The 57,536-nt window shown below is 52.5% G+C and carries 54 protein-coding genes, 2 tRNA genes, 1 other RNA gene and 1 pseudogene; 21 read left to right on the forward strand and 37 right to left on the reverse strand.

Features of this window, described 5'->3' with window-relative positions; all coding sequences use genetic code 11:
• Positions 1-37 precede the first annotated feature (37 nt).
• The 7 genes from OGV38_RS11195 to garP all read right to left on the reverse strand — a co-directional run bounded on the left by OGV38_RS11195 (position 38) and on the right by garP (position 6,729).
• A protein-coding gene (locus tag OGV38_RS11195; RefSeq protein WP_117086587.1) for an IS3 family transposase occupies positions 38-1,245 on the reverse strand; the annotation gives its coding sequence in 2 pieces (ribosomal slippage) (positions 38-924 and positions 924-1,245; 1,209 coding nt in all).
• 83 nt (positions 1,246-1,328) lie between these two features.
• Entirely contained in the window at positions 1,329-1,778 is a 450-nt protein-coding gene (locus OGV38_RS11200; RefSeq protein WP_286473310.1) for a hypothetical protein, read from the reverse strand.
• A 289-nt stretch (positions 1,779-2,067) separates the two neighbouring features.
• An RNA gene (gene rnpB, locus OGV38_RS11205) (RNase P RNA component class A) lies at positions 2,068-2,444 on the reverse strand.
• A 32-nt stretch (positions 2,445-2,476) separates the two neighbouring features.
• Positions 2,477-3,622, reverse strand: coding sequence for a glycerate 2-kinase (gene garK, locus OGV38_RS11210; protein WP_032931837.1), 1,146 nt, complete (start codon positions 3,620-3,622; stop codon positions 2,477-2,479).
• A gap of 65 nt (positions 3,623-3,687) precedes the next feature.
• Entirely contained in the window at positions 3,688-4,578 is an 891-nt protein-coding gene (gene garR / locus OGV38_RS11215; protein WP_016154635.1) for a 2-hydroxy-3-oxopropionate reductase, read from the reverse strand.
• 30 nt (positions 4,579-4,608) lie between these two features.
• Positions 4,609-5,379: a 2-dehydro-3-deoxyglucarate aldolase gene (gene garL, locus OGV38_RS11220; RefSeq protein WP_005131731.1), complete on the reverse strand. Its 771-nt coding sequence runs from the start codon at positions 5,377-5,379 to the stop codon at positions 4,609-4,611.
• Positions 5,380-5,394: 15 nt separating this feature from the next.
• On the reverse strand, positions 5,395-6,729 hold the full coding sequence (garP, locus tag OGV38_RS11225) for a galactarate/glucarate/glycerate transporter GarP (RefSeq protein ID WP_286473312.1): 1,335 nt from the start codon (positions 6,727-6,729) through the stop codon (positions 5,395-5,397).
• 403 nt (positions 6,730-7,132) lie between these two features.
• On the opposite strand from garP, the gene garD reads away from it, so the two are divergent.
• From garD to OGV38_RS11265, 8 genes are all read left to right on the forward strand, one after another.
• A complete protein-coding gene (garD, locus tag OGV38_RS11230; protein WP_016154637.1) occupies positions 7,133-8,704 on the forward strand; it encodes a galactarate dehydratase in 1,572 nt (523 codons plus the stop codon).
• A 177-nt stretch (positions 8,705-8,881) separates the two neighbouring features.
• The gene (locus OGV38_RS11235; protein ID WP_103284275.1) at positions 8,882-9,736 is read left to right on the forward strand and encodes a tagatose bisphosphate family class II aldolase; all 855 of its coding nucleotides are present in this window, start codon (positions 8,882-8,884) and stop codon (positions 9,734-9,736) included.
• Between the two features lie 132 nt (positions 9,737-9,868).
• The gene (gene gatZ, locus OGV38_RS11240; RefSeq protein WP_029139671.1) at positions 9,869-11,140 is read left to right on the forward strand and encodes a tagatose-bisphosphate aldolase subunit GatZ; all 1,272 of its coding nucleotides are present in this window, start codon (positions 9,869-9,871) and stop codon (positions 11,138-11,140) included.
• Positions 11,141-11,154: 14 nt separating this feature from the next.
• Positions 11,155-11,619 (forward strand): PTS galactitol transporter subunit IIA, encoded by a 465-nt coding sequence (gene gatA / locus OGV38_RS11245; protein ID WP_286473313.1) that lies wholly within the window; start codon positions 11,155-11,157, stop codon positions 11,617-11,619.
• 29 nt (positions 11,620-11,648) lie between these two features.
• Complete coding sequence (gene gatB, locus OGV38_RS11250) at positions 11,649-11,933, forward strand: PTS galactitol transporter subunit IIB (protein ID WP_200101013.1); 285 nt, start codon at positions 11,649-11,651, stop codon at positions 11,931-11,933.
• A 4-nt stretch (positions 11,934-11,937) separates the two neighbouring features.
• On the forward strand, positions 11,938-13,311 hold the full coding sequence (locus tag OGV38_RS11255; protein WP_016154648.1) for a galactitol-specific PTS transporter subunit IIC: 1,374 nt from the start codon (positions 11,938-11,940) through the stop codon (positions 13,309-13,311).
• Between the two features lie 44 nt (positions 13,312-13,355).
• A complete protein-coding gene (gatD, locus tag OGV38_RS11260) occupies positions 13,356-14,399 on the forward strand; it encodes a galactitol-1-phosphate 5-dehydrogenase (protein ID WP_286473314.1) in 1,044 nt (347 codons plus the stop codon).
• 111 nt (positions 14,400-14,510) lie between these two features.
• Positions 14,511-15,284, forward strand: a complete 774-nt coding sequence (locus tag OGV38_RS11265) for a DeoR/GlpR family DNA-binding transcription regulator (protein ID WP_003828620.1) — start codon at positions 14,511-14,513, stop codon at positions 15,282-15,284.
• Here OGV38_RS11265 and OGV38_RS11270 read toward each other — a convergent pair.
• Positions 15,281-16,330: a Fic family protein gene (locus OGV38_RS11270; protein WP_286473316.1), complete on the reverse strand. Its 1,050-nt coding sequence runs from the start codon at positions 16,328-16,330 to the stop codon at positions 15,281-15,283. The two genes, OGV38_RS11265 and OGV38_RS11270, sit on opposite strands and share 4 nt — an antisense overlap.
• Before the next feature lie 2 nt (positions 16,331-16,332).
• Entirely contained in the window at positions 16,333-17,196 is an 864-nt protein-coding gene (gene rsmI, locus OGV38_RS11275) for a 16S rRNA (cytidine(1402)-2'-O)-methyltransferase (RefSeq protein WP_155574408.1), read from the reverse strand.
• A 63-nt stretch (positions 17,197-17,259) separates the two neighbouring features.
• Between rsmI and OGV38_RS11280 the strand changes: the two genes are divergently transcribed.
• The 4 genes from OGV38_RS11280 to dolP are packed head-to-tail and all read left to right on the forward strand — an operon-like array spanning position 17,260 to position 20,874.
• The gene (locus tag OGV38_RS11280; protein WP_046275524.1) at positions 17,260-19,311 is read left to right on the forward strand and encodes a penicillin-binding protein activator; all 2,052 of its coding nucleotides are present in this window, start codon (positions 17,260-17,262) and stop codon (positions 19,309-19,311) included.
• Positions 19,269-19,664, forward strand: a complete 396-nt coding sequence (locus tag OGV38_RS11285; RefSeq protein WP_019077774.1) for a YraN family protein — start codon at positions 19,269-19,271, stop codon at positions 19,662-19,664. Before OGV38_RS11280 ends, OGV38_RS11285 begins: the two co-directional genes overlap by 43 nt.
• Positions 19,665-19,698: 34 nt before the next feature.
• Positions 19,699-20,289 carry a DnaA initiator-associating protein DiaA gene (gene diaA, locus OGV38_RS11290; protein WP_003024948.1) on the forward strand — a complete coding sequence of 197 codons (591 nt, stop codon included), beginning with the start codon at positions 19,699-19,701 and terminating at the stop codon, positions 20,287-20,289.
• Between the two features lie 9 nt (positions 20,290-20,298).
• Positions 20,299-20,874 carry a division/outer membrane stress-associated lipid-binding lipoprotein gene (gene dolP, locus OGV38_RS11295; RefSeq protein ID WP_003024954.1) on the forward strand — a complete coding sequence of 192 codons (576 nt, stop codon included), beginning with the start codon at positions 20,299-20,301 and terminating at the stop codon, positions 20,872-20,874.
• Between the two features lie 49 nt (positions 20,875-20,923).
• On the opposite strand, the gene OGV38_RS11300 is transcribed toward dolP, so the two are convergent.
• Both OGV38_RS11300 and OGV38_RS11305 read right to left on the reverse strand, forming a co-directional pair.
• Positions 20,924-21,559, reverse strand: coding sequence for an NAD(P)H-binding protein (locus OGV38_RS11300; RefSeq protein WP_016154656.1), 636 nt, complete (start codon positions 21,557-21,559; stop codon positions 20,924-20,926).
• Positions 21,560-21,596: 37 nt separating this feature from the next.
• Positions 21,597-22,025 carry a YhbP family protein gene (locus OGV38_RS11305; RefSeq protein WP_185654418.1) on the reverse strand — a complete coding sequence of 143 codons (429 nt, stop codon included), beginning with the start codon at positions 22,023-22,025 and terminating at the stop codon, positions 21,597-21,599.
• A 43-nt stretch (positions 22,026-22,068) separates the two neighbouring features.
• On the opposite strand from OGV38_RS11305, the pseudogene OGV38_RS11310 reads away from it, so the two are divergent.
• Positions 22,069-22,378 (forward strand): annotated as a pseudogene (locus OGV38_RS11310) (GIY-YIG nuclease family protein).
• On the opposite strand, the gene OGV38_RS11315 reads toward OGV38_RS11310, so the two are convergent.
• Positions 22,365-22,868: a GNAT family N-acetyltransferase gene (locus OGV38_RS11315; protein ID WP_016157563.1), complete on the reverse strand. Its 504-nt coding sequence runs from the start codon at positions 22,866-22,868 to the stop codon at positions 22,365-22,367. The pseudogene OGV38_RS11310 and the gene OGV38_RS11315 sit on opposite strands and share 14 nt — an antisense overlap.
• Complete coding sequence (ubiT, locus tag OGV38_RS11320) at positions 22,862-23,386, reverse strand: ubiquinone anaerobic biosynthesis accessory factor UbiT (RefSeq protein WP_016154660.1); 525 nt, start codon at positions 23,384-23,386, stop codon at positions 22,862-22,864. Before ubiT ends, OGV38_RS11315 begins: the two co-directional genes overlap by 7 nt.
• 219 nt (positions 23,387-23,605) lie before the next feature.
• Here ubiT and ubiU point away from each other — a divergent pair, with 219 nt between their 5' ends.
• The 3 genes from ubiU to OGV38_RS11335 all read left to right on the forward strand — a co-directional run bounded on the left by ubiU (position 23,606) and on the right by OGV38_RS11335 (position 26,576).
• A complete protein-coding gene (gene ubiU / locus OGV38_RS11325) occupies positions 23,606-24,601 on the forward strand; it encodes a ubiquinone anaerobic biosynthesis protein UbiU (protein ID WP_016154661.1) in 996 nt (331 codons plus the stop codon).
• 8 nt (positions 24,602-24,609) lie between these two features.
• Complete coding sequence (locus OGV38_RS11330) at positions 24,610-25,488, forward strand: U32 family peptidase (protein WP_286473317.1); 879 nt, start codon at positions 24,610-24,612, stop codon at positions 25,486-25,488.
• An 80-nt stretch (positions 25,489-25,568) separates the two neighbouring features.
• Positions 25,569-26,576 carry a luciferase-like monooxygenase gene (locus OGV38_RS11335; protein WP_286473318.1) on the forward strand — a complete coding sequence of 336 codons (1,008 nt, stop codon included), beginning with the start codon at positions 25,569-25,571 and terminating at the stop codon, positions 26,574-26,576.
• Between the two features lie 89 nt (positions 26,577-26,665).
• On the opposite strand, the gene mtr is transcribed toward OGV38_RS11335, so the two are convergent.
• The 12 genes from mtr to OGV38_RS11395 all read right to left on the reverse strand — a co-directional run bounded on the left by mtr (position 26,666) and on the right by OGV38_RS11395 (position 40,581).
• Positions 26,666-27,910, reverse strand: coding sequence for a tryptophan permease (gene mtr / locus OGV38_RS11340; RefSeq protein ID WP_286473319.1), 1,245 nt, complete (start codon positions 27,908-27,910; stop codon positions 26,666-26,668).
• A gap of 153 nt (positions 27,911-28,063) precedes the next feature.
• Complete coding sequence (locus OGV38_RS11345) at positions 28,064-29,950, reverse strand: DEAD/DEAH family ATP-dependent RNA helicase (RefSeq protein WP_286473320.1); 1,887 nt, start codon at positions 29,948-29,950, stop codon at positions 28,064-28,066.
• Positions 29,943-30,023, reverse strand: coding sequence for a protein YrbN (gene yrbN / locus OGV38_RS11350; RefSeq protein ID WP_010723222.1), 81 nt, complete (start codon positions 30,021-30,023; stop codon positions 29,943-29,945). The genes OGV38_RS11345 and yrbN overlap by 8 nt, the downstream gene beginning before the upstream one ends.
• A 106-nt stretch (positions 30,024-30,129) precedes the next feature.
• Entirely contained in the window at positions 30,130-31,014 is an 885-nt protein-coding gene (gene nlpI, locus OGV38_RS11355) for a lipoprotein NlpI (RefSeq protein ID WP_003024982.1), read from the reverse strand.
• 109 nt (positions 31,015-31,123) lie between these two features.
• On the reverse strand, positions 31,124-33,256 hold the full coding sequence (gene pnp, locus OGV38_RS11360) for a polyribonucleotide nucleotidyltransferase (RefSeq protein ID WP_008785911.1): 2,133 nt from the start codon (positions 33,254-33,256) through the stop codon (positions 31,124-31,126).
• 246 nt (positions 33,257-33,502) lie between these two features.
• Positions 33,503-33,772 (reverse strand): 30S ribosomal protein S15, encoded by a 270-nt coding sequence (gene rpsO, locus OGV38_RS11365; protein ID WP_000059465.1) that lies wholly within the window; start codon positions 33,770-33,772, stop codon positions 33,503-33,505.
• A gap of 272 nt (positions 33,773-34,044) precedes the next feature.
• Positions 34,045-34,989, reverse strand: a complete 945-nt coding sequence (gene truB, locus OGV38_RS11370; RefSeq protein WP_016157566.1) for a tRNA pseudouridine(55) synthase TruB — start codon at positions 34,987-34,989, stop codon at positions 34,045-34,047.
• A complete protein-coding gene (gene rbfA, locus OGV38_RS11375) occupies positions 34,989-35,393 on the reverse strand; it encodes a 30S ribosome-binding factor RbfA (protein ID WP_003024988.1) in 405 nt (134 codons plus the stop codon). The genes truB and rbfA overlap by 1 nt, the downstream gene beginning before the upstream one ends.
• A 220-nt stretch (positions 35,394-35,613) precedes the next feature.
• Positions 35,614-38,304 (reverse strand): translation initiation factor IF-2, encoded by a 2,691-nt coding sequence (infB, locus tag OGV38_RS11380; protein ID WP_286473321.1) that lies wholly within the window; start codon positions 38,302-38,304, stop codon positions 35,614-35,616.
• A gap of 24 nt (positions 38,305-38,328) precedes the next feature.
• A complete protein-coding gene (nusA, locus tag OGV38_RS11385) occupies positions 38,329-39,816 on the reverse strand; it encodes a transcription termination factor NusA (protein ID WP_003024992.1) in 1,488 nt (495 codons plus the stop codon).
• A gap of 28 nt (positions 39,817-39,844) precedes the next feature.
• On the reverse strand, positions 39,845-40,297 hold the full coding sequence (rimP, locus tag OGV38_RS11390) for a ribosome maturation factor RimP (RefSeq protein ID WP_003024996.1): 453 nt from the start codon (positions 40,295-40,297) through the stop codon (positions 39,845-39,847).
• 207 nt (positions 40,298-40,504) lie between these two features.
• Positions 40,505-40,581 (reverse strand) — tRNA-Met (locus tag OGV38_RS11395).
• 334 nt (positions 40,582-40,915) lie between these two features.
• Between OGV38_RS11395 and argG the strand changes: the two genes are divergently transcribed.
• Positions 40,916-42,259, forward strand: coding sequence for an argininosuccinate synthase (argG, locus tag OGV38_RS11400; RefSeq protein ID WP_269519022.1), 1,344 nt, complete (start codon positions 40,916-40,918; stop codon positions 42,257-42,259).
• Between the two features lie 204 nt (positions 42,260-42,463).
• Here the strand turns inward: argG and OGV38_RS11405 are convergent.
• The 3 genes from OGV38_RS11405 to OGV38_RS11415 form a co-directional block, all read right to left on the reverse strand.
• Positions 42,464-42,550: transfer RNA gene (locus OGV38_RS11405), tRNA-Leu, on the reverse strand.
• A 9-nt stretch (positions 42,551-42,559) separates the two neighbouring features.
• On the reverse strand, positions 42,560-42,892 hold the full coding sequence (secG, locus tag OGV38_RS11410; protein ID WP_003025000.1) for a preprotein translocase subunit SecG: 333 nt from the start codon (positions 42,890-42,892) through the stop codon (positions 42,560-42,562).
• Between the two features lie 167 nt (positions 42,893-43,059).
• Positions 43,060-43,953, reverse strand: a complete 894-nt coding sequence (locus tag OGV38_RS11415) for a LysR family transcriptional regulator (protein ID WP_101700721.1) — start codon at positions 43,951-43,953, stop codon at positions 43,060-43,062.
• A 148-nt stretch (positions 43,954-44,101) separates the two neighbouring features.
• Between OGV38_RS11415 and iadA the strand changes: the two genes are divergently transcribed.
• Together iadA and dcuC are read left to right on the forward strand one after the other, a co-directional pair.
• Positions 44,102-45,235 carry a beta-aspartyl-peptidase gene (gene iadA / locus OGV38_RS11420; RefSeq protein ID WP_016154669.1) on the forward strand — a complete coding sequence of 378 codons (1,134 nt, stop codon included), beginning with the start codon at positions 44,102-44,104 and terminating at the stop codon, positions 45,233-45,235.
• A gap of 10 nt (positions 45,236-45,245) precedes the next feature.
• A complete protein-coding gene (dcuC, locus tag OGV38_RS11425) occupies positions 45,246-46,712 on the forward strand; it encodes a C4-dicarboxylate transporter DcuC (protein ID WP_269519025.1) in 1,467 nt (488 codons plus the stop codon).
• Positions 46,713-46,757: 45 nt separating this feature from the next.
• On the opposite strand, the gene glmM is transcribed toward dcuC, so the two are convergent.
• The 4 genes from glmM to rlmE form a co-directional block, all read right to left on the reverse strand.
• On the reverse strand, positions 46,758-48,095 hold the full coding sequence (gene glmM, locus OGV38_RS11430; protein WP_047499736.1) for a phosphoglucosamine mutase: 1,338 nt from the start codon (positions 48,093-48,095) through the stop codon (positions 46,758-46,760).
• Positions 48,088-48,936 carry a dihydropteroate synthase gene (gene folP / locus OGV38_RS11435; RefSeq protein WP_016157570.1) on the reverse strand — a complete coding sequence of 283 codons (849 nt, stop codon included), beginning with the start codon at positions 48,934-48,936 and terminating at the stop codon, positions 48,088-48,090. The genes glmM and folP overlap by 8 nt, the downstream gene beginning before the upstream one ends.
• A gap of 98 nt (positions 48,937-49,034) precedes the next feature.
• On the reverse strand, positions 49,035-50,969 hold the full coding sequence (gene ftsH / locus OGV38_RS11440) for an ATP-dependent zinc metalloprotease FtsH (protein WP_019077783.1): 1,935 nt from the start codon (positions 50,967-50,969) through the stop codon (positions 49,035-49,037).
• Between the two features lie 99 nt (positions 50,970-51,068).
• The gene (gene rlmE, locus OGV38_RS11445) at positions 51,069-51,698 is read right to left on the reverse strand and encodes a 23S rRNA (uridine(2552)-2'-O)-methyltransferase RlmE (protein WP_003025015.1); all 630 of its coding nucleotides are present in this window, start codon (positions 51,696-51,698) and stop codon (positions 51,069-51,071) included.
• A 125-nt stretch (positions 51,699-51,823) separates the two neighbouring features.
• On the opposite strand from rlmE, the gene yhbY reads away from it, so the two are divergent.
• Positions 51,824-52,117, forward strand: a complete 294-nt coding sequence (gene yhbY, locus OGV38_RS11450) for a ribosome assembly RNA-binding protein YhbY (protein WP_003025016.1) — start codon at positions 51,824-51,826, stop codon at positions 52,115-52,117.
• 153 nt (positions 52,118-52,270) lie between these two features.
• On the opposite strand, the gene greA is transcribed toward yhbY, so the two are convergent.
• Entirely contained in the window at positions 52,271-52,747 is a 477-nt protein-coding gene (gene greA, locus OGV38_RS11455; protein WP_016154674.1) for a transcription elongation factor GreA, read from the reverse strand.
• Positions 52,748-52,995: 248 nt separating this feature from the next.
• Between greA and dacB the strand changes: the two genes are divergently transcribed.
• The gene (dacB, locus tag OGV38_RS11460; RefSeq protein ID WP_016157571.1) at positions 52,996-54,429 is read left to right on the forward strand and encodes a serine-type D-Ala-D-Ala carboxypeptidase; all 1,434 of its coding nucleotides are present in this window, start codon (positions 52,996-52,998) and stop codon (positions 54,427-54,429) included.
• 95 nt (positions 54,430-54,524) lie between these two features.
• Here dacB and cgtA read toward each other — a convergent pair whose 3' ends face one another.
• The 4 genes from cgtA to rplU all read right to left on the reverse strand — a co-directional run bounded on the left by cgtA (position 54,525) and on the right by rplU (position 57,394).
• The gene (gene cgtA, locus OGV38_RS11465) at positions 54,525-55,697 is read right to left on the reverse strand and encodes an Obg family GTPase CgtA (protein WP_286473324.1); all 1,173 of its coding nucleotides are present in this window, start codon (positions 55,695-55,697) and stop codon (positions 54,525-54,527) included.
• Between the two features lie 15 nt (positions 55,698-55,712).
• Positions 55,713-56,678: a DMT family transporter gene (locus tag OGV38_RS11470; protein ID WP_016154677.1), complete on the reverse strand. Its 966-nt coding sequence runs from the start codon at positions 56,676-56,678 to the stop codon at positions 55,713-55,715.
• 127 nt (positions 56,679-56,805) lie between these two features.
• Entirely contained in the window at positions 56,806-57,063 is a 258-nt protein-coding gene (gene rpmA / locus OGV38_RS11475) for a 50S ribosomal protein L27 (RefSeq protein WP_003025030.1), read from the reverse strand.
• A 19-nt stretch (positions 57,064-57,082) separates the two neighbouring features.
• On the reverse strand, positions 57,083-57,394 hold the full coding sequence (gene rplU / locus OGV38_RS11480) for a 50S ribosomal protein L21 (RefSeq protein ID WP_003025032.1): 312 nt from the start codon (positions 57,392-57,394) through the stop codon (positions 57,083-57,085).
• Positions 57,395-57,536 lie beyond the last annotated feature (142 nt).

Below are 57,536 nucleotides of genomic sequence, written 5' to 3' on the forward strand. Positions count from 1 at the left end.
TGATCTTGACCCTCCATCTCCGAACAGCTTTTGTATCTTAAGTTAACGATGTCCGCTGCCGCCGGTATTCCCTCGGGGAGTGATATCCCAGCGCGCTGTGCGGGTGGTTTTCATTGTAATGCGTGAACGCTACTGCAAGGTTTCGCAGTGCTGTTCTCACATCCGGTTTTGGCATGAACGCGATATAGTCTTCTTTCATCGTTTTCACGAACCGTTCGGCCATGCCATTACTCTGCGGGCTGCTCACCGCTGTTGTGCAGGGCTCCAGATTCAGCTCTCTCGCGAACCTCCGCGTTTCATACGCGGTATACGCTGAACCGTTATCCGTCAGCCACTGCACCGCTGTGTCGGGCAACCTGTCGCCGAAGCGCTTTTCCACCGACCTCAGCATCACATCCTGCACGGTCGAACTGTCATAGCCTCCCGTGCTTGCTGCCCAGTCTATGGCCTCACGGTCGCAGCAGTCCAGCGCGAACGTTACCCGCAGTTTTTCGCCGTTGTCGCAGCCGAACTCGAAGCCATCTGAACACCAGCGCATATCGCTTTCTGCCACCGCTATCTTGCCCTTATGTTCACGCTTCGGTCGCTCTGGTTTGTGATGCAACAACAACAGGTTATGCTCACGCATTATCCTGTAAAGCCGTTTGGCATTCACAGGTAGCTGTCCCTCTGTGCGACGTTGCTTGCGCAGGATGCCCCACACGCGTCGATAACCATAACTCGGCATATCGCTGATAATGTTGAGGATAGCCGACAGTATTTCTGCGTCTGCTTCTTCATTACGCCGGTTACAGCGCCTGTCCTGCCAGTCGGCAGAACGGTTAATCCGCAGTGACAGTTGCGCACGCGACACGCCCATGGTCCGGCAGACCATGGCTATTCCCCGTCCTTTGGCAACAAGGGCGCGTGCGCTATCCATTTTCGCGACTGACCGTACTCCACGGCTTCTTTCAGGATCTCAACTTCCATCGTCTTCTTGCCCAGAAGGCGCTGAAGCTCCCGGACCTGCTTCAGAGCAGCAGTAAGCTCAGAAGCAGGAACGACTTCCTCTCCAGCCGCAACGGCGGTGAGGCTGCCTTCCTGATATTGCTTCTTCCACTTAAACAGCAGGCTGGGCTGGATACCATGCAGGCGGGCGACATGGGAGACATTCATACCCGGCTCCATCGTCTGCTGGATAATGGCGATCTTCTCCTGAGGAGTTTTACGTTTACGGACTTCTTGCCCTAACAGGATCCCGGTCATCTCAAAATTGGCGTTAGTGTTAGACATATATTCAAGCCTATCTCTTATCTGGAGATACAGCTACTGTCCGGTGTTTCAGGGGGCTACATCAAAGTAATCCCAGAGGCCAATGATTCTTCAGGTTTATCGGCTACGGTAGGCGCATAGTGGTTGTCTGGACGCATGGAGTTAACAATCTGTTGGTAATCAGAATGTCGCTGATCCATAAAGGCTATATGTGCATCGCAATAGTGTCTCCAGAGGAGGTCATACTGTGAAGCCACATTATCGATTTCATCCTCCATACCCGTAAGATCAAACTGGCTACCAAGTTGTTCTATAACTGAATCTGTCGATAGCGGCTCAACATCTTGTTTGAAGGTTCCATCAAGTAGCAATCCAACATCAAGCGCAATACGTTTTTCACGGGCCAATGAACCTGATTTTCGCAAGGTACTACGTACTGTAGAGGGGATTTTTTTCGCTGCGGCATAAAAACCTGCCTGAATTTCAAGCAAATACTTATCAATATCATCTTGCTCTAACTTCTTCATTTTCTGCACTATATCCATTAATAGCGTTGGTTCCATCTTGGACGATTTTACAAGAGAAATAAACATAGAGAGGCGAGAAGATATAAATCTTGCTCTGTTGGCTGAATCGCTACCCAAAGACATGCGAAAGAATCGGCCTGTAGATAGCCTGAAATGAAGGCAGTAGCGATTGCCACGCTTAATAATATTCGGGATGGAACAACCGTTGGTATGTCTCGTTTGTATCACAGTCTGTGTCACATTTTCACCTATTAAGGCCTGAGACACACCAACGTATTGTTTTAGAAGAAGTTGAAGCTGACCGATAAGCCGGGTTCTGTCGTGGACAGTCATTCATCTAGGCCAGCAATCGCTCACTGGCTCAAGCAGCCTACCCGGGTTCAGTACGGGCCGTACCTTGTGAACCCCTATTTGGCCTTGCTCCGGGTGGAGTTTACCGTGCCACGGACTGTTACCAGCCGCGCGGTGCGCTCTTACCGCACCCTTTCACCCTTACCTGATCCCACTTGCGTGGGCCATCGGCGGTTTGCTCTCTGTTGCACTGGTCGTGGGTTTCCCCCCCAGGCGTTACCTGGCACCCTGCCCTATGGAGCCCGGACTTTCCTCCCCTCCGCCCGTCTCCCCCGAAGAGGACGACGACGAAGCGGCGACTGTCTGGTCAGCTTCGGCGCGCAGTATAGAGGGTTTGCGGGGCATTGTCACCCCGCACTGCGCATTCCTATCGCCAACGTGGCGGCGATGTTTCTTGAAGCGCGATAAATATTATCAAATGCCCCACGAAAGGCCTCTTCCAGCGTGCTGATGGTGGTTAATACGCTAAACACCGCATCGATACCATATTGATGCACCACCTCCACATCGCGCGTCAGGCTGCCGCCAATACCAATTACCGGCTTGTGGTACTTCTTCGCGACATTCGCCACACCCACCGGCACTTTGCCGTGAATGCTCTGGCTGTCAATCCGCCCTTCTCCGGTCACCACCAGCGTACAGTCATGAATATGCTCTTCCAGATTGAGCGCCTGGGTCACAATCTCAATACCACTGCGCAACTCCGCACCTAAAAAAGCCATTAATGCGGCGCCCATTCCGCCAGCCGCACCAGAGCCAGGAACGTCTTTCACATCAACCCGCAGCGATTTTTTAATGATGTCGGCATAGTGAGACAGATTGCGGTCCAGTTCGATAATGCGTTCTTCCGTCGCCCCTTTCTGCGGGCCAAAAATGCGCGAAGCGCCAGTATCGCCGGTAAGTGGATTAGTCACATCGCAGGCCACGCGAATTGAGCAGGTTTTTAAGCGCGGATCCAGGCCCGATATATCGATGGTGTTCAGACTCTCCAGGCTTCCACCACCGTTGCCAATCTCTGTCCCGTTGGCGTCGCAGAGTTTCGCCCCCAGCGCCTGCACCATACCCGCGCCGCCGTCGTTGGTCGCACTGCCGCCAATACCAATAATGATGCTCTGCGCACCGCTATCCAGCGCCTGCAAAATCAACTCCCCGGTGCCACGCGACGTGGTGACTAACGGGTTACGCTTTTCAGGAGGAACTAACGCCAGACCGCTGGCTGCCGCCATTTCGATAAACGCGGTTTTACCATCTCCAGACATGCCCCAGCAGGCATTCACTTTTTCGCCCAGCGGCCCTGTCACCCACGCTGAATGTTCACTCCCCTGCGTAGCGGCAATCATGGCTTCGACCGTTCCTTCACCGCCATCGGCAACCGGGACAGAAACATATTGCGCATCGGGGAAAATTTCCCGAAATCCTTTTTCTATTGCCTGAGCTACCTCGGTGGCAGAAAGGCTTTCTTTATAAGAGTCTGGGGCAATTACGATTTTCATAGTTATGTAGCCTGACAGTGCCGCGCAAGGCAAGAAATACAGGGCGCGCATCCGCGCCCTTCTTGTTAGCGAGTGACTTCCACTTTCGCCAGTTTTTCGTAGTAGCATGCGAGTGCGCTATGATCGGCGGTGCCCAGCCCATCAGCGCGTAGCGCCTGCATCATCTCCATGACTGCAGCAGTCAGCGGTAACTGAGCGCCAACGCCATGAGAGGTATCCAGCGCGTTCGCCAGATCTTTAATATGCAGGTCGATACGGAAACCCGGCTTAAAGTTTCTGTCCATAACCATCGGCGCTTTCGCATCCAGTACGGTGCTTCCCGCCAGCCCACCACGGATCGCCTGATACACCAGATCCGGGTTTACGCCCGCTTTGGTCGCCAGCGTCAGCGCTTCCGACATTGCCGCAATGTTCAGCGCCACAATCACCTGATTCGCCAGCTTGGTGACGTTACCCGCGCCGATATCACCGGTATGTACCACGGAACCTGCCATAGCTTTCATCAGATCGTAATATTTGTCAAAAATCGCTTTATCACCGCCAACCATCACCGACAGAGTACCGTCGATAGCTTTCGGTTCGCCGCCGCTTACTGGCGCGTCCAGCATATCCACGCCTTTCGCTTTCAGCGCGTCGCTGATTTCACGGCTGGCTAACGGCGCGATGGAGCTCATGTCGATCAGCACTGTCCCCGGTTTCGCCCCTTCAATAATGCCGCCCTCTCCCAGCGCCACTTCTTTCACATGCGGAGAATTCGGCAGCATGGTGATGATCACATCGCACTGCTCGGCAATATCTTTCGCCGTAGCGGCGGTTTCTGCGCCTGCGGCAATTACTTCCGCAATGGATTCCGGGTTACGGTCAGCAACCACCAGCGAGTAACCTGCCTTGAGGAGGTTTTTACTCATTGGTTTACCCATAATACCGAGGCCAATAAAACCAACTTTCATTGTCATGTCTTTATCTCTCTCTACTGTCGAGGGTGGTTATTTCTTAAAAGAATCAGCCAATTTTTGCGTGGCTGAACGGAACACGCCAAGATCGCTGCCAACGGCAACAAACGTCGCGCCCCACTCCAGATAACGACGCGCATCCGCCTCTACCGGGGCCAGAATGCCGCTTGGTTTGCCGTGTGCTTTCGCGCGGGCAAAAATGTGCTGGATAGCTTTCTGCACATCAGGGTGTGATGCATTGCCGAGGTGGCCTAACGCCGCAGCCAGATCGCTTGGGCCGACGAAGACCCCGTCGACGCCTTCTGTCGCCGCGATTGCGTCAACGTTATCAACGCCCTGCTGACTTTCGATCTGCACGATGATGGTGATGTTCTTATTCGACTGCGCAAAATAGTCCGGTACGGTGCCAAACATATTGGCGCGATGGGATACGGACACACCGCGAATACCTTCCGGCGGATAGCGGGTCGACGCCACGGCGTTCACCGCCTCTTCCTCCGTCTCCACGAACGGGATCAGGAAGTTGTAAAATCCGATATCCAGCAGGCGTTTGATAATTACCGGCTCGTTGGTCGGTACGCGCACTACCGGCGCGCTGGCGCTGCCTTTCAGCGCCATCAATTGCGGGATAAACGTCGATATGTCGTTCGGCGCGTGTTCGCCGTCCAGCACCAGCCAGTCAAAACCCGCCAGGCCTAAAACTTCGGTACTGATTGGGCTGGCTAATGCAGACCAGCAGCCAATCTGAATCTGTTGCGCCGCGAGAGCCGCTTTAAACTTATTCGGAAAAATCGTGTTATTCATCGCTTACACCTTTGTTTATTTCTGCAATTCCATACGTTTAATGTCACCGACAATAAACAGGTAGCAAACCATTGCCATCAGCGCCGAGCACCCTACAAACATCAGCGCAGCATTAAATGAGTGCAGCTCGCTCACCAGATACCCAATCACCAGCGGGGTGACGATGGAAGCCACATTGCCAAATACGTTAAATACCCCACCGCACAGACCGACAATCTCTTTCGGCGCAGTATCGGAAATCACCGGCCACCCCAGCGCTCCGAAGCCTTTACCGAAGAACGCCAGCGCCATCAGTGCCACCACCAGGGTGGTGTTATCGGTGTAGTTACACAGAATAATGGTCGAGGCGAGCAGCATTCCGAGCACAATCGGCAGCTTACGTGCCAGAGTGATGCTGAAGCCACGTTTAATCAGATAATCAGAGAACACGCCGCCGAGTACGCCACCGGCAAATCCGCACAGCGCAGGAATCGAAGCCACCAGGCCCACTTTCAGGATCGACATGCCTTTTTCCTGTACCAGGTAAATCGGGAACCAGGTGAGGAAAAACCAGGTAATTGTGTTGATAAAATACTGTCCGAAGAACACGCCGAGCATCATACGGTTAGTGAGCAACTGCTTGATATAATGCAATTTAGGACCGCCTGACTTCACATCACCCGGCTTTTTATGGTCCATATCCACGACCGCGCCGTTTTCAGAGATAAACTTCAGCTCTTCTTGCGACATACGCGGGTGATCGGTTGGGTTATGAATAAACTTTACCCACAGCCCGGTGAGCACAAAACCAATCACGCCCATCACGGTAAAGACATGTTCCCAGCCCCAGGCGAAGGTCAGCCAGCCCAGCAGCGGCGAAAACAGCGCCAGAGAGAAATACTGTGCGGAGTTAAAAATTGCGGACGCCGTACCGCGCTCTTTCGTCGGGAACCAGGCCGCCACGATACGGGCATTCGCCGGGAAGGACGGCGCTTCCGAGAAGCCCAGCATAAAGCGCATGATGAACATTGAAATACCCGCCCAGGCCAGCGGGAACATGTCTACAAAGCCCTGCAGGAAGGTAAACAGCGACCAGAAGAACAGGCTGTAGGTGTAGACTTTCTTTGAACCGAACTTATCCAGCAGCCAGCCGCCGGGGATTTGCATTAACAGGTAAGCCCAGCCGAAAGCGGAGAAAATGCACCCCATAGAGATGGCACTGAGCTGTAACTCTTTCGCCACTTCCGTGCCGGCAATTGACAGCGTTGCACGGTCCGCATAGTTAACGGCTGTAACGATAAATATTATCAGCAATATTAAGTAACGGGTGTGCGTGCCTTTCTTTTTCTCGACAACTGTATCCAGAATCATTCTAATTACCTCGGGTACATTAAATTTTTATTATTATTGGGTAGATATTCCTGGTGATAAATTACTGATAATAAGAACGCATAATAATTTATCAGACGCTATGAAACCGTGATTTAGTATAATCAGCAGCGCAACGTTAATCATTGTGCAAGCGCTCATTAAACATGCGTTATTAAAATAATGTTTTGGGCACATGCACACATGCATGGGCGCTAATGCACACATTTACGTATTGCTACCCCTGGTGGGGCGGCCTTGCTGAGTTTAAGTGATCATCATCACATTCTTGGCGATAAACTCCTGACATTCTTATTTCACGATACCGAATCTTTATTACTTATAATTAGATTCAAAATATAAATATCCACACTATTATCACCACCTTGTTGGAGAATACTGGACAATGGCCGACATCGAAATCAGACAAGAATCGCCAACGGCGTTTTATATTAAAGTTCACGAAACAGATAATGTGGCGATAATTGTCAATGACAATGGTCTGAAAGCTGGGACGCGTTTTCCAGACGGACTGGAACTCATTGAACATATTCCTCAGGGACATAAAGTGGCGCTCTTGGATATTCCTGTTCGCGGCGAAATCGTGCGTTATGGCGAAGTGATAGGCTATGCCGTTCGCGATATCCCACGCGGCAGCTGGATTGATGAATCAATGGTTGAGCTACCCAAGGCCCCGCCGCTGGAGACGCTGCCGCTGGCAACCAAAGTGCCAGAGCCGCTGCCGCCTCTTGAGGGTTACACCTTCGAAGGTTATCGCAATGCGGACGGTAGTGTCGGCACCAAGAATCTGCTCGGTATTTCCACCAGCGTGCACTGCGTGGCGGGCGTGGTGGATTATGTAGTGAAAATCATTGAGCGCGATCTGCTGCCCAAATACCCGAACGTTGACGGCGTGGTCGGACTCAATCATCTGTACGGCTGCGGCGTGGCGATTAATGCCCCAGCCGCCATCGTGCCGATTCGTACCATTCACAATATTGCGCTAAACCCGAACTTTGGCGGTGAAGTGATGGTCATTGGACTCGGCTGCGAAAAACTGCAGCCAGAGCGCCTGCTGGAAGGCACGCACGATGTGAAAAGTATTCCGGTCGACAGCGCCAGCATCGTCAGCCTGCAGGATGAAAAACACGTTGGCTTTCAATCGATGGTTGCCGATATTTTGCAGGTGGCCGAACGCCATCTGGCAAAACTCAATCAACGCCAGCGTGAAACCTGCCCGGCGTCAGAACTGGTGGTCGGCATGCAGTGCGGCGGCAGTGATGCGTTTTCAGGCGTGACGGCCAACCCGGCGGTCGGTTATGCCTCCGACCTGTTAGTACGCTGCGGCGCCACTGTAATGTTCTCTGAGGTTACCGAAGTGCGCGATGCCATCCATCTTCTGACCCCACGTGCGATTAACGAAGAAGTAGGTAAACGCCTGCTTGAAGAGATGGCCTGGTACGATAACTACCTTGATATGGGCAAAACGGATCGCAGCGCCAACCCTTCTCCAGGCAACAAGAAAGGCGGTCTGGCAAACGTGGTGGAAAAAGCGCTGGGTTCTATTGCCAAGTCTGGCAAGAGCGCGATTGTCGAAGTCTTGTCGCCGGGTCAACGCCCAACCAAACGCGGCCTGATTTACGCGGCTACACCCGCCAGTGATTTTGTCTGCGGTACGCAGCAGGTCGCTTCCGGGATCACCGTGCAGGTGTTCACCACCGGTCGCGGTACGCCGTACGGCCTGATGGCCGTGCCGGTGATAAAAATGGCGACCCGTACCGAGCTGGCCAACCGTTGGTTTGACCTGATGGACATCAACGCAGGCACCATCGCCACCGGCGAAGAAACCATTGAAGACGTGGGTCTGAAACTGTTCGAGTTTATTCTCGACGTCGCCAGCGGGCGTAAGAAAACCTTCTCGGATCAATGGGGACTGCATAACCAACTGGCGGTGTTTAACCCGGCGCCAGTGACCTGATTATCCACGTTTTTTCTTCATGAGCATGCCTTCTGGCATGCTTTTTTTTCGCCATATACTTTCGCAACCCTCCCTTTTCTTTCGAAACTTTCATTTATCAGATCGAAATCACAAAAAAACGTTACGAAACCCTATACTTTATTTCGAAGAAAGCAATCGAAAGACTTCGGAGGAAGTATGTTTATCATCTCAAGCAAAATGATGCTGAAGAAGGCACAGCGAGAAGGCTATGCCGTACCGGCGTTTAACATTCACAACCTGGAGACCTTACAGGTTGTCGTGGAAACAGCAGCCGAACTACGCTCTCCGTTGATCGTCGCCGGCACGCCTGGCACTTTTAGCTATGCCGGTGTCGGTAATATCGTTGCAATCGCCAGTGAACTGGCAAGATGCTGGAACCATCCTCTCGCCATCCATCTCGATCACCATGAAAGCGCCACCGATATTGAAGAGAAAGTCGCTACTGGTATTCGCTCCGTCATGATCGATGGTTCCCATCTGCCGTTTGTCGACAACATTGCGTTAGTTAAACACGTAACAGATTACTGCCATCGCTATGACGTTAGCGTTGAAGCTGAGCTGGGACGGTTGGGTGGACAAGAAGATGACCTAATCGTGGACGGAAAAGATGCGCTTTATACCCACCCAGAACAGGCTCGGGAGTTCGTGGAAAAAACCGGTATCGACTCACTGGCGGTCGCGATTGGCACGGCTCATGGTCTGTATAGCACTGAACCTAAACTGGATTTTGAACGGCTAACAGAAATTCGTCAGTCCGTTGATATTCCACTGGTTCTACATGGCGCATCCGGCCTGCCAGCACATGATATTAAGCGCGCCATCTCTTTAGGGATCTGCAAAGTCAACGTCGCTACCGAACTCAAAATCGCCTTTTCTGGCGCACTCAAAACCTATCTGAGTACACATACCAATGCGAATGACCCACGGCATTACATGATGCCAGCAAAAGCCGCCATGAAAGAAGTGGTACGTAAAGTCATTGCCGACTGCGGTTGCGAAGGAAAACTATAAGCAACTGATTAATATGAATTGTATGAATTCTGGCAAAGGTCTGTTTTAAAGCTGGATCACGAAAGCTGCTTTTACCCTTTGCCTTCAATCCAAAAATATTATGAAGATAAACAAAAGATATCGGAGATAGAAGTGAAAGAAATAATCTCTCGTCATAAAGCAGGTGAACATTTAGGTATTTGTTCTGTTTGTTCAGCACATCCGTTGGTCATTGAATCCGCATTACGCTTTGATCTCAATACGGACAGTAAAGTTCTGATCGAAGCAACGTCTAATCAGGTTAATCAGTTTGGTGGCTATACCGGGATGAAACCCGCCGATTTCCGTGATTTTGTCTATGGCATCGCACAAGAAATTGGCTTCCCTCGAGAAAGACTGATCCTGGGGGGCGATCACCTCGGCCCTAACTGCTGGCAAAATGAAGTAGCGGCAGAAGCGATGGAGAAATCCGTAGCCTTGATTAAAGCTTACGTCGCCGCAGGATTCAGCAAAATCCATCTTGATGCTTCAATGTCCTGCGCTGACGATCCGACACCGCTAGACCCGATGGTTGTTGCTCAGCGAGCAGCCATACTTTGCCAGGCAGCAGAATCAACAGCAACCGAAGAACAGAAACGCCAACTGACTTACGTGATTGGCACTGAAGTTCCCGTACCTGGTGGAGAAGCCACCACCATCGGTACCGTTCATGTCACACGCGAAGAAGATGCCGCCCGGACACTGGAAACCCATCAGGTTGCCTTCAGTGCATTAGGGCTTGAAGAAGCGTTAACGCGCGTAATCGCCATTGTGGTCCAGCCCGGCGTCGAATTCGATCACACTCAAATTATTCACTATCAGCCACAAGCTGCAAAAGCGCTTTCCGCCTGGATCAAAGAGACCCCAATGGTCTACGAAGCGCATTCTACCGATTATCAAACCCGCCAGGCATACCGTGCGCTGGTACGCGATCACTATGCGATTTTGAAAGTAGGTCCAGCACTCACCTTCGCTCTGCGTGAAGCTATTTTTGCCCTTGCGCAAATGGAAAATGAACTGGTATCTCCGGAGCAAAGAAGCCGGGTATTGGAAGTGATTGACGAAGTTATGTTGAATGAACCGGACTACTGGAAAAAATACTATCGCCCAACCTGGAGTCAGGCGATGGTTGATATTCACTTCAGTCTCTCCGACCGTATTCGTTACTACTGGCCGCATCCCCGCATTCGTCAAAGCGTAGAGAAATTAATAACCAATCTTAATGACGTCGCTTTACCACTGGGGCTAATTAGCCAGTTTATGCCCGTGCAATTTGAGCGTCTGTCTGAAGGAACGTTAACCGCGACGCCACACAATCTGATTATCGACAAAATTCAGGACGTTCTGCGCGCCTATCGCTTTGGTTGCGCACCAGCACTTGCCTGAAATCAGGAGAATATATGAGCCAACTTTTTGTCCGAACAGGAATCAACTTTAGCTCGTGTCAGCATGCGCTGACACATATTGGGGAGGAGATTCTGGCCAAAGGGGTCGTGCACGAAAGTTACCCGCAGGCCCTGATTGAGCGTGAAGCAACCTTTCCAACTGGAATAGCGCTGGAACGTCATGCCGTTGCGATTCCACATTGTGAAGCTGTTCATGCTAAATCTCCTGCTATCTATCTGATTCGCCCGGATACACCGGTCAACTTTCAACAAGCGGATGATGATGAAGAGATCGCAGTCTCTTTAATTATCGCCTTAATCGTTGAGAACCCGACGGCACAACTGAAGCTCCTGCGTCGTCTGTTTAGTGAGCTACAAAACCCGAACACCATTGAAGCATTACTGAATGCGCCCGATGCAGAACTGGCAATGCTCTTTCGGGAAAAAATCCTTGAGTCTGAGCTCTGCGCTCAGATTTGATAACAAACTGATAATAAAAGGAATACCCTATGAAACGTAAAGTAATTGTGGCCTGTGGCGGTGCTGTAGCAACTTCAACAATGGCTGCGGAAGAAATTAAAGAACTCTGTGAAACCAACAATATACAACTCGACCTGGTTCAGTGTCGTGTAACAGAAATCGAAACCTATATGGACGGCGCAGACCTCATTTGTACCACGGCTCGCGTTGACCGTACATTTGGCGATATCCCGGTGGTTCACGGCATGCCTTTTGTCTCAGGCGTGGGTATCGAAGCATTGCAGCAAAAAATCCTGACCATCCTCGTGGGGTAACGCCATGTTTAGCGAAATAATGCGTTATATCCTCGATTTAGGTCCAACGGTTATGCTGCCGTTAGTGATCATCATCTTCTCAAAATTGCTGGGAATGAAGCTCGGGGATTGTTTTAAATCTGGTCTGCATATCGGGATTGGGTTTGTCGGCATCGGCCTGGTAATCGGCCTGATGCTGGACTCTATTGGACCTGCCGCAAAAGCAATGGCAGAACAGTTTCAAATCAACCTGCACGTCATCGATGTCGGCTGGCCTGGTTCATCACCGATGACCTGGGCTTCGCAAATTGCGTTAATTGCGATTCCTGTCGCCATTGGGGTGAATATCCTGATGCTGGTTACCCGCATGACCCGTGTGGTGAATGTCGACATCTGGAATATCTGGCATATGACGTTTACCGGCGCCATGTTGCATCTGGCGACCGGTTCATACTGGTTGGGCATCCTCGGTGTGGTTGTTCATGCCGCCTTCGTCTACAAACTGGGCGACTGGTTTGCCAAAGACACGCGCGACTTTTTTGGTCTGGAAGGCATCGCCATTCCACATGGTTCCTCGGCATATCTGGGCCCGATAGCGGTCCTGGTTGATACGATCATTGAAAAAATCCCAGGTCTGAACCGGATTCATTTCAGTGCGGATGATGTACAAAAACGCTTCGGCCCCTTCGGAGAACCCGTCACCGTCGGTTTTGTGATGGGGTTAGTGATCGGCATGCTGGCAGGGTATGACGTTAAAGCTGTGCTCCAACTGGCGGTGAAAACAGCTGCCGTTATGTTGCTCATGCCGCGCGTCATTAAACCGATTATGGATGGACTCACTCCCATTGCAAAGCATGCTCGCAAGCGCCTGCAGGCAAAATTTGGTGGCCAAGAGTTCTTGATTGGCCTGGATCCTGCGCTACTGCTCGGCCATACGTCAGTGGTTTCCGCCAGTCTTATCTTTATCCCGCTGACCATTCTGATTGCCGTTCTGGTACCAGGAAACCAGGTTCTGCCATTCGGCGATCTCGCGACCATTGGTTTCTTTGTCGCCATGGCGGTAGCCGTTCATCAGGGAAACCTTTTCCGCACGCTGATCTCCGGCGTCATCATCATGGGTATCACCCTGTGGATAGCCACGCAAACCATTGGTTTACATACCCAGCTAGCCGCCAATGCGGGCGCATTGAAAGCTGGTGGCATGGTGGCTTCAATGGACCAGGGCGGTTCCCCAATCACCTGGCTGCTAATCCAGCTCTTCACCTGGCAGAACGTGGTGGGTTTCATCATTATCGGTGCTATTTACCTGTTGGGTGTACTGCTGACCTGGCGTCGGGCGCGTAATTTCGTGGCGGCTGAAAAAGCGGCAGCCATAACAGAAAGCCAGACCGCATCTTAATTTCTGGGGAGCATTTGCTCCCCTTCACTTTTCTGGAGACACTTATGAAATCAGTGGTTATTCACGCTGAGGGCGACGTACGCGTTGAAGAACGTCCCATACCACAACTACAAACTGATGAAGATGTACTGGTCAAGGTGGTCAGTTCAGGGCTTTGCGGCTCAGATATTCCCCGAGTCTTCAATCATGGCACTCACTATTATCCAATCACACTTGGGCATGAGTTCAGTGGCTATGTTGAGTCTTACGGCGCGGGCGTAACCGATCTACAACCCGGAGATGCCGTTGCCTGCGTACCGCTGCTCCCCTGCTTCCACTGTCCTCAGTGCGAGCGTGGATATTTCTCATTGTGTAAGCAATATCAGTTTGTCGGATCGCGCAGCGAAGGCGGCAATGCAGAATATGTGGTGGTAAAACGCGCCAACCTGTTCCGCCTGCCTTCAGAAATGCCGATTGATGATGGCGCATTCATTGAGCCCATTACCGTTGGCCTGCATGCTTTTCACCTCGCTCAGGGATGCGAAGGCAAAAACGTGATCATCGTTGGTGCAGGTACTATCGGTTTACTGGCAATGCAATGTGCTCGCGAACTCGGCGCAAAAAGCATCACGGCGATTGATATCAACCCGCAGAAGCTGGCGTTAGCAAAAGAACTGGGTGCAACCTATGTGTTTAACAGTCGGGAGATGAGTACGACCAAGATCCACTCCGGTCTGGAGAACATTCAATTTGACCAACTCATCCTGGAGACCGCGGGAACCCCACAAACTGTTACTCTGTCGATCGAAATTGCCGGACCTCGCGCTCAACTGGCATTAGTCGGTACGCTGCATCACGATCTGGCGCTAGCTTCAGGTGTTTTTGGGCAAATATTGCGTAAAGAGTTAACCATCCTTGGCAGTTGGATGAACTATTCCAGCCCATGGCCTGGAGAAGAGTGGGAAACCGCTGCCCGTTTACTCACGGAGAAACGCTTACAGCTTGAGCCGTTAATTGCCCACAGTGGTGATGCCGACAGCTTTGCCAGCGCCGTCAAGTCACTCAATGGCGCGCCGATGCAGGGGAAAATTCTGCTCAAACTCTCCTGACCCAACGAGCCAGCAACCTGCGCTGGCTCACATTTACTTTCGAAATTTAGCGTTCACCTTTCGCAATCCTTCGATTAAACTAGTGGCAGTCAAATTATCAGGCAAATCAATATGAACTCATTTGAGAGAAGGAATAAAATTGTCGACCTGATTAATACGCAGGGTAGCGTACTGGTAATGGATCTTTCGAATACCTTTGGTATTTCTGAAGTAACCATTCGCGCTGACCTGCGGTTATTAGAAGAGAAGGGTCTGGTCACCCGTTTTCATGGCGGTGCGGCAAAACCAGGAAGCCATCTGGCTGAAGGTGACAATCAGGAAGTATTATTAGAAGACCGGTATCAGCTTGCCAGCGATCCCAAAAAGCGGATCGCTCAGGCTGCAACGGCAATGGTCGAGGAAGGAATGACCGTGATTCTGGATAGCGGAAGCACTACCTTACTGATCGCTGAGGCGCTAAACCGAAAAAGTAATATCACAGTTATTACCAATAGCCTGCCCGCTGCGTTTACATTATCGGAAAACAAAGACATTACGCTGGTCGTCTGCGGCGGCACGGTGCGTCACAAAACTCATTCAATGCATGGCACTATCGCTGAACGTTCCCTTCAAGGGATAAGCGCAGACCTGATGTTCGTTGGCGCCGACGGGATTGATGCCACTAATGGTATAACGACATTCAACGAAGGCTATTCGATTAGTAGCGTGATGGCTGCTGCGGCACATAAGGTTATTGCCGTACTGGATGCAACAAAATTTAACCGACGAGGTTTTAATCAGGTACTTCCAATGGAGAAGATTAACTGCGTAATAACCGACGACAGTATCAGCAAACAGGATAAATCAGCGCTGGCCAAAACAGGGGTTGAACTGCTGGTCGTTTAAATTACCCTCCATAGCCCCCCTTTCGTCGCGCCAACGCGTTGCAGTTTGCCTTTTAGCTGCAACGCTTTCAGATAGCGTTCTACAGTTCGGGCTGAGATTTCACACTCATCAGCGATACTTTTGGCGGATCTGCCTGGCTGATTCGACAAGATTTGTAGTATGCGTTTTTCAATATCCAGTAAATCAGGCGACATTTCTTCCGACATTTCTTCCGACATTTCTTCCGACATTTCTTCCGACATTTCTTCCGACATTTCTTCCGACATTTCTTCTGACAGGGCTGATGATTTCCCCAATCCCTCTTGCAAAGCAAAGATGATGTTTTCAAGGATAAATTCTATAAATGGCGTGCAGCTACTTTGCCGATCGCACTGCCCTAACACCTGGTAGTAGCGATCCTGTTGGTAGTGGATCAGTGTCTCTACTGGTAACCACGCCAATTCCGATCGCCACTCACGGAGGATTAATGTCTGCCACAACCGGCCCATCCGTCCATTGCCGTCGGCAAAAGGATGAATGAATTCAAATTCATAATGGAAAATAGCACCAGCAATCAGTGGGTGGAGCTCTGTCGTTTTTAACCAGCCCAGTAGGTCATTCATCAATCGAAGAACTTGTGACGCCGGTGGGGCCATATGGATAAGCTGTTTCTCCCTGTAAACACCGACATTGCCGGATCGCAATTGACCCGGGTTATCGACAAGCCCCATCATCAGGATTTGATGTGCCTGTAAAAGATCGGAGAGTCTTTCACTTTTCCACTCTGACATTTTTTCATAGGCCAGAATCGCATTTCTGACTTCCTGTATATCTTTAGCCGGAGCCAGAATACGTTTCCCCTCCATCAGAGCGGTGACTTGTTCCGTAGTCAACGAATTATGCTCAATCGCTAAAGAGGCCTGAATAGTGCGAATACGATTCTCTTTGCGCAAAAGAGGAGATGCCCTACCAGCCATCGCCGCCCAATTCCCCATCAACTCCCCAATTTCAATGACTTGATTGAGGATCAATGGAGTGATGACGAAAGGTGGTTGGTAGGTGCTCACTGTTACTCCCCCTGCTGTTCCAGCGCGTACTTATACAGCGCATTCTTCTTCACGCCGTGGATCTCAGCGGCCAGTGCGGCGGCCTTTTTCAGCGGCAGCTCTGCCTGCAATAAGGCCAGCGTACGCAGCGCATCGGCCGGAAGGTCGTCTTCTTGCGCTTTGTGTCCTTCGACAATCAGCACCATTTCGCCTTTTCGACGATTTTCATCTTCCTTGACCCACGCCAGCAGTTCGCCGACCGGCGCGCCGTGAATGGTTTCCCAGGTTTTGGTCAACTCACGCGCCAACACCACGTAGCGGGATTCGCCCCAGACGGCAACCATGTCTTCCAGGCTATCCAGCAAACGGTGGGTGGATTCATAAAAAATAAGCGTACGCGGTTCAGTCTCAATGGCTTTCATCGCATCACGACGCCCTTTCGATTTGGCAGGCAGAAAACCTTCATAGCAAAAGCGGTCTGAAGGCAGACCTGCAGCGCTCAGGGCAGCAATCGCCGCGCAAGGGCCTGGCAGGGGAACAACGCGGATCCCTGCTTCGCGACAGGTCCGTACCAGATGGTAGCCAGGATCGTTAATCAGCGGCGTTCCGGCATCAGAAACCAGCGCAATGTTTTGCCCTTCTTTAAGCTTCGCCACCAGCGTTTCGGCCTTTTGCTGCTCGTTGTGATCATGTAAAGCGAACAAACGCGCGTTAATCGCGAAGTGTTGTAACAAGAGTCCTGTATGACGAGTGTCTTCAGCGGCAATCAAATCAACGGCTTGTAAAACTTCGAGCGCTCGTTGGGTAATATCAGCCAAATTTCCTATAGGAGTAGGTACAATAAAGAGTTGGCCTTGAGAATTATCCGCCGATTCGTGTTGTTTCATTGTGTCGTCCGTATTGCCGATTTAATATTGAGCATTGAGTAAAAAAATATCACTGGATACAGTATGGTACCCTCAACATTTTCTCGTTTGAAAGCCGCACGCGCGCTACCAGTCATTCTGGCTGCACTGATTTTCGCAGGCTGTGGCACCCAGGCACCAGACCAGAGTGCAGCCCATATGCAGGGCACTGCGCAGGCTGATTCCGGCTTTTATCTGCAACAAATGCAGCAAAGCTCAGATGATAGCAAGACCAACTGGCAATTACTCGCCATTCGTGCACTGCTGAAAGAAGGCAAGAGCCAGCAGGCTTTCGAGCTGTTCAACCAGCTACCACAGAAGCTAAGCGATACCCAGCGTCGTGAGCAGTCACTGCTGGCCGTCGAAATTAAGCTCGCGCAGAAAGATGTCGCTGGCGCACAGGCCCTGCTGGATAAGCTAACCCCCGCCGATTTTGATCAAAACCAGCAGGCGAGATACTGGCAGGCGCAAATCGACGTCAACCAGGGTCGTCCATCGCTGACTTTACTGCGCGCCCTGATCGCCCAGGAACCGCTGCTGGCCGCGAACGCTAAGCAGAAAAACATGGATGCCACCTGGCAGGCGCTGTCATCCATGACCCAGGAGCAAGCGCAGACGCTGGTCATCAATGCGGATGAAAACGTGCTGCAAGGCTGGTTAGATCTCCAGCGCGTCTGGTTCGATAACCGTAACGATCCAGACATGATGAAAGCCGGTATTGCTGACTGGCAGAAACGTTATCCACAAAACCCGGGGGCAAAACTATTGCCAACGCAGTTGGTTAACGTGCAGAGCTTTAAACCCGCTTCCACCAGCAAAATTGCTCTGCTGCTGCCGCTGAACGGTCAGGCTGCGGTGTTTGGCCGTACTATTCAGCAAGGCTTTGAAGCTGCGAAAAATATGGGTACTCAACCCGTAGCGGACCCTGCTGTTGCCGCGCCTGCTGCGGATACAGCGGCTGCGACGACCACGGAACAGCCGCAAACGACTGACGGTGTTGCCAGCCCGGCTCAGGCGTCAGTAAGCGATCTGACCAACGAGACGCCAGCACAGCCAGAAGCTACAGCTCCACAACCAACAGCGCCTGCGCAGCCAACAACCGCCAGCGCACCAGCGAATCCGTCCGCGGAGCTGAAAATCTACGACACGTCATCACAGCCGCTGAATCAGATCCTGACTCAGGTTCAGCAGGATGGCGCCAGCATCGTGGTTGGCCCACTGTTGAAGAACAATGTTGAAGAGCTGATGAAAAGCAACACGCCATTAAACGTCCTGGCGCTTAATCAGCCGGAGTCGGTGAAAAACCTGCCGAACGTCTGCTACTTCGCTCTGTCGCCAGAAGATGAAGCGCGCGACGCAGCACGCCACATTCGCGATCAAGGAAAACAGACGCCGCTGTTGTTGATCCCGCGGAGTTCGTTAGGCGATCGCGTTGCCAACGCCTTTGCACAGGAGTGGCAAAAACTGGGTGGCGGCGTGGTGCTGCAGCAGAAGTTCGGCTCCACCGCTGAGCTGAAAATGGGCGTCAACGGCGGCTCGGGGATCTCCCTGACGGGCAGCCCAGTGGCCTCTTCTGTACCCGCGCAGCCTGGCGTGACGATTGGCGGTCTGACCATTCCGGCAGCACCTACCGATGCGCAAATCACCGGCGGCAGCGGTCGTGTTGATGCCGTATATATTCTGGCAACGCCGGAAGAAATTGCATTTATAAAGCCGATGATCGCCATGCGCAACGGTAGCCAGAGCGGTGCCACGCTGTACGCCAGCTCCCGTAGCGCGCAGGGAACTGCCGGCCCGGATTTCCGTCTGGAGATGGAAGGCTTGCAGTACAGCGAAATTCCGATGCTGGCAGGCGCTAACGCCCCTCTCATGCAGCAGGCGCTGGGCGCGGTTCGTAACGACTACTCGCTGGCACGTATGTACGCGATGGGCGTCGATGCCTGGTCGCTTGCCAACCACTTCTCGCAAATGCGTCAGGTGCAGGGTTTCGAAATTAACGGCAACACCGGAGCCTTAACCGCAACGCAGGATTGTGTGATTAACAGGAAGTTATCATGGCTCAAATACCAGCAAGGACAAGTCGTCCCCGCCAGTTAACGAGTAAACAGACCGGTGACGCGTGGGAATCCACCGCGCGTGACTGGCTGCAGAGCAAGGGACTGCATTTTATCGCCGCCAACGTGCATGAGCGTGGCGGCGAAATCGACCTGATAATGCGTGAAGGCAACACCACCGTATTTGTTGAGGTTCGCTATCGGCGCTCAGCCCAGTTTGGCGGTGCAGCGGCGAGTGTGACCCGGAGCAAACAACACAAATTATTACAGACTGCCCGCTTGTGGCTTGCGCGCCACAATGGAAGTTTTGATACTGTGGATTGCCGGTTCGATGTGTTAGCCTTCACCGGAAATGATGTTGAGTGGTTTAAGGACGCGTTCAACGACCGCTCATAGTTGAAGATTCAGAGCCTGGTTCTTAAGGATTAGCGTGTTAGATAGAATTAAAGTCTGCTTTACAGAAAGCATTCAAACTCAGATAGCTGCGGCTGAAGCACTTCCGGATGCGATCTCCCGTGCAGCCATGACGCTGGTTCAGTCCCTGCTCAATGGCAACAAAATTCTCTGTTGTGGTAATGGGACGTCCGCTGCCAACGCACAGCATTTTGCTGCCAGCATGATCAATCGTTTTGAAACAGAGCGCCCAAGTTTACCTGCGATTGCACTAAATACTGATAATGTGGTCTTAACTGCGATTGCCAACGATCGCCTGCACGATGAAGTTTATGCAAAACAAGTCCGTGCGCTGGGACATGCAGGTGATGTTCTGCTGGCAATCTCTACGCGTGGTAATAGCCGCGATATCGTAAAAGCCGTTGAAGCCGCCGTGACACGCGACATGACAATTGTCGCACTGACCGGGTATGACGGAGGGGAGCTGGCCGGGTTACTGGGGCCGCAGGATGTTGAAATCCGTATCCCTTCACACCACAGCGCCCGCGTTCAGGAAATGCATATGCTGACGGTCAACTGCCTTTGCGATCTCATCGATAACACGCTTTTCCCTCACCAGGATGATTAAGGAGTACACATGAAGGCATTTTCGCCGCTTGCTGTGATTATCGCTGCCCTGCTACTGCAAGGCTGTGTCGCTGCCGCCGTTGTCGGAACTGCTGCTGTCGGCACCAAAGCCGCGACGGATCCTCGCAGTGTAGGCACCCAGGTAGATGACGGAACCCTGGAATTACGCGTCAATACCGCGTTGTCGAAAGATGCCCAGATCAAGAAAGAGGCGCGTATCAACGTGAGCGCGTATCAGGGTAAAGTGCTGCTGGTCGGTCAGTCGCCAAATAGCGAACTGTCTGCGCGGGCAAAACAGATTGCGATGGGTGTAGAAGGTACCACTGAGGTCTTTAATGAGATCCGTCAGGGTCAGCCAATCGGCCTGGGCGATGCGTCTAACGATACCTGGATAACCACTAAAGTACGTTCCCAGTTGCTGACCAGCGATCAGGTGAAATCCTCTAACGTGAAAGTCACCACCGAAAACGGGGAAGTGTTCCTGTTGGGTCTGGTGACTGAACGTGAAGCGAAGGCTGCGGCAGACATCGCCAGCCGGGTAAGCGGCGTGAAACGCGTCACGACGGCTTTTACGTTTATTAAGTAAGACTGCTACAAATGCCGGATGGGGACGCCAGAGCGTCCTCTCCGGCATTTTATTTGGCTCTTTCGCGCAGTTCGGAAGAGGTCAGGATCGAAACGCCTTCATGTCCAGGTGCCAGTGCCTCCGCCAGCATAGCCCGGGCTACATCACGCGCCTCAATCGACTTCCAGTTCCCCGGCAGCAGCCGAAATAACGGCGCTAAAAACCTCTCATTCGCCCGCTGTTTATCCCGTTCTCCGAGTAACATTGAAGGCCGAACAATCGTCAGCCGCGGCCAATTTTGCGCGATCAGCGCCTGCTCCATTTCCCCTTTCACCCGGTTATAAAAAAACGGTGAATTGGCATTGGCACCCATCGAACTGACCACCAGCATATGCTGAGCGCCCAACCGACGCCCCGTCAGGGCCGTGTCCACCACCAGCGTATAGTCAGCATGGATAAACGCTTCTTTGCTACCCGCTTCACGCCGGGTGGTTCCCAGACAACAAAAGACAATATCTACCGGATCGGTGACCTGCGCCAGCGCATCGGTTAGCTGCGGATCATAGGGATTATAGACGCCAGCCGTATCAGCCAGCGGTCGACGCGTCGGTGCCGTGATGGCATTGACCCGGGGCTCATTGAGCAGCATACGCAGCAAATTTCCGCCTACCAGCCCCGTTGCGCCTGTTATTAACACCTGACTCATCGCTAATCTTCCCCTGACTCTTTAATCACTCTATTAACTATAGATCACGTTGCCAGTGCATTTTTTTGCCAAAGCCCAGCGTGTTGTCCGTGAATTTGACTTCATCCAGTCGAATCTCCCACACGGGCGCAGGCAGCATTCTGGCAACCGGGAAACGGCGGTTGTAGGCATTACGCGCGGCTTCACTCTCCTGCCCTTCAAGACGCCGGATTTCCCCTTTAAACTGTACGCCACGAATCAGGGCGACCGTTTTGGGCTGACCATTTATCGTGCCGGCAATCGGCGCGCGCGGCCCGGACATCTGCGCATGGCGCGTTTTCTCTTCGGTCAGCACATAGAACACCATCTTCTGCGCATCAAAAAGGTAAAACGCATTGGCGCACCATAATTCACCGTCATGATGTACACACCAGGTCACGACGTGCTGCTTTGCCAGCCAGCGGGTCACCGCAGTCAGTGTTTCCATTTCTGTTCTCTTTTATACTGTAGGCCTGAAAATTATCACGTCGATGGTGACAATGACACCCTGGTATCTGTACCTGATCCGTACTGCGGACAACGCCTTATACACCGGAATAACCACCGATGTGCAGCGCCGCTATAAGCAGCATCAAAGTGGGAAAGGCGCGAAGGCGCTGCGCGGAAAGGGGGAACTCACGTTGGCATTTGCGGCTCAGGTCGGCGACCGTTCGCTGGCCCTGCGCTTAGAATATCGCGTCAAACAGCTTACAAAGCGGCAGAAAGAGCGCCTTGTTGAAGGCGAAGGGCTTGAGGCACTACTGAGCAGCCTGCAAACCCCCGGCGCTTAAAAACGATTGAAGTAGTCGTGGTATTCCACAAGGCCCGTCACACCCTCCAGCGCATCGTCCGCCAGGCGATGAACCTGGAACGCGCTTTCGGTGCCCGGCCAGCGGCAACGCAGGTCATGATGGGCAGCCAGCTCAAAACCAAAGCGGCTGTACAGCGCCGGATCGCCCAGCGTAACCACCGCGGCGTAACCAAACTCGTTCAGGGAATCGAGTCCTTCATAGACCAGCTGACGCGCCAGGCCCTGTCCACGGTAGTTTTCATCCACCGCGAGCGGCGCCATGCCGACCCATTGCAGGTCTTCGCCCTGGACATCGACAGGGCTGAACGCGACGTAACCCACTACCTGACCTTCGTCATCGGTAGCAACCAGACCCAGCGTTATGAAACCGTCTTCACGCAGGTCGTGCACTAATTTCGCTTCCGCATCGCTCTCAAATGAACGACGCAGCAATGCATCAATACCTGGGGCATCAATGGGAATTTCAACTCGAATCAGCATGGCTCACCTACCGAAGTCTGTTTGGTTTCTGGCGACGTTTTCATTCCCGCCTCAACAAAATCCGCCAACTGCATCAGCATGACGCGCAACGCTTTAGGCATCTGATCCAGTTCGATGGCGTCCATCAGATTTTTAACATACAGCCCTAATTCTGTATCACCTTCAATCACCAGGCGACGCTGGAAGAACAGCGTATCCGGATCCTGCTTACGCGCCGCGATCATCAGGAGATCGCTGGCATCCGCGCTAAAACTCACATCCGCCTCTGCATTCTGGCTGACGATAAGTTTATCGTTCTCAACAGAGGTATACCATTTAAGGCCAATGTCACGCACATGAATGCTCAGCCAGCGACCGTCGAGAAACTCCAGCTCCCCATCGGCCAGCGCCTGACTAAACTGCCAGCTCAGGACCTGCTCCAGAACCTGGCGCTTCAGCGCAAAGGGCGTCAGTTTAACCGGTACACTCATCAGAGAAGGACCAAAATGTACTAAGCGTGAACGCAGTTTATCCAACACGAGCTTTACTCCCTGTTTCAATTATCCTGCTATTTTGCCATATCAAATAAACGACATAGCGGCATAAATCAACAATTCGCTACGAAATTGTTACCTCTTATTGGTATCACCAATACGACTTTAACTGCCTCAAATCAAAAATTGTCTCAGCAAGGTTAACTAAAATCCCTCTTCGTTAACATTTCTGCGCCCTTTACGGCGCAACGTTCAGGATAAATTATGGAGCTGCTCTGCCCTGCCGGAAACCTCCCGGCGCTTAAGGCGGCCATCGAGAACGGCGCTGATGCGGTCTACATCGGGCTGAAAGATGATACCAACGCCCGTCATTTCGCCGGCCTTAATTTTACCGAGAAAAAATTGCAGGAAGCGGTGAGTTTTGTCCATCAGCACCGCCGTAAGCTGCACATCGCGATTAACACCTTTGCGCATCCGGATGGTTACGCGCGCTGGCAACGTGCCGTAGATATGGCGGCGCAACTGGGTGCGGATGCGCTGATCCTCGCCGACCTCGCCATGCTTGAGTATGCCGCAGAGCGCTACCCGCATATTGAGCGTCATGTCTCTGTTCAGGCATCCGCAACCAATGAAGAGGCGATTAATTTCTATCATCGCAACTTTGATGTCGCCCGCGTGGTACTGCCGCGCGTACTGTCTATTCACCAGGTGAAGCAGCTCGCTCGCGTCACGCCAGTTCCCCTGGAAGTGTTCGCCTTTGGCAGTCTGTGCATTATGGCGGAAGGCCGCTGCTATCTTTCATCCTATCTGACGGGCGAGTCTCCTAATACGGTTGGCGCCTGCTCTCCTGCCCGTTTTGTTCGCTGGCAGCAGACCCAACAAGGGCTGGAATCCCGTCTTAATGAAGTGCTGATCGACCGCTATCAGGACGGAGAAAACGCCGGTTATCCGACGCTGTGTAAAGGCCGCTATCTGGTTGATGGCGAGCGCTATCATGCGCTGGAAGAACCCACCAGCCTGAATACGCTGGAGCTGCTGCCAGAACTGCTGGCGGCCAATATTGCCTCGGTGAAAATCGAAGGGCGTCAGCGTAGCCCGGCCTACGTCAGCCAGGTGGCGAAAGTGTGGCGCCAGGCGATCGACCGCTGTATGGCCGACCCGCAAAACTACGCCCCACAGGCCGCGTGGATGGAAACGCTCGGTTCAATGTCCGAAGGCACGCAGACCACGCTTGGCGCGTATCACCGTAAATGGCAGTGAGAGAAGCAATGAAATATTCCTTAGGGCCGGTGCTGTGGTACTGGCCGAAAGAAACGCTGGAAGATTTTTATCAGCAGGCCGCCACCAGCCAGGCCGACCTTATCTATCTTGGCGAAGCGGTGTGCAGTAAACGCCGCGCTACCAAAGTAGGCGACTGGATCGATATGGCGAAATCGCTCGCTGGCAGCGGTAAACAGGTGGTGCTGTCAACGCTGGCGCTGGTGCAGGCCTCCTCTGAGCTGGGAGAACTGAAGCGCTATGTCGAAAACGGCGACTTCCTGCTGGAAGCCAGCGATCTCGGCGTGGTAAACATGTGTGCCGAGCGTAAGCTGCCGTTTGTCGCCGGGCATGCGCTCAACTGCTACAACGCGGTAACCCTGCGTTTGCTGCTCAGGCAGGGCATGGTGCGCTGGTGTATGCCGGTAGAACTGTCCCGTGACTGGCTGGTCAATCTGCTTAACCAGTGTGAAGAGCTGGGTATTCGCAATCAGTTTGAAGTAGAGGTACTGAGCTACGGGCATCTGCCGCTGGCGTACTCTGCCCGCTGCTTTACCGCACGCTCTGAAGACCGTCCAAAAGACGAGTGTGAAACCTGCTGCATCAAATACCCGAATGGGCGCGATGTGCTGTCGCAGGAGAATCAGCAGGTCTTTGTCCTCAACGGCATCCAGACTATGAGCGGCTATGTTTACAACCTCGGCAACGAGTTGACATCGATGCAGGGTCTGGTTGATATTGTGCGTCTGTCCCCTTCAGGCAACGACACGTTCGCCATGCTTGATGCCTTCCGCGCCAATGAAAATGGCACTGCCCCATTGCCGCTTGCTGCCCACAGCGACTGCAACGGCTACTGGAAACGGCTGGCAGGTCTTGAACTACAGCCGTGATTAATAGCTCACTTTGTTAACAACATTCGCTAATCTTTAATGCAGTATTAAAAGATTAACCGGTAACAAAGTGAGCCGTTATGACTGACAAAACTATTCCGTTCTCGGTGCTGGATCTGGCGCCGATCCCTGAAGGATCTTCGGCAAAAGAGGCCTTCACACACTCGCTTGATCTCGCTCGACTGGCCGAAAAGCGCGGCTACCACCGCTACTGGCTGGCAGAACATCACAACATGACCGGCATCGCCAGCGCGGCGACCTCTGTGCTGATTGGCTATCTGGCTGCCAATACCACCACGCTGCATCTTGGTTCTGGCGGCGTTATGCTGCCCAACCATTCGCCGCTGGTGATCGCCGAGCAGTTCGGTACCCTGAATACGCTGTATCCGGGGCGAATCGATCTCGGGCTTGGCCGCGCGCCGGGTAGCGACCAGCCGACCATGCGCGCGTTGCGCCGCCATATGAGTGGTGATATCGATAACTTCCCGCGCGACGTAGCTGAACTGGTGGACTGGTTCGACGCCCGCGATCCAAATCCTCATGTACGCCCGGTTCCCGGCTACGGCGAGCAGATCCCGGTCTGGTTATTAGGCTCCAGCCTGTACAGCGCACAGCTGGCAGCCCAGCTCTGCCTGCCATTTGCCTTCGCCTCGCACTTTGCTCCGGATATGTTGCATCAGGCGCTGCATCTGTATCGCACCCAGTTCAAGCCCTCAGCGCGTCTGGCAAAGCCGTATGCGATGGTGTGCATCAACATCATTGCCGCCGACAGCAACCGCGATGCCGAATTTCTTTTCACCTCAATGCAGCAGGCGTTTGTGAAACTGCGTCGTGGCGAAACCGGCCAGCTACCGCCACCGGTAGAGAATATGCATCAGCTGTGGTCCGCTTCCGAGCAGTACGGCGTACAACAGGCTCTGAGCATGTCGCTGGTTGGTGATAAGGCGAAAGTGCGACACGGTCTCGACGCCATTTTGCGTGAAACCCAGGCCGATGAAATTATGGTTAACGGCCAGATTTTTGATCATCAGGCACGGCTACATTCGTTTGACCTGGCGATGCAGGTGAAAGAAGAGTTGGTGGGGTAATCGTTGTTTTGCCCGGTGGCGCTTCGCTTACCGGGCTTACGAGATCGTATAGGCCGGATAAGGCGCAACCGCCATCCGGCACTAAAAGGTTACTGGTACACAGGCAACAAATTCACGCTCGACAGAATATGGATAACCGCGTTGCCGATGCCGAATACCAGGATCAGCGCAATCATCGGCTTGCCGCCCCAGACACGGAATTTCGGGCTGCCGAAACGCTCGCGGGATTTACGGGCCAGCAGCGCCGGAACAATGGCGGCCCAGATGGTCGCGGCAAGCCCTGCATAGCCAATGGCGTACAGGAAACCGTTCGGCCACAGCAGGCCACCGACAATCGGCGGGGCAAACGTCAGCAATGCCGTTTTAAAACGTCCCATTGCCGAGTCATCAAAGCCAAACAGATCCGCCAAATAGTCAAACAGACCGAGCGTGACCCCGAGGAATGAACTCGCCACCGCAAAGTTGGAGAACACCACCAGCAGCAGATCCAGACTGCGGCTGTTCAGCACGCCGCTCAGCGCCTGTACCAGCACATCAATGTTACCGCCCTGCTGCGCAATACCGATAAATTCCGGACGCGGGATGTTACCCATCGTCCCCAGCAACCATACGGTATACAGCACCAGCGCCAGCAGCGTGCCGTACACCAGGCACTTAACGATGGTCTTCGGATCTTTGCCGTAATACTTCATCAGGCTCGGGACGTTGCCGTGATAGCCGAATGAGGCCAGGCAGAACGGTAACGTCATCAGCAGGTAAGGCGTATACGAAGCGTTGCTCTGCGCCACGTTAAACAGCGTCGTGGGCGTAACATGCCCCAGCAGACTGCCGAAGGTCAGGAAAAAAGTAATCACCTTCGCGCCCAGCACAATCGCCGTCATGCGGCTAACCGCTTTGGTGCTTAACCACACCACGAACGCCACCAGCAGCGCAAAACCAAGACCCGCCGCACGCGCCGGAACGTTCAGCGACATCTCCGAGAAGGTGTGATGCAGGATCGAACCACTCGCCGAGATATACGCATAGGTAAGGATATAGAGAACGAAAGCAATCGAGATGCCGTTCACAACGTTCCAGCCTTTGCCCAGCAGATCTTTCGTGATGGTGTCAAAGCTGGAACCAATGCGGTAATTGAGGTTAGCTTCAAGGATCATCAGCCCGGAGTGCAGCATGCAAAACCAGGTGAAGATCAGCGCCGCCATTGACCAGAAGAACCACGCCCCGGACATGACCACTGGCAGAGAAAACATCCCCGCGCCAATAATGGTGCCGCCGATGATCACCACGCCGCCAAGCAGCGAAGGTGACGTTTGGGTGGTGGTTAGTGTTGCCATTTAGCCATCTCTCCAGTCATTTATATTGTGACTACATTTCAATGTGCTGCACTGTACCAGTACACGAGTACAAATGAAATAAAAAAAGCCCCGATTATTGAGATCGGGGCTGTATATTTTACTTTACGGTATTAAACCGTAATTTCGCATGGATTACGCATCACCACCGAAACGACGACGACCAGCGGAATCATCACGACGCGGAGCAGAAGAATCGTCACGACGCGGACCGCGGTTGCCTTCACGACGTTCGCCGCTGAAACGACGACCTTCGCTACGACCGCCTTCACGACGCTCACCGCTGAAACGGCCACCGCCACGACGCTCACCACCGGTGTGCGGAACTGCATCGCCAACCAGCTGCATGTTCATCGGCTTGTTCAGGATGCGAGTACGGGTAAAGTGCTGCAGCACGTCGCCCGGCATACCTTTCGGCAGCTCGATGGTTGAGTGGGAAGCAAACAGCTTGATGTTACCGATGTAACGGCTGCTGATATCGCCTTCGTTAGCAATCGCACCAACGATATGACGGACTTCAACACCGTCATCACGGCCCACTTCAATGCGGTACAGCTGCATATCGCCAACGTCACGACGTTCACGACGCGGACGGTCTTCACCACCACGCTCATTACGGTCACCACGCGGGCCACGATCGTTGCGGTCACGCGGACCACGATCGTCACGGTCGCGGAATTCGCGTTTCGGACGCATCGGCGCATCTGGCGGCAGGATCAGCGGACGTTCGCCCTGAGCCATTTTCAACAGTGCGGCTGCCAGCGTTTCGATATCCAGTTCTTCTTCCGGCTGCATTTTCGCCAGCAGAGCACGGTACTGATCCAGATCGCTGCTTTCCAGCTGCTGCTGTACTTTAGCGGCGAATTTTTCCAGACGGCGTTTGCCCAGCAGGTCTGCGTTCGGCAGTTCTACTTCCGGAATAGTCAGCTTCATGGTGCGTTCGATGTTACGCAGCAGACGACGCTCACGGTTCTCAACGAACAGCAGCGCACGACCCGCACGGCCCGCACGACCGGTACGGCCGATACGGTGAACGTAAGATTCGGAATCCATCGGGATGTCGTAGTTAACAACCAAGCTGATACGCTCAACGTCCAGGCCACGGGCCGCAACGTCGGTAGCAATCAGAATATCCAGACGGCCATCTTTCAGACGCTCCAGAGTCTGCTCACGCAGGGACTGGTTCATGTCGCCGTTCAGTGCAGCGCTGCTATAACCGCTACGCTCCAGCGCTTCTGCCACTTCCAGGGTCGCATTTTTGGTACGAACGAAGATAATCGCCGCATCAAAGTCTTCTGCTTCCAGGAAACGCACCAGCGCTTCATTTTTACGCATGCCCCAGACGGTCCAGTAGCTCTGGCTGATGTCAGGACGGGTAGTTACGCTGGACTGAATGCGTACTTCCTGCGGCTCTTTCATAAAGCGGCGGGTAATACGACGAATCGCTTCCGGCATAGTCGCGGAGAACAGAGCGGTCTGATGACCTTCCGGGATCTGCGCCATGATGGTTTCAACGTCTTCGATGAAGCCCATACGCAGCATTTCATCAGCTTCGTCCAGTACCAGACCGCTCAGTTTGGAGAGGTCCAGAGTACCGCGCTTCAGGTGGTCCAGCAGACGGCCCGGCGTACCGACAACGATCTGTGGTCCCTGACGCAGGGCACGTAATTGCACGTCATAACGTTGGCCACCGTACAGGGCAACCACGTTCACGCCGCGCATGTGTTTAGAAAAATCCGTCATGGCTTCTGCAACCTGAACCGCCAGTTCGCGGGTCGGTGCCAGCACCAGAATCTGAGGTGCCTTCAGCTCAGGATCAAGATTGTTGAGCAGCGGTAAAGAGAACGCTGCAGTTTTGCCGCTACCCGTCTGGGCCATACCCAGAACATCGCGGCCGCCCAGCAGATGCGGAATGCACTCTGCCTGGATTGGAGATGGTTTTTCGTAACCCAGATCGGTAAGGGCTTCAAGGATAGGAGCCTTCAGGCCCAGATCTGCAAAAGTGGTTTCGAATTCAGCCATGTAGTACGTGTGCCTCAAAATTAATGGCGGCCAGTCTACATAACTCATCATGAAATTGATCTGCAATTTTCATTGAAAAGTGTGAACCGGCTCAAAGTAGGTGTATTAACGAACAACAACGCCCTCACCCGTGAAGGTGATGGCAATCAAAAAAGATTACGGGCTGATGTGTACGTCAGCTATTGCTGGTCCGATTCTGCCAGGTCATCTTGGTCCTGGCCCAGGAGCGATAATTCCAACAATGCGTATCGGTGCTCAACAAAGTTATGAACGTTGTTAGCCACCGCCAGTTTGAACAATGCCGTAGCGTTATCCAAATCCCCCAGACTTAGGTAGTACTTACCTAAATAGAAGTTGGTTTCACTGAGATGCTCAGCGAGCGAGGTGTTATCCGTTGCGTCCGCCTTTAGGCGTTCCATCAGCGTTGCTTCGCTAATGTTGCCCAGGTAGAACTCGACAATGTTCCATCCCCATTGCTCTTTATCCGATTTCTCAAAGCGTTGCTTTAACGCTTCTTTAGCCTGCTTCTCATCGAGCTTCTGCTCGGCGAGATAAAGCCACAGACTACGGAAAGGATCATTGGGATCGTCTTGATAAAACGCTAGCAGATCATCTTGCGCTAACTTGTCGCGACCGCCGTAATACAATGCGATACCGCGATTTAAGTGCGCGTAGTTGTAAGTTGGATCAAGCTCAAGTACAGAATCAAACGCTTCATAGGCAGCATCAAAATTGCCTGCCTGCGTTAAATATATACCTAAGTAATTGAATACTTCAGGCATATCTGGTCGGATTGCCAGCGCTTGTGAAAAATCATTTCGCGCCAGTGCCCTCAGACCGAGACTATCATACAACACTCCGCGCTCATATAAAAGCTGTGCGCGTTCGTCATCGGTTAAAGCCCGACTGGCAAGAATTTGTTCCATACGTGCCAGAATCACTTCCTGCTGCAAAGTCGGTTGCAATGGTACTGCGAGGACTTCACTCTTACGCCAGGCGGAATTACTGCATCCAGCCAGCGTGAGTGCTGTCGCAACGAAACACCAGCGCAAAAAAGGCTTCATTTCCCACTCCCGAAGACAACGATTGAATGAACGTCCAGGTTCCCCGGTTGCTAACAAGGCGTCCTGCCGGGTTAAAAGCCCTCCGCTTTCACGGAGGGCAATGGCAACCTTACTCGCCCTGGCTTGCCGGAGCTTCCGGTTCGCCTGCAGGCTGAGACTGCTCAGTTGCTTCTTTAATGCTCAGACGTACACGGCCCTGGCGATCTACTTCCAGAACTTTGACCGGTACTTCCTGGCCCATCTGCAGGTAATCGGTCACTTTCTCAACGCGTTTGTCAGCGATCTGAGAGATGTGTACCAGACCTTCTTTACCGCCACCAATGGCAACGAATGCGCCAAAGTCAACGATACGGGTCACTTTACCATTGTAGATACGGCCTACTTCGATCTCTGCGGTGATCTCTTCGATACGACGGATAGCATATTTCGCTTTCTCGCCGTCGGTCGCAGCAATCTTCACAGTACCATCATCTTCAATTTCAATGGTGGTGCCGGTTTCTTCGGTCAGAGCACGGATAACAGAACCGCCTTTACCGATAACGTCTTTGATCTTGTCCGGGCTGATCTTGATGGTGTGGATACGCGGAGCGAACTGAGAAATATCACCACGCGGTGCGTTGATCGCTTGTTCCATCACACCCAGGATGTGCAGACGCGCACCTTTAGCCTGGTTCAGAGCAACCTGCATGATCTCTTTGGTGATACCTTCAATTTTGATATCCATCTGCAGTGCAGAGATACCGTCGCGGGAACCCGCCACTTTGAAGTCCATATCGCCCAGGTGGTCTTCGTCGCCCAGGATGTCAGACAGAACAACAAAGTTGTCGCCTTCTTTCACCAGACCCATCGCGATACCCGCAACGGCAGCTTTGATCGGCACGCCTGCGTCCATCAGCGCCAGAGAAGCACCACATACGGAAGCCATGGAAGAAGAACCGTTAGATTCGGTGATTTCAGAAACCACACGTACGGTGTACGGGAATTTATCCAGTTCCGGCATCACTGCCAGTACGCCACGCTTCGCCAGACGACCGTGACCAATCTCACGACGCTTCGGAGAACCGACCATACCGGTTTCACCTACGCAGTACGGAGGGAAGTTGTAGTGGAACAGGAAGTTGTCAGTACGCTCGCCCATCAGCTCGTCAAGGTTCTGCGCATCACGAGTGGTGCCCAGGGTCGCAGTAACCAGCGCCTGAGTTTCACCACGGGTGAACAGTGCGGAACCGTGGGTACGCGGCAGAACGCCAGTACGCACGTCCAGACCACGGATCATGTCTTTTTCACGACCATCGATGCGCGGCTCGCCTGCCAGTACGCGGCTGCGAACAACATTTTTCTCGATAGCGTGCAGGATTTCACCCAGTTCGTTAGCGTCCAGGGTTTCGTCTTCAGCCACCAGAGTTGCGATGGTTTCAGATTTGATCACGTCAACCTGAGCGTAACGCTCTTGTTTGTCGGTGATACGGTAAGCATCGCTCAGACGAGCTTCTGCCAGTGCGGCAACGCGTGCGTTCAGCGCTTCGTTGACGGCTTCTGGCTGCCAGTCCCAACGCGGTTTGCCAGCTTCTTTCGCCAGCTCGTTGATAGCCTGAATAACAACCTGCTGCTGTTCGTGGCCGAATACTACAGCGCCCAGCATCTGGTCTTCGCTCAGCAGTTCAGCTTCGGATTCAACCATCAGTACGGCAGCTTCAGTACCAGCAACAACCAGGTCCAGCTTGCTTTCTTTCAGTTCGTCCTGAGTCGGGTTCAGTACGTACTGGTCATTGATGTAACCAACACGTGCAGCACCGATCGGGCCGTTGAACGGGATACCAGACAGAGTCAGCGCAGCAGATGCACCAATCATTGCCACGATATCCGGGTTAACCTGCGGGTTAACGGAAACAACGGTCGCGATAACCTGAACTTCGTTAACGAAGCCTTCCGGGAACAGCGGGCGAACCGGGCGGTCAATCAGACGCGCGATCAGAGTTTCGCCTTCACTCGGACGGCCTTCACGACGGAAGAAGCTACCCGGGATACGGCCAGCAGCGTAGGTACGCTCCTGATAGTTAACGGTCAGTGGGAAAAAGTCCTGGCCTGGTTTCGCTTTTTTCTGGCCAACAACGGTAACGAATACCGCAGTGTCATCCATGCTAACCATAACAGCGGCAGTCGCCTGACGCGCCATCATGCCGGTTTCCAGCGTAACGGTATGCTGACCGTACTGGAATTTACGAACGATCGGATTAAGCAAATTAATATCCTTTCTCTATTTTTTGACGACACATTTTTGCGCCATCGTTAATACCCGATCTTCTGCGCATCCTCGCGACTAATGACAACCCTAACCCATAAGCATGAGTAAAGCCTCTCATTAGCCGCGCGAACCTCTGCAACGGAAGATCATTCATAGCAACAATACATTAGTTTCCAGCGAATTGCTGCCATCTGCTGGAAAAAAGGGGCCATGAAGGCCCCCTCTTTCTGAAACTCGAAAGAATTAGCGACGCAGACCCAGACGCTCGATCAGCGCGGTGTAACGTGCAACATCTTTACGTTTCAGGTAGTCGAGCAGTTTACGACGCTGAGAAACCATGCGCAGCAGACCACGACGGCTGTGGTGATCTTTTTTGTGCTCTGCAAAGTGGCCCTGCAGGTGGTTAATCTGTGCAGTCAACAGAGCAACCTGAACATCGGTAGAACCGGTGTCGTTTGCATCACGACCAAACTCAGAAACGATTTTAGCGGTAGCTTCAGTACTTAGAGACATTTTAAAACTCCAAAGTGTTAAGAATGAAAGGATGCCGATCTCTAATTCAGCTATCCCAGTGTATACACGCCTTCTTCAAACTGACCCTGCGCTGGCTGTGTCCGCTCACCTCGGTCACTTACCTGAGTAAGCTCCTGAGGATCCTCAGACCTGCCGCCTTGATGCAGCTCGAATGATTTTGTGTACACGTCACGCAGATTGTTAAACAATTTACGCGACGTTAAGCGGCAGTATTCTACTCGCAGCGCCCTTTTATCGCAAGACAGAGAGCGCTATGCAGGATACTCAACCACCAGGCGACGAGGGGCGACACGACCTTCATCGTCCATCTCCCCCATGCCGATAAACTTGCCGTCATCGCCTTCCGTCACGCGCACCAGCCCTTCAAGCGGCGCACCTGACGTCCGTACCGGGTTACCATTTTTAAAGTAAACCGAGGATGTTAAAGGCAAATTAACAACAGGGTAGTCCGATGCAGGACTGTCCATTGGCATCAGCAAAGGATCAAGCAGCTGCGCCGCCGGAATGTTCTGCTGTTCGGCCTGTTCAACCAGCGCATGCAGATGTTCCAGCGTAACCATACGATCCACCGGATACTTGCTGACCGTCAGACGACGCAGATACGTTACGTGCGCGCCGCAGCCCAGCTTCTCACCGAGATCGTCAACGATGGTGCGAATATAAGTGCCTTTGGAGCAGTGAACTTCCAGCTCCAGCTCGTTACCTTCGTGGCGAATAAACAGCAGCTCATAGACGGTAATCGGGCGCGCTTCACGCGGCACTTCAATGCCCTGACGCGCATATTCGTACAGCTTTTTACCCTGGTACTTCAGTGCCGAATACATTGACGGAATCTGCTCGATATCGCCGCGGAAAGTCTCCAGCGCGCTCGCAAGCTGCTCTGCGCTGAAGGTTACCGGACGCTCCTGCACGATTTGCCCATCGGCATCGGAGGTGTCGGTACGCTGGCCCAGACGGGCAACCACACGATAGCGTTTGTCAGAATCCAGCAAATACTGGGAAAACTTAGTCGCTTCACCGAGGCAGATAGGCAGCATGCCTGTTGCCAGCGGATCCAGCGCGCCGGTATGTCCCGCGCGGTTGGCATTGTAGATGCGCTTTACTTTTTGCAGTACGTCATTGCTGGACATGCCCTGCGGCTTATCCAGCAGCAGAACACCGTGAATGTCGCGACCACGACGACGAGGACGACTCATCAGTCCTCCTTGCTGTCGTCCGCTGGGTTCACACGACGCTCATCGTCATGTTTCACCACGCTGGTCACCAGGTTGGACATGCGCATCCCTTCAACTAACGAATTGTCGTAGAAAAAGGTCAGCTCAGGCACGATACGCAGACGCATTGCTTTACCCAGCAGAGAGCGGATAAAACCAGAGGCTTCCTGCAGTGCCTTAATGCCGTTTTTCACGGCAGCTTCGTCCTGATCGTTAAGGAAAGTCACGAACACTTTAGCGTATGCCAGGTCACGGGACATCTCAACACCCGATACGGTGGTCATCATACCAACACGCGGGTCTTTGATTTCGCGCTGCAGGATGAGTGCGATTTCTTTCTGCATCTCCTGCGCGACACGTTGTGGGCGACCAAATTCTTTCGCCATAATAAATTCTCCAGAATAAAGACAAAAAAGGGGCCATAAGCCCCTTTTTAAATTTCTTGCCGGGTGGCGCTTCGCTTCCCCAGCCTACACTTAATCATCTTCTAAGGATTTTGGGTTGCAGCAAGGCGGCAAACTCGTTAATCCCCGGGAGCATAGATAACTATGTGACCGGGGTGAGCGAGCGCAGCCAACGCAGTTGCGGCCCAAAAGACGACGAAGATTATGCGATGGTACGTTTGATCTCGATAATCTCGAACACTTCAATCATATCGCCAACGCGAACGTCGTTGTAGTTCTTAACGCCGATACCACATTCCATGCCGTTACGGACTTCGTTGACGTCATCCTTGAAGCGGCGCAGGGATTCCAGCTCGCCTTCATAGATAACCACGTTGTCGCGCAGTACGCGGATTGGGTTGTGACGTTTAATCGCGCCTTCGGTAACCATACAGCCTGCGATAGCGCCGAATTTCGGTGATTTGAACACATCACGAACTTCAGCCAGACCAATGATCTGCTGTTTCAGTTCCGGAGACAGCATGCCGCTCATCGCTGCTTTCACTTCGTCGATCAGATGATAGATGACGGAGTAGTAACGCAGATCCAGGCTTTCTGATTCGATAACTTTACGTGCAGAGGCATCAGCACGGACGTTGAAGCCAACCAGAATCGCGTTGGATGCCGCAGCCAGGGTCGCGTCGGTTTCGGTGATACCACCTACGCCAGAACCGATAATCTTCACTTTTACTTCGTCGGTAGACAGTTTCAGTAAAGAGTCGGAAATCGCTTCTACAGAACCCTGAACATCGGCCTTCAGAACGATGTTCACTTCGTGAACTTCGCCTTCGGTCATGTTGGCGAACATGTTCTCCAGTTTAGATTTCTGCTGACGAGCCAGTTTAACTTCACGGAATTTGCCCTGACGGTACAGTGCAACTTCACGGGCTTTCTTCTCGTCACGAACAACGGTAACTTCGTCACCCGCAGCCGGAACACCGGACAGACCCAGGATTTCCACCGGAATGGACGGACCCGCTTCCAGTACTTCCTGACCCAGTTCGTTACGCATCGCGCGAACGCGGCCGTATTCGAAACCACACAGTACGATGTCGCCTTTGTTCAGCGTACCTTCACGTACCAGCACGGTAGCAACCGGACCACGACCTTTATCCAGGAAGGATTCGATAACCGCACCGCTCGCCATACCTTTACGCACAGCTTTCAGTTCCAGTACTTCGGCCTGCAACAGGATAGCATCCAGCAGTTCGTCGATACCGGTACCCGCTTTCGCAGAAACGTGGACGAACTGGCTCTCGCCGCCCCAATCTTCCGGCATGATGCCGTACTGGGACAGTTCGTTTTTAACGCGATCTGGATCCGCTTCTGGTTTATCGATTTTGTTGACTGCAACCACTACCGGCACACCTGCCGCTTTCGCGTGCTGGATAGCTTCGATAGTCTGCGGCATCACGCCGTCATCTGCTGCAACAACCAGAACAACGATATCCGTTGCCTGAGCACCACGAGCACGCATGGAGGTAAACGCGGCGTGACCCGGGGTATCCAGGAAGGTGATCATACCGTTGTCAGTTTCAACATGGTACGCACCGATGTGCTGAGTAATGCCGCCCGCTTCGCCAGAGGCAACTTTCGTGGAGCGAATGTAGTCCAGCAGAGACGTTTTACCGTGGTCAACGTGACCCATGATGGTCACTACCGGTGCGCGCGGTTCTGCCGCAGCGCCGGTGTCACGGTCGCTCATTACTGCTTCTTCCAGCTCGTTTTCACGACGCAGGATAACTTTGTGGCCCATCTCTTCGGCAACCAGCTGTGCGGTTTCCTGGTCGATGACCTGGTTAATGGTCGCCATTGCGCCCAGCTTCATCATCGCTTTGATGACCTGGGAACCTTTGACTGCCATCTTGTTCGCCAGATCGCCAACGGTGATGGTTTCGCCGATCACAACGTCACGGTTAACGGCCTGAGCCGGCTTCTGGAAGCCCTGCTGCAGAGCGGAACCTTTACGCTGCTTACCGCCTTTACCGCCGCGAACCGCTGCACGCGCTTCTTCACGGTCAGCTTTAGATTCAGCGTGTTTGTTACCTTTCTTCGCCGGACGCGCTGCTTTCGTGCTGCGAGTACGACCACGACCGCCTTCTACTTCACGATCGTTCTCGTCTTCTGCCTGGCGAGCATGCTGAGAGGTGGTGACGTGATAATCGCTGGTATCTTCAACAGGTTCAGCGTTATTCACACCATTCTTCTCGTTTTCTTCCGCCATACGGCGAGCTTCTTCCGCTACGCGGCGCGCTTCTTCTTCAAGCTTGCGACGTGCTTCTTCTTCCGCTTTACGCTTCAGTTCTGCGGCTTCATTTTCACGGCGGGCTTTTTCGGCCTGGGCGGTTTTAGTCATATCGTCGGTCTGTTGATTGCTCACTTTGTCTTTTTCCGCAGCTTCACGTTTCGCTTTATCAGCGGCTTCACGCTTAGCTTGTTCTGCGGCCTCACGTTCGGCTTTTTGTTGCGCCTCGCGTTTGGCAGCTTCTTCTGCCTCACGACGGGCTTGCTCTTCCGCTTCACGCTGCGCCTGCTCTTCCGCGGCAAGGCGTTCAGCCTCTTGCGGATCGCGTTTCACAAAGGTGCGTGTCTTGCGGACTTCGATTTGTACCGATTTGCTTTTTCCACCGGTACCTGGAATATTGAGAGTACTGCGCGTTTTGCGCTGCAATGTCAACTTATCGGGCGCTGAGCCGTTTTCACGGTTCAGATGCGCCAGTAAGGTTTGTTTCTCTTGTGTGGACACAGAGTCGTCAGCAGACTTCGGGATACCTGCATCAGCAAATTGCTGTACCAGGCGATCCACGGAGGTCTGTATCTCTGCAGCCAGCGTTTTTACGGTTACATCTGTCATACTGTTCCTTCCTGCTACAGTTTATTACGCTTCGTCGCCGAACCAGCAAATATTACGGGCAGCCATAATCAGCTCACCGGCTTTTTCGTCGGTCAACCCTTCGATATCAGCCAGATCATCAATGCCCTGTTCAGCGAGATCTTCCAGCGTACAAACACCACGGGCAGCCAGTTTGAAGGCCATCTCACGATCCAATCCTTCCAGATTCAGCAGATCGTCAGCCGGTTTGTTATCACCGAGACTTTCTTCCTGGGCCAGTGCCAGAGTGGTCAGTGCGTTTTTAGCACGCTCGCGCAGCGCTTCAACGGTCTGTTCATCCAGGCCGTCAATTTCCAGCAGCTCTTTCATTGGCACGTAGGCCAGTTCTTCCAGCGTCGCAAAACCTTCTTCCACCAGAACTGTCGCGAAATCTTCATCGATATCGAGATATTTGGTGAAGGTATCAATGGCTGCATGTGCTTCAGCCTGATGCTTCGCCTGCAGGTCATCAACGGTCATCACGTTGAGTTCCCAACCGCTCAGTTGTGAAGCCAGGCGGACGTTCTGACCATTACGTCCAATCGCCTGAGCCAGGTTACCGGCTTCAACCGCGATATCCATGGTGTGTTTGTCTTCATCCACCACGATAGAAGCGACGTCTGCTGGCGCCATTGCGTTAATCACGAACTGCGCCGGATTATCATCCCACAGGACGATATCGATACGCTCGCCGCCCAGCTCGGTAGAAACCGCCTGAACGCGCGCACCGCGCATACCCACACAGGCGCCGACCGGATCAATACGCTTGTCGTTGGTCTTAACGGCGATTTTCGCACGTGAACCTGGATCGCGAGCAGCCGCTTTAATTTCGATCACTTCTTCGCCAATTTCCGGCACTTCAATGCGGAACAGCTCTATCAGCATTTCCGGTTTGGAACGGGTTACGAACAGCTGGGCACCGCGCGCTTCCGGGCGTACAGAGTAAAGAACGCCACGGATACGGTCACCTGGGCGGAAGTTTTCACGCGGCAGCATGTCTTCACGCAGGATCACGGCTTCAGCATTGCTGCCCAAATCCAGAGAAATATTGTCGCGGTTAACTTTCTTCACCACACCGGTGACGATTTCGCCTTCGTGTTCGCGGAACTGATCGACAACCATTGCGCGTTCGGCTTCACGTACTTTCTGTACGATAACCTGTTTCGCGGTCTGGGTGGTGATACGGTCAAAGGTGACAGATTCAATCTGATCTTCAACATATTCGCCCACGTTCAGGCTTTCGTCTTCGAAGCGTGCCGCTTCCAGCGTAATTTCTTTGGTCGGCTGAGTAACTTCTTCTACGATTACCCAACGACGGAAGGTATCGAAATCACCGCTTTTACGATCGATTTCTACGCGAACGTCGATCTCTTGCTCATATTTTTTCTTTGTTGCTGTAGCCAGCGCACTTTCCAGCGCTTCAAAAATTTTCTCGCGTGGCAGCGCTTTTTCGTTGGATACGGCTTCAACAACAGCCAAAATTTCTTTGTTCATCGCGGGCTTTTCACCTCAATCCAGACTGTTAAAAGTGGGGAACCAGGTTCGCCTTCTGGATATTACTCAGCGCGAACACTTCATCTTTACCTTCGACTGTGACCGTGATCATCTCACCATCCACCGCTTTGATAACGCCCTGCCATTTACGACGGTTTTGTACCGCCATACGAAGAACCAGCGTCACTTCTTCACCCAGGAAACGCACGTAGTGTTCAGCTGTGAACAGAGGACGGTCGAGACCCGGAGAGGAGACTTCCAGGTTGTAGGCAACGGTGATTGGGTCTTCGACATCCATCACGGCGCTTACCTGATGGCTCACATCAGCACAATCATCAACATTGATGCCATCTTCACTATCAATATAGATGCGCAGTGTGGATGTGCGACCACGAATAAATTCGATGCCGACCAACTCGTAGCCCAGGGCTTCAACTGGCGCTGTAATCATCTCTGTTAATTTTTGCTCTAATGTGGACAAGCCCACCCCCAAGACATAAAAAAAGGGCCTAAAGCCCAGTTATTCTGTAGTCAGATAACAAAAAACCCCGATAAATCGGGGCTTTATATAACTGAACCCTATAACCGCACCTGCGGTTCGGAAAACCTTCCGAAAGAATTTTTTTCAAATCCAGCTACGAAGGCCTAAGTCTTCACAGTATATTTGAAAAAGAACTCTAAGGGAAAGTGGTTGCGGGGGCCGGATTTGAACCGACGACCTTCGGGTTATGAGCCCGACGAGCTACCAGGCTGCTCCACCCCGCGCCTGAAACGTGGCAAATTTTACTCGTTTTGGGTAAAAAATGCAAATACTGCTGGGATTTGGTACCGAGGACGGGACGTAAAATCTGCGCACAGTATATTGATTCACTATGCGGTATGTCAACCTTGTTACGACTATGCAAATCAATGAATGCTGCCCAGCGAATATTCGACCAGATAAATGTGTCACCCGCGCCGTTATTTAACGAAATTATCACTAAACTCTTCCTGTCATCCAGAAAAGATGATTAAATGAAAACTCACTTATTTTGCATAAAAATGCAATTAGTATAATAAGCCGACCTCTTCACCAGTCTATCAAGCAGGGTTTTATTTTATGACGACGATTCTCAAGCATCTCCCGGTAGGTCAACGTATTGGTATCGCTTTTTCCGGCGGCCTGGACACCAGTGCAGCACTGCTGTGGATGCGACAAAAAGGGGCTGTCCCATATGCATATACTGCGAATTTGGGCCAGCCGGATGAGGATGACTATGACGCCATTCCTCGCCGTGCAATGGAATATGGTGCTGAGAATGCTCGCCTGGTAGATTGCCGTAAGCAGCTGGTTGCCGAAGGGATCGCTGCGATTCAGTGCGGTGCATTCCACAACACCACCGGCGGACTGACCTATTTCAATACCACTCCGCTGGGCCGTGCTGTCACCGGCACCATGCTGGTTGCGGCCATGAAAGAAGATGGCGTTAATATCTGGGGTGACGGTAGCACCTATAAAGGTAACGATATTGAACGCTTCTATCGTTACGGTCTGCTGACCAACGCCGAACTGCAGATTTACAAACCATGGCTGGATACCGATTTTATCGATGAACTCGGTGGTCGCCATGAGATGTCCGAATTTATGATTGCCTGTGGTTTCGACTACAAGATGTCCGTTGAGAAAGCGTACTCAACGGACTCCAATATGCTCGGGGCGACCCACGAAGCAAAAGACCTCGAATTTCTGAACTCCAGCGTCAAAATCGTCAACCCGATTATGGGCGTGAAATTCTGGGATGAGAGCGTGAAGATCCCGGCAGAAGAAGTCACCGTGCGTTTTGAGCAGGGTCATCCGGTTGCGCTGAACGGTACAACCTTCAGCGACGACGTTGAGATGATGCTGGAAGCCAACCGCATCGGCGGTCGTCACGGTCTGGGTATGAGCGATCAGATTGAAAACCGTATCATTGAAGCGAAAAGCCGGGGCATCTACGAAGCTCCGGGGATGGCATTGCTGCACATTGCCTATGAGCGTCTGCTGACCGGGATTCACAACGAAGACACCATCGAGCAGTATCACGCGCACGGCCGCCAGCTTGGTCGTCTGTTGTATCAGGGCCGCTGGTTTGACTCTCAGGCGCTGATGCTGCGTGACGGTCTGCAGCGTTGGGTTGCCAGCCAGATTACGGGTGAAGTGACGCTGGAACTGCGTCGCGGTAATGATTACTCAATCCTCAACACCGAGTCTGACAATCTGACTTACAAACCAGAACGTCTGACGATGGAAAAAGGCGACTCAGTATTCTCTCCGGATGATCGTATCGGTCAGTTGACCATGCGTAATCTGGATATCACTGATACCCGCGAGAAGCTGTTCGGTTATGCGCAGTCTGGCCTGCTGACCGCCTCTTCCACAACCGGCCTGCCGCAGGTTGAGAATCTGGAAAACAAGGCGAAGTAAATATTTATCATCTTAAGGCCGCAAAAGCGGCCTTTTTTATGCGCAGAAAATAGGGATGTTCTGCGACCCTGAGGCCTGATAAGCCAAGCATCATCAGGTATTGTAATAGTCGGACGGCGTCCTAAATATCTTATCCGACCTACAGAACTACCACAAATGACAGACGAAAAAAAAGACGCTTTGCAGCGTCTTTTTTTTGGAATTTGGTACCGAGGATGGGACTCGAACCCACAAGCCCGTTAGGGCACTACCACCTCAAGGTAGCGTGTCTACCAATTCCACCACCTCGGTACAGAATACTTAGCGTGGGATATCGCTGGTCGGCTGAGCCGGAGCAGCTGGCTGAGTTTGCTCGGTTTTCGCCGGTGCACTCAGATTTTCCCACTCACTTCCTTTATTGGTCTTATTGCTGTTCATGTTACCCAGCACCAGACTGATGATGAAGAACAAGGTTCCCAATACAGCTGTCATGCGGGTCATGAAGTTACCAGAACCACTTGAACCAAACAGAGTACCAGAAGCGCCTGCGCCAAAAGAGGCTCCCATATCAGCGCCTTTGCCTTGCTGCAGCATGATCAAGCCTACCAGGCCAATTGCCACAATAAGGAAAACTACTAAAAGAGCTTCGTGCATAATCAACCTGTTCCTTGCGGAGTTGCCGCGTACAATGCTTCGACCATTAAAGCGGGAATGTTTACTGTTTCCCACTGAAGCGGGTGTGAATACTAACCAAAGCGAATAACCTTCGCAAGGGCAATTTGTTGGCATTGTATCAACTGCGGAAAAAATCGCCATATCAATCAAAAACGCAGCAACTTCTCCCAGCATCTCTGCATGACGGCGCGTTGATCGTCAAGATTCGCCCATACCACAACGGGGATTTCACAAATCAGGTCAGCGTTTTCTGGCCAGCAGTGAATAATTTGCTGGTTCACCAACTCTTCCGCCACCATCGATTCGGGTAACCATGCCATTCCCATATGCCGCAGCACCATTTCTCGTATCGTTTCGCTTAAACCACTCTCAAACACTTTTTTCAGACGTGGGCGGACGCGTTGTTCAACTGGCTCAATAATGCGTCTGACAAAGGTGTAGTCGCTATAGCATAGCCATGGGATCGGCACATGCGGATCGTTAAGCGCATTAGCCAACTGCGCAGAAATAACCGGTATAAATCGCTCATACCGCCATAGTGAACGTTTTAACCCTCCGGCAATCTCCAGCCCCGGCTGCGAAGACGGTAAATCGTAGGTCACCAGAAGATCGATTTGCCGATCTATCAAGGCGTTAAAGTGGTTGTCTATCCCCTGAATACTGGCATTAACCGTAAAATTTAACTGCGGTTCACTCTGTCGCAGATAGTTGATCATATCCGGCAGGATATTCACCGACAGCGTATGCAGGCTAACCATCACCAGCGTATTGTCCGTTGCTGGCGTCATCGCCGATAGCTCGTGGCGCGCCTCTGTTAGTGTACTGAGGACGTGCCGGGCATAGGGTTCAAAGCGTTCACCATAGCGTGTCAGCGTAACGGGGGTCGTGGTCCGGTCAAACAACGGCACCCCTAACACCTCTTCCAGCGCCTTTATACGCCGACTGAGTGCGGGTTGAGTAATATGCCGCTGCGCCGCGGCCTGAGAGTAGTTTCCATGCTGACTCAATGCCAGAAAATCTTCCAGCCACTTACAATCCACGTTGAACTCTCCACCATGCCATAACCGCATCCTCCAATACCAAATTGGTAATAGTCATAGTTATAGTAATGGCTTTATGGTGGGCATCATAACAACAATATTCCTTTTCACCTGCCGACTCTCACCCACGACGTTTGACAGGACCGATATGTTTACTTTATTGACCAATGCCCGTGTTTTTTCTCCCGAGGATTTAGGCCTCTGCTCCCTGCTCATTCATGCCGACCGAATTGTGGCGGTAGAAAAAGATATTTCCCTGTTTGATGGCGTCGACGAGGTCATTGATTGTCATGGCAAATGGGTTATCCCAGGCATAATCGATCAACATGTCCATCTTACCGGTGGCGGTGGCGAGGCTGGATTTGCCAGCCGAACGCCAGCCGTCAAGCTACGCGATCTGATTCAGGCAGGTATTACCACGGTTGTCGGCGTGTTAGGTACCGATGCCATTTCTCGTTCGCCCAAAGACCTCTACGCCAAAATGCAGTCTCTCAACCTTGAGGGATTACGCGCATTTATGCATACGGGAGCCTACGCGGTACCCAGCCCAACCATTACGCGATCCATCCGCGATGACATGACCTTTATTCCAGCGATACTTGGCGTCAAAATCGCCCTCGCCGATCACCGTGGTTCTTACCCCTCTTTCCAGGAATTGCTGAGAATAGTAAGCGATATCCGCGTGGCTTCCCTGCTGGCAGGCAAAAAAGGGTTACTGCATGTACATCTGGGGAATCTGCCTGAAGGGATGTCACAACTTATTGAGCTGTGTGATGCAGGCATTCCGATTCACCACATTTCACCGACCCATGTTGCGAGAACAGCGCCCTTGTTCGAACAGGCGATTGCGTTCGCTCATCGTGGCGGCCATATCGACGTTACGTCTGGCGGTAGTCGCTTTATGCCTCAGGAGCAGGCAATCCTCCACGCTCTGGAAGCCCAGGTTCCAGCCGATCGCATCACGATCAGCTCTGATGGTAATGGCAGCGTTCCGCGCTTTAACGCCCAGGGTATTGTGGAAGGCTTAAGCGCGGCACCGGTCGCAGGTAACCTTAATCTTCTTCCTCGTCTGATTGATGTGGGGATCCCAGTGCCACAAGCGATCGCGATGTTGACGGCAAACGTTGCGCGCTCGCTGGGTATTTCCGGCGGCGTGCTCTGCGCCGGTGAACGTGCCGATATCTGTGTACTCAATGATGACCTCTCGCTGGCCCATCTGTTCGCTGCGGGTAAGCCGTTGCTGCGGGATGGCGAGTGCCTGGTTACTGGCAACTTCGAGTAAGGGGGCAAGAATGTCATTATTACTGGCGCTAATTGCCATCATTTTTGCCGGACGTCTGATCCTCAAAAAATATCACCCCCAGTCAGTGTTGCTGTTGACCGGGATTGTGCTGCTGCTTATCGCGCATTTTAGCGGGATGACCACGCTCAGTAGCCTGGTGAAAAAAAGCACCGGATTCGGCCCCTTTGATGCCTTTGAGTTTATTCGCGATACCCTGAGCGTGCGCCTCGGCGGCCTTGGGCTGCAAATTATGCTGATTGGTGGTTTCGCTACATATATGTCGGCCATTGGCGCAAGCCAGGTGCTGGTTCGGGTGACATCTCGCCCTTTGCAACGCCTGAACTCACCGTATCTGCTATTGGGGCTGGCGCTGTTGCTGGGTCAATTCCTGTCGCTGTTTATCAGCAGCGCCACCGGGCTGGGTCTGCTGTTGATGGCGACGCTCTACCCGCTGCTGACCCGTCTTGGCTGTAGCCGCGCTGCCGTTGCCGCCGTTATCGCCAGTACCTGTGCGGTTGAATTTGGTCCCGGTTCCGGCAACTCGGTTCTCGCCGCCAAAACCGCAGGCATCGAGGTGGTGAACTATTTCGTGCAGGATCAGTTGCCGATCGTCGTCCCCGTTATTCTGTTCATCGCCCTGCTACATATTGTTGCGCAACGCTTTTTCGACCATCGGGAAAGCGGTGACGGTGTGGCTCAGCAGATGCAGACATTAACGTCGACCGATGAAACTGAAGCACCGATCGCCTGGCTTTTTCTGCCCATGCTGCCGCTGGTGTTGATGCTGGTGTGCAGTGATTTAGTATTCAGTTCGCTCAAAATTACGCTGGATACCGCCGTACTGATAAGCCTCGCCATTACCCTGGTTTGTGAGTATTGCCGTCATCGTAAGGCGCGCGAGGTGATGGCAGGCGTACAAAAAGTCTTCGACAGCATGGGCAGCGTTTTTGCAACCGTCGTCACGCTGATTATCGCCGGTGAAGTCTTTTCAGCCGGACTGAAAGCCATTGGCGCCGTCGATGCGCTGCTGTCGCTTTCCGGTGAATTTGGCCTCAGCGCCGCCTCTATTATCCTGCTGATGACCCTTATCACCTTTGCAATTTCAGCGCTAATGGGCTCAGGAAATGCCGCGTTTTTCTCCTTCGCCCCGATGGTACCGGACATCAGCCGTCATATCGGTAGCGACATCGCAGTCATGATGTTGCCTATCCAGATATCGGCGGGTATTGGTCGTACGTTATCCCCCATTGCCGGCGTCATCATTGCTATCGCGGGAATTGCAGGCGTCTCGCCTGTGGATATTGTTAAACGCACCGCGATTCCGATGCTGGGCGGTTGGTTACTGATGATTGTGCTGACCTTTGCCCGGTCAGGACATTTGCTGGCGGTTCTGCCGTGGCTGGCAGTCCTTGTAATATTAATGATCGGTGGTTACTTCTGGCAGCGCCGACATAAACAGTCGCTTCCCGTACAGTAATAAAAAACCGGAGTCCCAGACTCCGGTTTTCACTGTCTTTAGTGATTACACCGCTTTGACGGCATCGGCAATACGGTGAGCGAATTCAGTCACCTGAGCTTCATCTTCACCTTCAACCATCACGCGAATTAACGGTTCTGTACCTGACTTACGCAGCAGAACACGTCCGCGATTGCCCAGTGCAGCTTCAACTTCAGCCATCACCGCTTTCACGTTTTCATGTTCCAGCGGATCGCCGCTACCTGCGGTGTAACGCACGTTAACCAGCAGTTGCGGGAACATTTTCATGCCGCTGCACAGGTCGTGCAAACTCATATGGTTGCGCACCATCGCCGCCAGTACCTGCAGGCCCGCCACGATACCGTCACCGGTGGTGGTTTTGTCCAGCAGGATCACATGGCCTGAGTTTTCAGCACCGATACGCCAGCCTTTTTCCTGCATTTTTTCCAGTACATAGCGGTCGCCGACTTTCGCACGGGCAAACGGAATACCCAACTGTTTCAGGGCCAGTTCGAGGCCCATATTGCTCATCAGCGTGCCTACCGCGCCACCGCGCAGTTGCCCCTGACGCAGGGCTTCACGGGCAATGATGTACATGATCTGATCGCCATCGACCTTATTGCCTTCGTGGTCAACCATAATGACGCGGTCGCCGTCACCATCCAGCGCAATACCCAGATCGGCTTTTTCCGCCATCACACGCGCCTGTAGGGCACGGACGTCGGTAGCGCCGACTTCTTCATTGATATTCACACCGTTTGGCTCACAGCCAATAGCAATCACGTTTGCGCCCAGCTCACGCAGTACACTTGGCGCAATATGGTACGTCGCACCATTAGCGCAATCCACCACGATTTTAAGCTCACTCAGGCTCAATTCATTCGGGAAGGTGCCTTTGCAAAACTCGATATAACGACCGGCAGCATCAACGATACGGGTAGCTTTACCCAGTTCAGCCGAGTCCACGCAGGTGATCGCTTTTTCCATTTCGGCTTCGATAGCTTCTTCAACCGCATCCGGCAGTTTAGTCCCATCGATGGAGAAGAATTTAATCCCGTTGTCATAGTACGGGTTGTGCGAAGCAGAGATAACAATCCCGGCTTCAGCACGGAAGGTGCGCGTCAGATATGCAACAGCAGGTGTTGGCATTGGGCCTGTGAAAGAAGCCGACAGTCCGGCGGCAGCCAGACCCGCTTCCAGTGCGGACTCCAGCATATAGCCAGAAATACGCGTATCTTTACCAATAATAATTTTACGTGAACCATGACGTGCCAGCACTTTTCCTGCAGCCCAACCCAGTTTGAGCACAAAGTCAGGGGTAATTGGGGCGTCGCCTACGCGACCACGGATCCCATCGGTGCCAAAATATTTACGATTACTCATAGCGTTTATTTTCCTTTGCAGACAATGTGGCTTCCACCACACGCATCGCTTCTACGGTTTCTTTGACGTCATGGACACGAACGATATGCGCCCCTTGCATTGCGGCAATGACCGCACACGCAAGGCTACCGCTCAGGCGTTCGGATGGCCCCACATTCAGCAACTGGCCAACCATTGATTTTCGTGACATCCCAGCCAGCAATGGCAGATTAAAATGATGAAACTCAGCCAAACGTGCCAGTAATGTATAGTTGTGAGTGAGATTTTTACCGAATCCGAACCCGGGGTCGAGCAACAATTTATCTTTTGTGATTCCAGCCCGCTCGCAGCGTGCTATTTGTTCAACAAAGTAACGATTTACATCAGCAAAAACATCCTCGTACTTTGGTGCTTCCTGCATGGTTTTCGGCTGACCCTGCATATGCATCAGACAAACAGGTAATCCGGTTTCTGCTGCGGCTTCCAGCGCCCCAGGCTCCGAGAGTGAGCGAATGTCATTAATGATATGTGCGCCGACTCTGGCGCACTCGCGAATCACTTCTGCTTTTGAAGTATCGACCGAAATCCACACTTCAAAACGTTGAGCAATCGCCTCCACCACCGGGATCACTCGCTGCAACTCTTCTTCCACGCTCACATCGGCCGCGCCTGGACGTGTGGATTCACCACCCACATCAATGATAGTCGCCCCGGCGTTAATCATCAGGTTTGCGTGTTTTACCGCCTCAACCAGAGAGTTGTGCGCACCACCATCGGAAAAGGAATCTGGCGTGACGTTCAAAATCCCCATGACGTGTGGATGGCTGAGATCCAGTGAAGACCCCTGAGCAAAGAGTTTCATAGTTTTATCCCTGATAACATCTTGAATATACAAATAAGAAAAACCCCGGGGCAAGCCCCAGGGTTTTAAATTAAAACACGGTCATCATCAACGATAACTTATTTGTCGCCCAGTTGCTCTGACATGGTGCCAGAGTCCGGCGCACGCGGTTCATCAACCGGACGCGGCGCACTTGGCTTGCCGGTGCTGCCAGAGTTGTTGTTAGAAGAACCCGGTTCTTCCCAACCCGCTGGCGGACGTACCTCGCGGCGAGCCATCAGATCATCAATCTGCGGCGCATCGATGGTCTCATATTTCATGAGCGCATCTTTCATCGAGTGCAGAATGTCCATGTTTTCGTTCAGCAGACGACGCGCACGGTCATAGTTACGCTCAATCAGCAGTTTAACTTCCTGATCGATAATACGAGCCGTTTCATCGGACATATGTTTAGCTTTCGCCACAGAACGTCCCAGGAACACTTCGCCTTCTTCTTCAGCGTACAGCAACGGACCGAGTTTCTCGGAGAAGCCCCACTGAGTAACCATGTTACGCGCCAGGTTAGTCGCGACTTTAATATCGTTCGACGCACCGGTAGAAACATGTTCAACACCGTAGATGATCTCTTCGGCCAGACGACCGCCGTACAGCGTGGAGATCTGACTTTCCAGTTTCTGGCGGCTGGCGCTGATTGCGTCGCCTTCAGGCAGGAAGAAAGTCACACCCAGCGCACGACCGCGCGGGATAATCGTCACTTTGTGCACCGGATCGTGTTCCGGTACCAGGCGACCGATAATCGCGTGGCCTGCTTCGTGATACGCGGTAGATTCTTTCTGCGCTTCCGTCATCACCATGGAGCGACGTTCCGCACCCATCATGATTTTGTCTTTCGCTTTCTCGAATTCAACCATCGATACAACACGCTTATTGCCACGAGCTGCAAACAGCGCCGCTTCGTTGACCAGGTTCGCGAGATCTGCACCGGAGAAGCCAGGCGTACCACGTGCAATGATTGCCGCATCGATATCCGGAGACAGCGGTACGCGACGCATATGCACTTTCAGGATCTGTTCACGACCGCGGACATCCGGCAGACCAACCACAACCTGACGGTCGAAACGGCCTGGACGCAGCAGCGCAGGGTCAAGAACGTCCGGACGGTTAGTTGCCGCGATAACGATAATGCCTTCGTTACCTTCGAAGCCGTCCATCTCAACCAGCATCTGGTTCAGTGTCTGCTCACGTTCATCGTGACCACCGCCCAGACCTGCACCACGCTGGCGGCCTACGGCGTCGATTTCATCGATGAAGATGATGCACGGTGCCGCTTTCTTGGCTTGTTCGAACATGTCACGCACACGAGATGCACCGACACCCACGAACATTTCCACGAAATCAGAACCGGAAATGGTGAAGAAAGGAACCTTCGCTTCACCTGCGATAGCTTTCGCCAGCAGGGTTTTACCCGTACCCGGAGGACCGACCATCAGGACGCCTTTCGGGATTTTACCGCCCAGCTTCTGGAAACGGCTCGGTTCGCGCAGATACTCAACCAGCTCAGCAACTTCTTCTTTTGCTTCGTCGCAACCAGCAACGTCCGCAAAAGTCGTTTTGATCTGATCTTCCGTCAGCATGCGCGCTTTGCTCTTACCGAACGACATGGCACCTTTGCCACCACCGCCCTGCATTTGACGCATGAAGAAGATCCAGACACCAATCAGCAGCAGCATTGGGAACCAGGAAATGAAGATAGAAGCCAGCAGGCTCGGCTCTTCAGGCGGTTCACCAACAACCTTGACGTTTTTGGTCAGCAGGTTATCAAGCAGCTTCGGATCGTTAACCGGAATGTAGGTCGTGTAACGGTTACTATCTTTCTTGGTAACGTTAATCTCACGTCCGTTGATCTTCGCTTCACGAACCTGGTCCTGATTGACCTCTTGCAGGAAGGTAGAGTAATCAACCTTACGGCCATTAGACTCGCTGGGCCCAAAGCTCTGGAATACTGACATCAGCACAACGGCAATGACCAGCCAGAGAATTAGGTTTTTCGCCATGTCACTCAAGGGATTAACCTCATATTACAACTGTGTTAAAAACAGCGTCAGGATACTCTATATCCAGTTTCTTTCAAACTTTCGTTTGAAATCTACCGGTTATGGTTTACGCCCGGTCGCTACAATATACACTTCACGCGAACGGGCGCGAGAAGAGTCCGGCTTACGAACTTTGACCTTCGTAAACAGGGAGCGAATCTCTCTTAGATACTCATCGAAGCCTTCGCCCTGGAACACCTTCACTACAAAACTACCACCTGGCGCTAATACATCACGAGCCATTCCAAGCGCCAGCTCTACCAGATACATGGCCCGGGGAATATCCACCGCCGGTGTTCCACACATATTTGGCGCCATATCAGACATGACAACTTGTACTTTACTGTCACCTACGCGTTCAAGTAACGCTTTCAGGACTAATTCATCACGAAAGTCGCCCTGAAGGAAGTCCACACCAACGATTGGATCCATAGGTAAAAGATCGCAAGCGATAATGCGGCCAGTGTTGCCGATCTGCGTAACCGCATATTGCGACCAGCCACCGGGTGCAGCACCGAGATCAACAATCGTCATCCCCGGTTTAAAAATTTTGTCACTTTGCTGTATTTCATCAAGTTTAAACCAGGCACGGGAACGTAACCCCTTTTTCTGCGCCTGCTGAACATATTTATCGCTAAAGTGTTCCTGAAGCCAGCGACTCGAGCTGGCAGAACGCTTTTTACCTGTCATTTCACATTCCCAAAGGGCAGTTCATCGTAACCAATGGTGTAAATTTCTACACAGCTATTTGGCGATATATGGGAGATGGCGGTAGAATGACCCGTTTTCAATCCCAACGTAAGCAAAAATATACGATGAATCTGAGTACTAAACAAAAACAGCACCTGAAAGGTCTGGCACATCCGCTCAAGCCTGTAGTTATGCTTGGCAACAATGGTTTGACCGAAGGGGTACTGGCCGAGATTGAACAAGCGTTAGAGCACCATGAACTTATCAAGGTGAAAATCGCCTCGGAAGATCGCGATACTAAAACCTTGATCGTGGAAGCTATCGTACGCGAAACCGGCGCCTGCAATGTACAGGTCATCGGTAAAACGCTGGTACTGTATCGCCCGACTAAAGAACGTAAAATCTCGCTGCCACGCTAAGAATATCCCAAAGTTGCACACGAAGTTTGTGTAAAACGCGGGATTTTCCGCTAGCAGGAGAGCAAAATGCCACGCTCTCTTCGTTGATAAAAGGCCGCTATGCGGCCTTTTTCCTTTCTTTACAATGTATCAACATCTTAACCAAGATGCGAATTACAGGTATTCTACCTTCGTTACTTCATATTCCACTTCACCGCCCGGCGTTTTGATAACCACCACGTCATCCTGCTCTTTACCGATCAGGCCACGAGCAATAGGCGAGTTCACCGAAATCAGGTTCTGTTTAAAATCGGCTTCATCATCGCCGACAATACGCCAGGTCTGCTCTTCGTCGTTATCGAGATTCAGCACGGTAACCGTCGCGCCGAAAACTACGCGACCATTGTTCGGCATTTTTGTGACGTCGATAACCTGCGCGTTGGACAGTTTAGCTTCGATATCTTTAATGCGCCCTTCGCAGAAACCCTGCTGTTCGCGCGCCGCGTGATACTCTGCATTTTCTTTCAGGTCGCCATGCTCGCGCGCATCTGCGATAGCGGCAATGATTTCAGGACGGCGCACCGATTTCAGAAAATCCAGTTCTTCGCGCAGTTTTTCAGCACCACGTAAGGTCATTGGGATAGCTTGCATTTGTTATACCTCTTGAACATTCCTGTAGGGGGCGGCTGCTCTCACCCCGGCTGCTAAGCCCACTCTGGCATACGCCATGCCAGAGTCAGAAGCAAAAAAATACCGACCCGGGGCTCAGGGTCCCAGGTCAGCTACAATTCTCTATTTGATGATCATTTTACCCTGGAGTTCCCTATGGGTCATCGTTTACTTTTTGGGGCGTTGCGCCGTAGTATGACGGCCTGTTTCCAGGTTGTTAGCGCGAGATTATGCGATTTTCCAGATTTACCATTGGATTGACTGCCAGTATAGCGTTCAGCGTTCAGGCTGCGAACGTCGACGAGTATATCAATCAGCTCCCTGCCGGGGCCAACCTCGCCCTTATGGTACAGAAGGTTGGCGCACCTGCTCCTGCTATTGATTACCATAGCCAGCAGATGGCGCTGCCGGCCAGTACCCAGAAAGTGATCACCGCGCTGGCGGCATTGATTCAGCTCGGGCCTGACTTTCGTTTTACCACCACGCTTGAGACTAAAGGCAACGTGGAAGGCGGCGTTTTGAAAGGTGACTTAGTGGCGCGATTTGGTGCCGATCCGACGCTAAAACGTCAGGATATTCGCAATATGGTGGCAACTCTGAAAAAATCAGGCGTGACGCAAATTGCCGGAAATGTCTTGATCGACACCTCCATTTTCGCCAGCCATGATAAAGCGCCTGGTTGGCCCTGGAACGACATGACGCAGTGTTTTAGCGCACCGCCCGCGGCAGCCATTGTCGATCGTAACTGTTTCTCGGTTTCACTCTATAGCGCGCAAAAACCTAACGATCTCGCCTTTATCCGCGTGGCATCTTACTACCCGGTCACCATGTTCAGTCAGGTGCGTACTCTCGCTCGTGGCTCTGCCGAAGCGCAATATTGTGAACTGGACGTGGTTCCAGGCGATCTCAACCGCTTTACGTTGACCGGATGCCTGCCCCAACGAGCCGATCCGCTGCCGCTGGCATTCGCTATTCAGGACGGCGCCAGCTATGCCGGGGCGATTATCAAAGATGAGCTAAAACAAGCCGGTATCACTTACAGCGGGACTCTGCTGCGCCAGACGCTGGTCAACGAGCCGGGGACCGTGGTAGCCAGTAAGCAGTCGGCGCCGCTGCACGACCTGCTTAAGATTATGCTGAAAAAATCGGACAACATGATTGCCGATACCGTTTTCCGTATGATTGGCCATGCACGATTTAACGTGCCAGGTACCTGGCGAGCAGGTTCTGATGCCGTACGCCAGATTCTGCGTCAGCAAGCGGGTATTGATATCGGCAACACCATTATTGCCGACGGTTCTGGGCTCTCCCGCCATAACCTGATTGCCCCAGCGACCATGATGCAGGTGCTGCAATATATCGCTCAGCACGATAACGAGCTGAACTTTATCACCATGCTGCCGCTGGCAGGCCATGACGGCTCTTTGCAATACCGTGCGGGTCTGCATCAGGCAGGCGTAGATGGCAAAGTATCGGCGAAGACAGGCTCACTGCAGGGGGTCTATAACCTGGCAGGCTTCATCACCACGGCAAGCGGTCAGCGCATGGCATTTGTGCAGTATCTGTCTGGTTATGCGGTAGAGCCAGCTGATCAGCGTAATCGCCGTATTCCACTGGTCCGCTTCGAGAGCCGGTTATACAAGGATATTTATCAGAATAACTGAGTATGTTTGCCGGATGGCAGCGCTAACGCACCTAATCCGGCCTTCTGAAACCTGGAAACAAAACCCCGGCAACATGGCCGGGGTTTTTAATGTGATTAACGCTTGTAGATGAACTCAACGCCTTCTTCGTCGTCTTCGTCCCAATCGTCATCCCAGTCATCTTCTGCTTCGTCTTCGACTTCAGCGAGCTGCTGGCGGTGATAATCATCCCACATGAACTCGACTTTCTCTGGCTGTTTCGCTTCTTCAGCCTGAACAATCGGGTTCTCGATGATAAAGGTCATCACATCCCAGCAGAGATCCTTCACGCCCAACTGGCTGGCAGCGGAGATCAGGTAATATTTACCTTCCCAGCCTAACGCTTCGGCGATCGCTTTCGCTTTCTCTTCCGCTTCAGCCTTGCCCAGCAAATCAATTTTGTTGAACACTAACCAACGCGGTTTAGACGCCAGATCCTGGCTGTATTTTTCAAGCTCGCCAATAATGATACGGGCATTTTCAACCGGATCGGAACCGTCAATCGGATCGATATCAATGAGGTGTAGCAGTACGCGGCAGCGTTCCAGGTGTTTCAGGAAGCGGATACCCAAGCCTGCGCCTTCAGCCGCGCCTTCAATCAGACCCGGAATGTCGGCAACCACAAAGCTCTTTTCGTTGTCCATACGCACCACACCCAGGCTCGGAACCAGAGTGGTGAACGGATAGTCAGCGACTTTCGGCTTCGCCGCGGACACCGCACGGATAAACGTCGATTTACCGGCGTTTGGCATGCCCAGCATCCCGACGTCCGCCAGCAGCATCAGCTCCAGCATCAGATCGCGTTTATCGCCCGGTGTACCCATCGTTTTCTGACGCGGAGTACGGTTGACCGAGGATTTGAAACGGGTGTTGCCCAGACCGTGCCAGCCGCCTTTAGCGACCATCAGACGCTGACCGTGTTTGGTCATGTCGCCCATGGTTTCGCCCGTGCCCTGATCGATTACACGCGTACCTACAGGCACTTTAATCGTGACATCTTTACCACGCTTGCCGGTGCAATCACGGCTCGCGCCATTCTGTCCACGTTCCGCGCGGAATGATTTTTCAAAACGGTAATCGATCAGCGTGTTCAGGTTTTCGTCGGCTTCCAGCCAAACGTCACCACCATCACCACCGTCTCCACCGTCCGGACCGCCTTTTGGGATGTACTTTTCGCGGCGGAAGCTGACGCAACCATTACCGCCATCACCTGCAACGACCAGAATCGATGCTTCATCAACAAACTTCATTTTACTCTCCGTAAATCATTCGCCTGAGCGGGGCTGCGAAACCACCGTTTCATGCTTACGTAAACCGCCCCAAATTCGATGACCAATGGCGGAATACATCGCGCCCGCAACCACGATAAACGCACCGAGATAACCTAATAGGTTTAGCATCGGTCTGGCGAAGAAATCGGGCCAGGCCAGTGATAATAAATCTGAAAATAACAACGTAAACAGCGGAGTGAGCGTAATAATGGCGCTCACCTGTGCCGCCTGCCAACGCGCCATCGCTTCCGCGAGAGCACCGTATCCTACCAGCGTATTCAGGCCGCAGAATACAAGGCATGCCAGCTGCCAGTCACTGAGCTGCGTGATGACACCGGGTTTAGCCAACGGCAACAACGCAATCGTACATAAAGTGTACAGTAAAAACAGGATCTGCGGTGATGCCAGGCGGCGCAATAACACCTTTTGCGCGACCCCATAGCTCACCCAGACCATCGCCGCACCAACACCAAAGATAACGCCCCAGGTGTAATCGGTGAGTCGGGTAAAAATTTCGATCAGACTGGTATTAAAAAACAGAACCAGGCCGCTCAGAAGCATAATGGCGCCAATCACCTGCGTACCGCGCATCTTTTCTTTCAGGATAAAGACGCTGGCAATCATCATACCAACCGGTGACAGCTGACCGATAACCTGCGAAGCCGTTGGGCTCAAATATTGCAAGGATGAACTAAACAGAATGAAGTTACCGAACAACCCACCGGTAGCGATAGCCAACAGGATCAGCCAACGCGCTTTGCGAAAAATACGCAACGGAGGGAGCTTTTTTTTAACCGCAAGAATAGCGCCAAGGCCAATGCTTGCCATTAAAAAACGGTAGAACACCACGGTAGGAGGCTCCATCACCTCCAGCACTTGCTTCATCGCTATTGGCAAAGCGCCCCAACATACTGCCGTTGTGAGTGCTAACAGAATACCAATACCTGCCTGCTGCTTCATGCCGTATTCCCTGCAAGGGCTCGTTTCCGGGTTATCACGGCGCGACGAGCGTATTTACCGGCCGTCGAATGTAAAAAGCCCCGCAACGTGTTGCGGGGCTTTTATCCGTTACCGGGACGCGAAAAACTTATTCAGCAACGATGCTGATGAATTTACGGTTTTTCGGGCCTTTCACTTCAAATTTCACTTTACCGTCTGCTTTAGCAAACAGAGTGTGGTCTTTGCCGCAACCAACGTTGGAGCCAGCGTGGAATTTAGTACCACGTTGACGAACGATGATGCTACCAGCCAGAACTGTTTCACCGCCGAAGCGTTTTACGCCCAGACGTTTAGCTTCTGAATCGCGACCGTTACGAGTCGAGCCGCCAGCCTTTTTATGTGCCATTTAATCTGCTCCCCTTAACTTAAGCGCTGATGCCAGTGATTTTTACATCAGTGAACCACTGACGATGGCCCTGCTGCTTACGGTAGTGTTTACGACGACGAAACTTAACAATTTTAACTTTCTCGCCACGACCGTGAGCAACAACTTCAGCTTTGATAACGCCGCCATCAACGAAAGGAACGCCGATTTTGACTTCTTCACCGTTTGCGATCATCAGAACTTCTGCGAATTCAACAGATTCGCCAGTTGCGATGTCCAGCTTTTCCAGGCGAACGGTCTGACCTTCGCTTACTCGGTGTTGTTTACCACCACTTTGGAAAACCGCGTACATAAAAAACTCCGCTTCCGCGCACACCTTTTTGATGATTCAGAGTGCGCTATAAATATTCACAATAGGGCGCGAATATTACGCAAAACGCGAGCCTTTGACAAGTGCTACGTCAATACATGAAGAAAAAAAACACAACACGTAC

The sequence above is a fragment of the Citrobacter sp. Cb080 genome (assembly GCF_030334745.1).
Classification (GTDB): domain Bacteria; phylum Pseudomonadota; class Gammaproteobacteria; order Enterobacterales; family Enterobacteriaceae; genus Citrobacter; species Citrobacter braakii.

Excerpts from the sequence above, each read along its gene's own strand:
- OGV38_RS11200 (WP_286473310.1), bottom strand. The coding sequence starts at position 1,778 with ATGAAGAAGTTAGAGCAAGATGATATTGATAAGTATTTGCTTGAAATT.
- garK (WP_032931837.1), bottom strand. The coding sequence starts at position 3,622 with ATGAAAATCGTAATTGCCCCAGACTCTTATAAAGAAAGCCTTTCTGCC.
- garR (WP_016154635.1), bottom strand. The coding sequence starts at position 4,578 with ATGACAATGAAAGTTGGTTTTATTGGCCTCGGTATTATGGGTAAACCA.
- garL (WP_005131731.1), bottom strand. The coding sequence starts at position 5,379 with ATGAATAACACGATTTTTCCGAATAAGTTTAAAGCGGCTCTCGCGGCG.
- garP (WP_286473312.1), bottom strand. The coding sequence starts at position 6,729 with ATGATTCTGGATACAGTTGTCGAGAAAAAGAAAGGCACGCACACCCGT.
- garD (WP_016154637.1), top strand. The coding sequence starts at position 7,133 with ATGGCCGACATCGAAATCAGACAAGAATCGCCAACGGCGTTTTATATT.
- OGV38_RS11235 (WP_103284275.1), top strand. The coding sequence starts at position 8,882 with ATGTTTATCATCTCAAGCAAAATGATGCTGAAGAAGGCACAGCGAGAA.
- gatA (WP_286473313.1), top strand. The coding sequence starts at position 11,155 with ATGAGCCAACTTTTTGTCCGAACAGGAATCAACTTTAGCTCGTGTCAG.
- gatB (WP_200101013.1), top strand. The coding sequence starts at position 11,649 with ATGAAACGTAAAGTAATTGTGGCCTGTGGCGGTGCTGTAGCAACTTCA.
- OGV38_RS11255 (WP_016154648.1), top strand. The coding sequence starts at position 11,938 with ATGTTTAGCGAAATAATGCGTTATATCCTCGATTTAGGTCCAACGGTT.
- gatD (WP_286473314.1), top strand. The coding sequence starts at position 13,356 with ATGAAATCAGTGGTTATTCACGCTGAGGGCGACGTACGCGTTGAAGAA.
- OGV38_RS11265 (WP_003828620.1), top strand. The coding sequence starts at position 14,511 with ATGAACTCATTTGAGAGAAGGAATAAAATTGTCGACCTGATTAATACG.
- rsmI (WP_155574408.1), bottom strand. The coding sequence starts at position 17,196 with ATGAAACAACACGAATCGGCGGATAATTCTCAAGGCCAACTCTTTATT.
- OGV38_RS11280 (WP_046275524.1), top strand. The coding sequence starts at position 17,260 with ATGGTACCCTCAACATTTTCTCGTTTGAAAGCCGCACGCGCGCTACCA.
- OGV38_RS11285 (WP_019077774.1), top strand. The coding sequence starts at position 19,269 with ATGGCTCAAATACCAGCAAGGACAAGTCGTCCCCGCCAGTTAACGAGT.
- dolP (WP_003024954.1), top strand. The coding sequence starts at position 20,299 with ATGAAGGCATTTTCGCCGCTTGCTGTGATTATCGCTGCCCTGCTACTG.
- OGV38_RS11300 (WP_016154656.1), bottom strand. The coding sequence starts at position 21,559 with ATGAGTCAGGTGTTAATAACAGGCGCAACGGGGCTGGTAGGCGGAAAT.
- OGV38_RS11305 (WP_185654418.1), bottom strand. The coding sequence starts at position 22,025 with ATGGAAACACTGACTGCGGTGACCCGCTGGCTGGCAAAGCAGCACGTC.
- OGV38_RS11315 (WP_016157563.1), bottom strand. The coding sequence starts at position 22,868 with ATGCTGATTCGAGTTGAAATTCCCATTGATGCCCCAGGTATTGATGCA.
- ubiU (WP_016154661.1), top strand. The coding sequence starts at position 23,606 with ATGGAGCTGCTCTGCCCTGCCGGAAACCTCCCGGCGCTTAAGGCGGCC.
- OGV38_RS11330 (WP_286473317.1), top strand. The coding sequence starts at position 24,610 with ATGAAATATTCCTTAGGGCCGGTGCTGTGGTACTGGCCGAAAGAAACG.
- OGV38_RS11335 (WP_286473318.1), top strand. The coding sequence starts at position 25,569 with ATGACTGACAAAACTATTCCGTTCTCGGTGCTGGATCTGGCGCCGATC.
- mtr (WP_286473319.1), bottom strand. The coding sequence starts at position 27,910 with ATGGCAACACTAACCACCACCCAAACGTCACCTTCGCTGCTTGGCGGC.
- OGV38_RS11345 (WP_286473320.1), bottom strand. The coding sequence starts at position 29,950 with ATGGCTGAATTCGAAACCACTTTTGCAGATCTGGGCCTGAAGGCTCCT.
- yrbN (WP_010723222.1), bottom strand. The coding sequence starts at position 30,023 with ATGAAAATTGCAGATCAATTTCATGATGAGTTATGTAGACTGGCCGCC.
- nlpI (WP_003024982.1), bottom strand. The coding sequence starts at position 31,014 with ATGAAGCCTTTTTTGCGCTGGTGTTTCGTTGCGACAGCACTCACGCTG.
- rpsO (WP_000059465.1), bottom strand. The coding sequence starts at position 33,772 with ATGTCTCTAAGTACTGAAGCTACCGCTAAAATCGTTTCTGAGTTTGGT.
- truB (WP_016157566.1), bottom strand. The coding sequence starts at position 34,989 with ATGAGTCGTCCTCGTCGTCGTGGTCGCGACATTCACGGTGTTCTGCTG.
- rbfA (WP_003024988.1), bottom strand. The coding sequence starts at position 35,393 with ATGGCGAAAGAATTTGGTCGCCCACAACGTGTCGCGCAGGAGATGCAG.
- infB (WP_286473321.1), bottom strand. The coding sequence starts at position 38,304 with ATGACAGATGTAACCGTAAAAACGCTGGCTGCAGAGATACAGACCTCC.
- nusA (WP_003024992.1), bottom strand. The coding sequence starts at position 39,816 with ATGAACAAAGAAATTTTGGCTGTTGTTGAAGCCGTATCCAACGAAAAA.
- argG (WP_269519022.1), top strand. The coding sequence starts at position 40,916 with ATGACGACGATTCTCAAGCATCTCCCGGTAGGTCAACGTATTGGTATC.
- secG (WP_003025000.1), bottom strand. The coding sequence starts at position 42,892 with ATGCACGAAGCTCTTTTAGTAGTTTTCCTTATTGTGGCAATTGGCCTG.
- iadA (WP_016154669.1), top strand. The coding sequence starts at position 44,102 with ATGTTTACTTTATTGACCAATGCCCGTGTTTTTTCTCCCGAGGATTTA.
- dcuC (WP_269519025.1), top strand. The coding sequence starts at position 45,246 with ATGTCATTATTACTGGCGCTAATTGCCATCATTTTTGCCGGACGTCTG.
- glmM (WP_047499736.1), bottom strand. The coding sequence starts at position 48,095 with ATGAGTAATCGTAAATATTTTGGCACCGATGGGATCCGTGGTCGCGTA.
- folP (WP_016157570.1), bottom strand. The coding sequence starts at position 48,936 with ATGAAACTCTTTGCTCAGGGGTCTTCACTGGATCTCAGCCATCCACAC.
- ftsH (WP_019077783.1), bottom strand. The coding sequence starts at position 50,969 with ATGGCGAAAAACCTAATTCTCTGGCTGGTCATTGCCGTTGTGCTGATG.
- rlmE (WP_003025015.1), bottom strand. The coding sequence starts at position 51,698 with ATGACAGGTAAAAAGCGTTCTGCCAGCTCGAGTCGCTGGCTTCAGGAA.
- yhbY (WP_003025016.1), top strand. The coding sequence starts at position 51,824 with ATGAATCTGAGTACTAAACAAAAACAGCACCTGAAAGGTCTGGCACAT.
- greA (WP_016154674.1), bottom strand. The coding sequence starts at position 52,747 with ATGCAAGCTATCCCAATGACCTTACGTGGTGCTGAAAAACTGCGCGAA.
- dacB (WP_016157571.1), top strand. The coding sequence starts at position 52,996 with ATGCGATTTTCCAGATTTACCATTGGATTGACTGCCAGTATAGCGTTC.
- cgtA (WP_286473324.1), bottom strand. The coding sequence starts at position 55,697 with ATGAAGTTTGTTGATGAAGCATCGATTCTGGTCGTTGCAGGTGATGGC.
- OGV38_RS11470 (WP_016154677.1), bottom strand. The coding sequence starts at position 56,678 with ATGAAGCAGCAGGCAGGTATTGGTATTCTGTTAGCACTCACAACGGCA.
- rpmA (WP_003025030.1), bottom strand. The coding sequence starts at position 57,063 with ATGGCACATAAAAAGGCTGGCGGCTCGACTCGTAACGGTCGCGATTCA.
- rplU (WP_003025032.1), bottom strand. The coding sequence starts at position 57,394 with ATGTACGCGGTTTTCCAAAGTGGTGGTAAACAACACCGAGTAAGCGAA.